This window comes from Acinetobacter sp. ANC_7511 (genome assembly GCF_056779975.1).
Genome location: NZ_JBWYIY010000004.1, coordinates 115,343 through 173,013 on the forward strand (window position 1 = coordinate 115,343; position 57,671 = coordinate 173,013).

Sequence of the window (57,671 nt, forward strand, 5' to 3'; positions counted from 1 at the left end):
TTATAGGGGAATTCAAAAAAATAGCCACACGAGGTGGCTATCTTATGTTAACTGCGATTATTTTTTAGCTTGTGCTGCTTTCATTGCTTCCTCTGTTAACGACTGTAGCTTAGACGTTAACTGTGGGCCGAAGCATGCTTGAAGATCAGCGTTCTGTTTCTTCACGATAGCTAAAGTAGAAGGGCTTTTCTTTTGGTTAATCGCACTTTGGATTTCCCATTTTTGAGCATTAGTGAGCTTGCCGTCTGCTTCAATTGCACATGTACAATATTTGCTGACTTCAGTAGCAGAAAGCTTGTTCCCTTTAGCAGTTTCTTCCTTACAAACATTAATCAGTGCAGATTTTACGTTAGTACTTTTGTAGGCTTGCTGCATTTTATTATTCGGCTCATTTGCTTGAGCCGCAGAACCGAAAAGTGCTGCAGCAGAAACAATCGCTGAAAGAATAATGTTTGATTTTAAATTTTTCATATATGGCACCCTGTTATTACGGTATATAACGAGTTGGGTCTTCAACGCCAGCATCTGCAAAACCTTGTTTACGCAAACGACAGCTGTCGCATTTTCCACAAGCTCGTCCTTGGTCATCTGCTTGATAGCATGACACCGTTTGACTGTAGTCTACGCCATGTTCGATGCCTAAGCGAATAATATTTGCTTTGGATAATTGTAGTAAAGGTGTTTCAAATTTAAGAGGTTTTCCTTCAACACCTACTTTTGTCGCTAATCTTGCCATATTGGCAAATGCTTCAATAAATTCTGGTCGACAATCTGGATAACCAGAATAATCTACCGCATTAATTCCAATTACGATGGCTTCTGCGTCAAACACTTCTGCTGCTGCAAGTGCATAAGACAGGAAAATCGTATTACGTGCTGGAACATAAGTGACAGGGATCCCTTCTTGTTCTTGATCAGGAACATCAATGGAATGATCAGTTAATGCAGAACCACCTAAATTACCCAAATCTATATTAATCACGCGATGTTCAACGCCTGCTTGTTGTGTCAGTTTACGTGCAGCATCCAATTCAGTTGTTGAGCGTTGACCATACATAAAACTTAAAGCGATACATTCATAGCGTGCTTGCGCCCAAGCCAAGCAAGTCGTTGAGTCTAAACCACCTGATAACAATACAATGGCACGAGGGCGCATAGGAGAACTCCAAAAAATTAAAGTAAATAAAAAATGAATTATAACTGATTATATAAAGAATAATGGGGTATAAATTTTTTGAATATATAGATCTGCATAAGTCACAAAACTAAATGAGATCATTATAAAGAACGCGAAATGTTCGTTTTAGAAGATGAGATAAAACTCTCTTTTAAGTCGAATAAAGTTTAAACAGTTGTTGTTTTTGTTTAAATATTAAATATAATTTAACAAACACTTGATTAAAACTTACAAAAATAATTTTTACGGAATGAAAATGAATCAAATTAATACTTTAATTTTAACCACTGCTGCGTTGATCAGTACAAATTCTTTTGCATTTGAGGAGCTTTCAGATCAAGAATTGTCAACATATGCAGCACAAGATGGTATTACGATTAGCCTTTTACCAGGTGGACCCATTCAAGCTGATTTGATTTGGCACGATAACAGTGGATTCGGGCCAGATTACAACGAAGGAAACACAAAAGCAGGTGCCTTAATTTACGGTACAGCGAATGGACGTAGTAAGAATCCATTATCACTTTCTTCTGGTTCGGCAGATATTAGTATTACCTTAAAAATCGATGCTCAAGGAGGGAGTAGTACTACAGGCCCTTTTCTGAATTTAGGTGTATTTGTTCCTGAAGATATTATTATTAATACCGGTGATATTTGGGTTGGTAAATCGGGTCAAGTTAGTCCAACAGGACGAGGCTATAGTGACCCCGTTAAAATAATGGATAATATGAAATTTTATGTATCCAATCTCTCTACCAATATTCAGCTCGGTTCAGCACCTCAAGGCAGTCTTTTAAAACTGAATGGAATATTTAAAGACGGCTTACGTTTAGAGGGCTTCAAAGTCCACGATCATGATGGTGGTGGCGCATTCGGAATAGAATTTATTAATTTAAAAAATACTCAACCAGGGCGTTTCGGCATCAATAATCTTGATTTCGATGTTGCAGGTTCGATACGTACAGATGGACTGGAACTCAAAATAAATCGTCTTGGAGATCAAAATGGCTTTAATGCAATGTTATGGGGAGTAGGCGTTGGAGACGCATCATCAATAAATAATAAAATTGGCGATATTTCAATGAAAGGGATTAATTTAAATGGCACGACCGTTAAAGTGTCAGCGCACTAAAAGATCATTTTCTCTTAAAAAAAACAGTACAAAAAGTGCTGTACTGTTTTTAATTTGAGCTATTTGTTACATTTTAACGACCTGTTTCGTCATTCCAGAGCAACTTATGTAATTGAAGCTGGAAACGAACTGGTAAGTGATCCTCTAAGATCCATTGTGCTAAATCACGCGCAAGTTGCGGTAACTTTGCAGCACCTTTTTCTACAGCAAACGCAGGTGAGAACCAAACTGTACTTACACGCTTGTGCAATTCATATTGATTCACTTGTTGTTTAGACCATTCATAATCTTCACGATTGCATATGACAAATTTAATCTGATCATGTTGAGTTAAATGGTCTAAATTACTCATTAAATTACGTGAGTCTTCACCTGAAGTTGGTGTTTTTAAATCTAAGACTTTAGAAACTCTACGATCCACTTTTGAAACATCTAGCGCTCCACTCGTTTCAAGTGAAACTTCACAGCCTAAATCTGCTAGACGCTCCATGAGCGGTAATGCATTGGGTTGGGCTAATGGTTCACCACCAGTAACACAAATATAAGGTGTTTTAAAATCAAGCGTGGTCTGGATAATATCCTCTAAAGACTGACGTTCACCGCCTTCAAAAGAATAGGTGGTATCACAATAAGTACAACGCAGTGGACAACCTGTTAAGCGTATAAACACTGTAGGTAAGCCTGAAGTGTTGGCTTCACCTTGTAATGAATAGAAGATCTCCGTAATACGTAACCCCGCAGACGGATCAGAAACAGGAATAGCGGAAGATCGCAAATTACTCATATCGACAAAACCAAACTAAAATAGAGATTATATAAAAGAAAAATCTCTACGATTATTACTAACCGTAGAGATGGGGAGTGTAACTCCAAATACTATAAAGTATAAAAAAATTAGTCAGCGCGTAATAAGTCGTTCAAACTTGTTTTAGCACGAGTCTGAGCATCGACTTTTTTCACGATAATTGCAGCATACAAGCTGTATTTACCGCATTTAGAAGGAAGGCTACCAGAAACTACCACTGAACCAGCTGGAACACGACCGTAGTGAATTTCACCTGTTTCACGGTCATAAATCTTAGTTGATTGACCAATGTAAACACCCATTGAAATCACTGAACCTTCTTCAACGATTACACCTTCAACGATTTCAGAACGTGCACCGATAAAACAATTGTCTTCGATGATCGTAGGGTTCGCTTGAAGAGGTTCGAGTACACCGCCAATCCCAACCCCACCAGAAAGGTGAACATTTTTACCAATTTGCGCACATGAACCTACAGTCGCCCATGTATCAACCATTGTACCTTCGTCAACATAAGCTCCAATATTGACATAAGATGGCATAAGCACAACATTCTTAGCTTGATAAGAACCTTTGCGTGCAACTGCAGGCGGTACAACACGTACACCAGCTGCTTTAAATTGCTCTTCAGTCCAACCTGTAAATTTAGTGTCTACTTTGTCATAGAATTGGAGATCGCATGATTCGATTGGTTTATTATCATTGAGTTTGAATGACAATAGAACAGCTTTTTTTAACCATTGATGAACAACCCATTCACCATTAATCTTTTCAGCAACACGTAATGAACCATTATCTAAGCCAGCAATTGCTTCCTCGACTGCTTGGCGGATTTCAGCAGGGCAATCTGTAGCTGTGAAGTTTGCACGATCTTCAAACGCTTGTTCGATGATTGACGAAAGCTGAGACATAATCTTCTCTTCCAAAAAAAATTTCCAAGATTTTACACTAAATTGATTATAAAAATTACAATTAATCCTGAAAAAATGTCCGACAATAATGACTATTCTTTATAAGTATGTTAATAAAAGTTAATAAAAGACTTAAGTGCAAATTATTTATAAAACAACAACTAAATCAAAATTGTATCAAAAAATAACAAAAAAGCATCAATTTGAATATTAACCAGCTTTGAAATCTCCATTAAGATGCTTCCGAGTCGAACACATTAATGATTAAAGAACAACTCATTTCTTTGAGGAGAAAAAAATGAAAGTGTTAAAATTACTCGCTGTTACAACAGCATTATCTGTTTCAGGCTTCGCTATGGCGGACACTCAAGTAGTACGTACAGGTAATGTATTTGAAGCTAATCAATTAATCCCTACTGGTGTTCGTGCTGAAGTTGGTACAACTGGTTACGGTGGTGCATTACTTTGGACTGCTAACCCATACGTTGGTCTTGCTTTAGGTTACAACGGTGGTGATATCTCTTGGTCTGATGATTTATCAATCAACGGTACTAAGTATGATGCTGAAATGGATAATAATGTAGCTTATTTAAACGCTGAAATTCGTCCTTGGGGTGCGAGCGAAAATCCATGGGCTCAAGGCTTATATATGGCAGCGGGTGTGGGTTATGTTGATACAAAATACGATCTAGATAAACGTAATAAAAATGCACAGGGCTCAATCGAGGTTAACAATGTTGCTTACGTTGGTAACGGTGGTGTGAATGGTAAATTATCTTATGATAATGAAATTGCTCCATATGTAGGTTTTGGTTTTGCTCCTAAAATCAACAAAAACTTCGGTGTGTTTGGTGAAGTTGGTGCCTTCTATACTGGTAATCCATCTGTTAACTTAACCTCGTATGGTAATTTGACTGGTGCGGCTGGAGCTCCAACAATTGAGCAATCTATTGCAGCCGAAGAAGATAAAATCCGTAATGATGACAAATACGAATGGCTTCCAGTTGGTAAAGTGGGTGTGAGCTTCCACTGGTAAGATCCAATTAAAAAAACGAGCTTCGGCTCGTTTTTTTATGCAAGTTAATGCAAATAATAAAGGCGCTATAGGCGCCTTTATTATTTGTAGCTTGTTAATCTTCAGGATAAGCCACACGCTTTAACGCTTTGATATCAGCACTAGGTGCACATAGCGAAATAAACTCGTAACCATATCCACGTAACAAATGACCTTTACGTACAGCAATCCAAGTGGTATTCACCCCGAATAAATCAGTATCAATTTGTTTTAAGCGATGATCTCGTTCTGTATCGTAGGCTACATCGTTGACAATCCCAACACCCATACCTAATTCCACATAAGTTTTGATTACATCAGCATCAAGTGCAGACATCACTAAATCAACATCAAGTCCTGAGTCTTCAAAAGCTTTATCAATCTTTGAACGTCCCGTAAAACCACCGTGATAGGTAATAATCGGATACTCTGCCAAATGTTCTAAGCTAATCTCTCGTGATGCTATTTGAGTAAGTGGATGACCTTGAGGCGTAATAATACTGTGTTTCCAGTTATAAAAAGGAACACTTGCTAAATTTTCTTCAGTAGTCAGATTCTCAGTAGCAATACCAATATCAGCATCGCCTAAAAGTAACATTTCAGTGATTTCAGTTGGGCTTGCTTGTTGCAAAATCAAATGAACTTTCGGAAATAATTTTTTGAATGAATTTACAATTGGTGGTAATACATATCGCGCTTGAGTATGAGTGGTTGCGATGGTTAATGTACCTTCATCTACACGATTAAAATCATCGGCTAATCTTTTAATATTGTCTGCATCGACCAGCATGCGCTCTACGATACCGAGCAAAGCTTGACCAGGTTCAGTTAACCCTAATAAGCGTTTACCTTTTCGGATAAATAGTTGAACACCTAATTCATCTTCTAAATCTTTAATATGCTTACTTACGCCTGATTGAGACGTGTAAAGGGCAGCGGAAGCTTCCGTTAAATTAAAATTTTGTCTGACGGTTTCTCGAATAATTCTTAATTGTTGAAAGTTCATAGTCTTTGTTACCTTTAAAATGATGGGGCTATATAAAAGCCCCATCTACACATTTTTATGCGTTTTCTTGTGCAAATAAGTGCAATGTATTAGTCGTTAACCAAACCGATTGATTTGGGCGGAATTGATGCAGTTTAGCTTCATCTGGAGTGAGTAGAATTTCAATGAGATTGCCATCTTGACCTTGAAGTTCGGCAACCACTTTTCCTGCAATCCAAACTTCACGTAAGAACGTTGCTTGAATTGCATTGTCTGTAGGTTGAGCATGAATTTGGAACTCATCTGGTCGAATGAAGGCAATCACTTTACCTTCAGGTGCATCTTTAGCTAAAGGCAGTTGAATGCGATCATTTCCGATCTGTACGATTCCCGCTTGATTATGACCTTCGAACTTATTGGCTTGACCTAAGAAGTCAAATACAAAAGGCGTTGCTGGTTTTTCATAAACTTCACGAGGTGAGCCAATTTGTTCAACATTACCTTTATTCATTACAATGATTTGATCTGCAACTTCAAGCGCTTCTTCTTGATCGTGAGTTACAAAAATCGAGGTGATGTGGAGTTCATCATGTAAAGTTCTCAGCCAGCGACGTAACTCTTTACGAACTTTTGCATCAAGTGCGCCAAATGGCTCATCCAGAAGTAGTACACGAGGTTCAACTGCAAGCGCACGTGCAAGTGCAATACGTTGACGCTGTCCACCAGACAATTGTGCTGGATAACGATCTGCTAAGAATCCTAATTGAACTAAATCCAGTAGTCGTGTAACTCGTTTTTTGATTTCAGATTCTGAAGGGCGTGTTGAACGTGGACGAACACGTAAACCAAAAGCAATATTGTCAAATACTGTCATATGACGGAATAAAGCATAGTGTTGGAATACGAAGCCGACTTGACGTTCGCGAACATGAACATTCGTTGAGTCTTGACCTTCAAGGATCACTTGACCGCTGTCAGCAGATTCAAGACCAGCAATAATGCGAAGTAAAGTCGTTTTACCGCAGCCTGAAGGTCCTAACAATGCAACGAGTTGACCATCAGGAAAATCTAGGGAGATATTATTTAGTGCATGGAAAGCACCAAAGTGTTTTTCAATATTTTTAACTTGAATACTCATCGGATACTTCCTTTAAACTGTAGAATCTTCATTACGTTTGCTTAATTTCTCTTGGCGAATTTCGACCCATGTTTTAAGAATCAATGTCACAATCGCCAATAAAGCCAAGAGGGATGAAACAGCAAATGCTGCACTAAAGGTATATTCGTTGTAGAGAATCTCTACATGCAGTGGCAATGTATTGGTCTCTCCACGAATATGACCCGATACTACAGAGACTGCCCCGAATTCACCCATTGCACGTGCGTTACAAAGAATAACCCCGTATATCAAGCCCCATTTAATATTTGGAATCGTGATTTTCCAAAAAGTTTGCCAGCCTGAAGCACCCAAAACGATTGCCGCTTCCTCTTCTTCTGTACCTTGAGCTTCCATCAGTGGAATGAGCTCACGCGCCACAAAAGGAACTGTAATAAAGATGGTTGCTAGTACAATTGCTGGAACGGCATATAGAATCTTAATGTCGTTATCCATCAGCCATCCGCCGAACCAACCTTGAGTACCAAACATCAATACCAACATCAAACCTGCGATTACAGGTGATACTGAGAAAGGCATATCAATAATCGTGGTTAATATGGATTTACCACGGAAATTAAATTTCGCAACAGACCAAGCCGCCGCTACACCAAATACTACGTTGAGCGGTACAGCAATTGCAGCTGTTAGTAAGGTGAGCTTTACAGCTGACAACGTGTCTGGATGAACTAAAGCTTGCGCATAAACGCCGATACCCTGTTTGAATGCTTCAACAAAAACTAAAATCAAAGGCAGGATTAAGCAACTGAGGAAGAAAATCATGGCAACGACAATGAGTGTATAACGAACCCAAGTCGGTTCTCGCGTCGCATCACGAGATTGCAATTTTTCAGCTAGAGCATTGCTATTTGTATTCAAACTCATTGTGCAGTTCTCCCTGTACGACGACTCGCCCATGCTTGTAACAAGTTAATCAAGAACAAGATAGCGAATGAAATAAGGAGCATGACAACGGCGATCGTCGTTGCACCTGCATAGTCATATTCTTCCAATCGAGAAATAATCATTAATGGCGCAATTTCAGTTTCGAAGGGTTGGTTACCTGCGATAAAGATGACCGAACCATATTCACCCACGCCACGGGCAAATGCGAGAGCAAATCCTGTGATTAATGCAGGGAAAAGAATCGGTAAAATCACTTTGGTTACAATTTGCAGTCGATTCGCACCCAATGCTGACGCTGCTTCTTCAAGTTCAGTCTCTAAGTCACTCAGTACAGGTTGTACTGTACGAACCACAAAAGGTAAGCCAATAAATATCAGGGCTAATGTAATCCCAATAGGACTATAAGCAACTTTAATTCCTAAGGGTTCAAGATATTGACCAATCCAGCCTGTCGGAGCATATAAAGATGTTAATGCAATCCCAGCAACAGCTGTTGGTAACGCAAAGGGTAAATCAACCAATGCATCAACAATTCGTTTACCAGGGAAACTATAGCGCACGAGACACCAAGCAAGTAATAAGCCAAATACCACATTAATGAAGGCAGCAATAAGTGCAGCACTGAAACTTAGTTGTAATGATTTTAAGATACGCTCAGAGCTTAAAATCTCCCATAAACCTTCCCAGCCAATACCTAAAGACTTAATAAAAACAGCCGACAAGGGTATGAGCACAATTAAAGATAAATACGCTAGGGTAAAGCCTAGAGATAGACCAAATCCTGGCAGCACTCGGGATCGCTGCGACATGACTACTCCTCAAATGAGAGAAAAAGCTTACCGAAATCAATAAGCAATTGAATTAAAAAATTTATCAAGAATAAGTGGCGAACTTTAAATTGCAAATTTGTAATACAACTTGCCATTATCAATACTATTGATATAGTTCGACAGCTTATCATGAATCAAAAAATCGAAGATCTCTGGAAATGGTCCAAATCCTGAATCAACATTAATATGACCAACTTGACCTAAGTTAATCGGTTTTACACCCCATGATTTTGCTAGTTTTTTTGCATCCTCAAAACCTAACCACGGATCATTTTCACTGATGAGCATTTTTGTGGGAACGCTAATCTTAATTTGATGAAAGTAAAAACTATAATCAGTCAAACTCAAACGAGCAAAACCATTCTCACCAAAACGACTTGGATTGGCTGGTGCAACTAAAACCAGTTGTTTAACTTTCTGTGCTATTTCTGGGTGCTGATGCAGAGCAGCGACAGACGTTAAACAGCCAAAACTATGTGCAACAATCTGTACGGGTGCATCTATCTGCGAAATTTTTTCTACAAAACGATGGATCCAATCTGAGAGTAAAGGAAAGTTCCAATCATCTAGTTGAACACGTGAGCATGGCATGACTTGACGTTGCAACCATGATTGCCAATGATTTTCATCACTTCCGCCGACGCCGGGTACAATGAGTGTATGTATCATGTCATGCTCCATTGGTTATTTTTTTGTGTTATTTGCTTTGGTAATTTGGTCAAAAATACCATTATTCTCAAAATGAGCTTTTTGTACTTTCGCCCAGCCACCAAACTCTTGATCAATTGTGACCAATTTCAGTGGCTTAAATGTTGATGAATATTGTTTTAATACAGCTTGATTACGCGGACGATAGAAATTCTTCGCGGCAATATGTTGTCCCTTAGGTGAGTAAAGGAAATTCAAATAACCTTGCGCCAAATATTTATTGCCTGATTTTTCTGCATTTTTTTCAACGATTGCTACAGGTGGTTCAGCAAGTATAGAAAGTGTTGGCGTCACGATTTCAAATTTACCGGGTTGTTCACGCAGTGCTAAATGAGCTTCATTTTCCCAAGCAAGCAAAACATCGCCAATACCGCGTTCAGCAAAAGTTGTAGTTGAGCCACGAGCGCCAGAATCTAAGACCTTGGTTTGTTTATAAATTTGCTGAACAAATTGTTGTGCTTTGGCGTCATTTCCACCTGGTTGGTGTTTGGCCCATGCCCAAGCCGCTAAATAATTCCAACGTGCGCCACCTGACGTCTTAGGGTTTGGTGTAATAATGTCCACACCCGGTTTTACTAAATCACCCCAGTCTTTAATATTTTTTGGATTGCCTTTTTTGACTAAAAACACGATGGTTGAGGTATAGGGTGTAGAGTTCTGTGGGAATTTTTTCTGCCAGTCTTTTGGTAATAAATTGGTTTTTTCAGCAATCGCATCAATGTCAGCTGCCAGTGCGAGAGTCACGACATCTGCATTTAAACCATCAATGACTGCACGCGCTTGTTTACCTGAACCGCCATGTGACTGACGAAATTTGACGTTTTGCCCAGTCCGAGATTTCCAATACGCACCAAATTCTTTATTTACTTCTACGTAGAATTCACGAGTAGGATCGTAAGAGACGTTTAATAAATCTTTAGCGGAAGCGCTAAGCGAAGCAGCTGAAACAAAAGCTGCGAGAACCCCAAGTTTTAATTTAGCTGAAAAGCGCATGGCAACCTCAAAAGAAAATATTCTGTTACATGGCGCTAGAATAAATCTAATCTTTATGCATAAAAAATAATAAAAAATGAATTTTATATGAAAAAAAAAGATTTAGATGTGTTGTTAAAAAAATGCCGATCATGAATATGATCGGCAAGCGATAAGTTAATGCTTAAATCTTAATTTATTTATTACTGTTTGCTTTGACAATTTGATCGAATATCCCGCCATTATCAAAATGTTGTTTTTGGACTTTTGTCCAACCTCCAAACTCTTTATCAATCGTGACTAATTTTAAAGGTTTAAACACGGATTGATATTTTGAAAGTACCGTTGCATTTCGTGGTCGATAAAAGTTTTTGGCAGCAATGGTTTGACCAGCTGGAGAATACAGATAATTCAAATAGGCTTTTGCTACATTGAGGTTGCCATCTTTTTGCGCATTTTTCTCAACAATTGCTACAGGGGGCTCAGCAAGAATGGAAAGTGTTGGTGTAATGATTTCAAATTTTCCAGGTTGTTCACGAAGAGCTAAATGTGCTTCATTCTCCCAAGCCAGGAGTACATCTCCAATGCCACGCTCTGCAAAAGTTGTTGTTGCACCACGTGCACCAGAGTCTAGCACTTTAGTATTTTTATAAATTTTTCGTACAAATTCTTGTGCTTTAGCATCGTTACCGCCGGGTTGGTGTTTTGCCCAAGCCCATGCTGCTAAGTAATTCCAACGCGCACCACCTGATGTCTTAGGGTTTGGCGTAATAATTCCAACATCATTTTTAATCAAGTCTCCCCAGTCTTTGATCCCTTTGGGATTGCCTTTTTTGACTAAAAACACGATGGTTGAGGTATAGGGTGTAGAGTTCTGTGGGAATTTTTTCTGCCAGTCTTTTGGTAATAAATTGGTTTTTTCAGCAATCGCATCAATATCTGCTGCGAGTGCGAGAGTCACGACGTCTGCATCTAGGCCATCAATGACCGCACGCGCTTGTTTACCAGATCCACCATGAGATTGTTTAAAATTCAATTCTTGACCAGTCTGCTTTTTCCAATATGCTCCAAACTCTTTATTAAAGTTGTCATAAAGTTCGCGAGTTGGATCATATGAAACATTTAAAAAATCTTTTGCGAGTGTGGAAACAGAAGTGACTGAAAGTAAAGCTGAAAAGACCCCAATTTTAAAAGAACGCATCATTATTCCTATGTGTTTGTCGTTTTTTGATGATTTGAGCATAGGGAAATTTTTTAAAATAAAAAAATAAGAAGAAATGAAAAAGTTATGATCAAAACAGCTATTCATTTTGTGAGTGACTTTTTACACTATGAGAAAGGAATGAGGTTGCTTGAAATGATCTGTTTAAAAAATGCCAAGCCAATGGATGCAATAACTATTTTGGATCGTGGCTTCCATTATGGGGATGGCTGTTTTACCACGGCAAGAATTCGAAATAATAAAATTGAATTATTTGAACGTCATTTAAAAAGATTGAATACCGCCATTGAGCGATTGTCACTTCAAGCTAATCTTGACTATATTGCTGAGTCTATCCAGTATTTACAGCAAGAATATGAGCAATTAAACGGGACGATTAAAATTGTACTGAGTCGAGGCGAGGGGCAACGAGGATACAGTTTACCTCATCATTCAGCAGATCTTTGGTTGTATTATTATCCGCAAAACGTGACTGATCATCACTATGAAGTCATTGTGAGTGGGTTACTTGAGCGAGTAATGGGTTTAACCATGCCACAATTGGTGGGAATTAAATCACTGAATCGGTTAGAACAAGTGTTACTAAAGCAGGAAGCCGATGAGAAGGGTTTTCAAGAAGCTTTAGTTACAGATGTTCAAGGCTATATTGTTGAAGGAATCAGCAGTAACTGCTTTATACGATTGAATGATACGTGGATTTGTCCTGAACTTCGTTATAATGGCGTTCATGGGGTGATGCGTGCTGAAATTTTGGAGCGTATGAATCATTATGGTATAACGTTCCAAAAAAGAGTAATTGATTTGAATGAACTTCTTCACATTCAAAGTGTATTTTATTGTAATGCGCTCCACCCAATGAAAATCGCCTCTTGCCTTGATGATCGTCGATTAGATACACAAGCGTGTATTGATCTTTTTCACCACCTTCAACTTAATCAGATTTAAAGCTTATGTCCTCTCCTCAGAAATCAACAAAGAAAAAGAACAGCAAGACATCCTTTAAACCTAAAGCGCTTTTATTCATTATTGCAGGCCTAATGTTGCTTGCATCCATGATTCTATCTGCAAGTCTATGGAAGGATTATCCTGTAGAGGGTAAAAAGCAAATGCTCGCGATTAATCATGGTGATACTTACTCACAATTTATTGATCGTTTAGCTCAAAATAAACAAGTTTCATTTCCCATTATTTTAAAGATTTATCAACGATTCATGATTCATGACAGCATGAAAGCTGGAGTCTATGAGGTCAAAGCGGGAATGAGTGTCCGTCAAGTTCTAGACATGATTTCAAATTCTGAAAATGCACAATTGAATCGAATTTTGGTCATTGAGGGTACAACATTTAAGCAGTTAAAAAATGCACTTAAGAATGATGAATTGGTGACGAAAGAGCTGGTTCATTTGAGCGATGCAGAAATATTAAAGGAATTGAATATTCCATTTTCACATCCAGAAGGATTGTTTGCGCCAAATACTTATTTTTTTGCAAAGGGTGAAACAGATCGTAAAATTTTAACTGATTTGTATCAACACCAGATGAAGGCGCTAGATAAAGCCTGGGAAAATCGAGCTTCTGATTTGCCGTATAAAAATAAATATGAAGCGCTCATCATGGCATCAATCATTGAGAAAGAAACCAATGTTGATCATGAGTTAGATAAAGTCTCGGGCGTATTCGTTCGTCGATTAAAAATTGGTATGCGTTTACAAACTGATCCAACCGTGATTTACGGTATGGGCGATCAATATACGGGTAACATTACCCGTAAAGATTTAAGAACGCCAACACCATATAACACTTATACGAATTACGGATTGCCACCAACACCGATCGCATTACCAAGTGATAAAGCGATCGAAGCGGCAATGCATCCAGATCATTCTGACTATATTTATTTTGTGGCGACTGGAAATGGAGGTCACAAATTCAGTACCAATCTAGATGACCATAATCGCGCTGTTCAAGAATATCTTGCTGTGATTCGATCTAAAAAGTAAGGGGTAAAATAGACGTGTTTATTAGCTTTGAAGGCACAGAAGGTGTTGGTAAAACGACATTGATTCATAAAATTCGTGACTACTTCCTTGAGCAATCAAAGCAAGTTGTTCTAACTCGTGAACCAGGTGGTACTCCGCTCGCTGAGCAAATTCGTTCCGTACTTCTGACAGTGAATCATGAAGAAAGAATGAGTAATGATACTGAACTATTATTAATGTACGCAGCTCGAGCGCAACATCTGCAACAAGTTATAATGCCTGCACTTGAAAATAGTTCGATCGTGTTATGCGACCGTTTTTGTGATAGCAGTTTCGCGTATCAGTGTGCAGGTCGTGGGTTAAGCCGTGAAAAATTAGCGCTTTTAAACCAAAACTTTGTTCTAAAAATGCCTGACCTGACATTTTGGTTGGATGCTCCGACTGAACTCGGAATGCAACGAGCACGAGCGCGTGGAGCATTGGATCGGTTTGAACAAGAAAAAGCAGCTTTTTTTGAAAAAGTACGTGCAGGATTTGCTGAATTGCATCAGTTAGAGCCGAATCGTGTTAAGCGTATTGATGCAACACAAAGTCCTGAGCAAGTATTTAATGATGCAATTGAACGAATTAGTTCATGGAAAGCTGAGCATAAGTGCTAATTAAAAAAGCAAATATGATTTATATTGAGTCATTGTTTATGGAAAAACGATTAGACTCAATATGATCAGTAATAAAGAAGAAATATTCAAATTCCTACAAACCGAATTTCCACAAAGTCTCCAAAAATGTGAAATAGTGTCAGTAGAGCCACGTGGTGCTACAGTCATTTATCATGTTGATGAAAATGATTTAAGACCTGGAGGGACAGTTTCAGGTCCGACTATGATGACAGCAGCCGATTATGGATTGTATATCGCAATACTGGGAGAAATTGGTATTGTAGGTCTTACAGTGACGACCAATATGAATATAAACTTTCTTAAAAAACCGAAAGGTGGTTGTGACATCAAGGGTGTTTGTAAATTAATGAAAGTTGGCAAAACTCTAGTTGTCGGAGAGGTTTACTTGTACTCTATTGGGGATGATGAGCCGATAGCTCACGTTACTGGGACTTACTCAATTCCTCCCAAAAGGGCATAAAAAAGCGAGTATGAACTCGCTTTTTTTATTTTGAACTTAAACCTCAACTAAAGGTGTTTCCACTTCAAAATTTGGTGGGGTGAGTACGGTTTTTCGTAATTCTTGCGAAGGCTCAGGATAGTCCAAAGTGTAATGTAATCCGCGTGATTCTTTTCTTTGCATCGCACAACGTATAATCATCTCAGAAACGAGTACAAGGTTACGAAGCTCAATTAGATTTTTACTGACATGATAATCTTGATAATATTCGGTGATTTCATGTTTCAGCATTTCAACGCGGTGTAATGCACGTTCTAAACGTTTGGTCGTTCGTACAATACCTACATAGTTCCACATGGTCTGACGTAACTCATCCCAGTTTTGTAAAATGACAACGTCTTCATCAGGATTCATGACTTGAGAAGCATCCCATTCAGGGACTTCATAGTGATCTATAATATTTTGATGTTGATCTTGAATATGCTTTGCTGCACTCATGCCATATACAAAACATTCTAAAAGTGAGTTACTTGCCATACGGTTAGCGCCGTGTAAACCTGTATAAGACGTCTCACCAATCGCATATAGACCTTGAATGTCCGTTTGACTATGTTCATCGACTACGACACCACCACAGGTGTAGTGCGCTGCTGGCACAACTGGGATCATATCTTTGGTAATATCAATACCCAGCTCGAGTAGGCGAGCATACAAAGTGGGGAAGTGCTCTTTAATGAACTCAGGGGTTTTGTGGGTAATATCTAGCCATACATGTCGTATACCCAATCTTTTAATTTCGTAGTCGATAGCTCGAGCTACAATATCACGTGGTGCTAACTCTGCACGTTCATCGAAACGAAGCATGAAGCGTTCGCCGTCAGGTAAACGAAGATAAGCGCCTTCACCACGCATTGCTTCAGTAATTAAGAAGGAACGTGCTTGAGGGTGATATAAACAGGTTGGGTGGAATTGATTAAATTCCATATTGGCGACGCGGCATCCAGCACGATATGCCATTGCAATACCATCGCCTGTAGCGATATCAGGGTTAGAGGTATATAAATATGCTTTCATGGCACCGCCACATGCCAGTGCAGTAAATGGTGCTAAGAAAGTATGCACTTGCTCGGTTTGCTCATCTAAAGCATATAAGCCTAAAGCACGATTTTCCTGATTCAAATGCCCCAGCTTATGCGCTGTAATGAGGTCAATCGCAATGTAATTTTCAAAGATGTGAATATTGTTTTTTTCTTGTGCCCGTTCAACTAAAGTGGTTGAAATTGCTTTCCCTGTTGCATCTGCGGAATGAATAATGCGGCGCTGAGAATGCCCACCTTCACGTGTGAGATGCAAGTTATCTTCATCATCTAGTGTGAATTTAACACCTTGTTTCAGTAAAAAATCAACAGAGGGTTTTCCTCCTTCAACCGTGTGTTGAACAGCTTGTTTTTCACAGAGATAAGCACCTGCAATGAGCGTGTCATCAATATGTTGTTGAATAGAATCAGCCTCATCAAGAACAGCTGCAACGCCGCCTTGTGCATAATACGTGCTGGCATCTTTCAAATGAGATTTTGCTAACACTGCGATATTAAAATGATCAGGTAATGAGAGTGCTAGACTTAAACCCGCACCGCCACTGCCCACAATAATCACATCAAATTGATGCGTACTTGTATTTTTCGGCATTTCCATTCGCAAACTGAATTTTAAAAGTGCGTTAATATGGCTCTTTTTCAAAGCAAAATTCAAGAGTTTGATTGATCAATTTTTTTTTTATGCACTTGAACTATTAGTTTTTAATCATATTTTAAGTAAAGTATTGTTTTCTATTAATATAGAAACATTTATTTACGCACAGCGAATTTTGATTGTGCTAAAAATTATTTTATCCAAGAATCATAAATGAGAGTTCACTTAACATGAAAAATCGCGTTATAGCATCAGGACTTTTTGCTGCAGTCTTTACTGCGGCAGTACAAACTCAAGCGGCGGCTACTGTTGACTTTTCAAATCTTGTAGAGCGAGTAAGTCCGGGTGTCGTCAGCGTGAATGTTGTTAAGAAAATGACACAAGAAGAAATTCTTCAACAACAAGTACCTGAACTACTGAAACGATTCTTCGGCAATCAAATTATTATTCCGCAGCGCCAAGCTCCTCAAGAGAAAACGGGTTTTGGGAGTGCATTTTTTATTAGCCGTGATGGTTACCTGATTACCAACCATCATGTTGTAGAAAATGCTTCACAAATCACCATCATGTTAAATGATCGTCGCGAGATTGATGCCAAAGTTATTGGTAGTGATGAACGTACTGATGTGGCATTACTGAAAGTTGAAGGTACGAACTACCCAGCACTTTCGACTGGGAATATCGACCAATTAAGAGTTGGAGAACCTGTTCTTGCCATTGGCTCACCGTTTGGTTTTGAGTACTCGGCATCTGCGGGGATTGTCAGTGCCAAATCAAGAAATATGTTGGGTGAAACATCAGTTCCGTTTATTCAAACTGATGTCGCATTAAACCCTGGTAACTCTGGGGGACCATTGTTTAATCAACAAGGTCAAGTGATTGGTGTGAATTCTCGTATTTTCAGTGGTACTGGCGGATATATGGGATTGTCATTCTCCATTCCAATCGATGTAGCGATGGATGTGGCGGATCAATTAAAGAAAAATGGTAAAGTCAGTCGCTCATATCTTGGTGTTCAATTACAAGAGATTGATCGTAACCTCGCAGAAGCTTATAAATTACCAAAACCTGAAGGTGCTTTAATCACAGAAATTGCGCCAAATTCCCCAGCAGAGCGCGCTGGCTTAAAGCAAAATGATATTATTTTGAAATACAACGGAACTGCAATTTCAAGAACGAGTGAGCTATTAAATTACTTAAATAGAACACAGCCAAATCAAAAAATTCAGTTAGAAATCTTGCGCGATGAACGTGTACGTACGATTTCAGCAACACTTGCATCAGCACCAGATGAAACACCTGCACAAGCCCAAAATGTAAGTGAAGCTAAAAAACGCGGACCTACATTAGGTGTTGCGATACGCGAACTTGCACCTGTTGAAAAAACACGCCTTGGTGTTAAAGGTGGTGTCTACATTCAAGAGGTTGTACGCGGAGGTTTGGCGGCACAATCTCGTATTATGGCTGGTGATGTGATCACCTCGATTAATGGTAAGAATGTAAGTACAACACAAGATTTTGTGGAAGCGGTGGCTAATCTTAAAACAAATACAGTTGCACGAGTGGGTATCATCCGTGAAGGGCGAAATGCCATGATCGGATTAAGAATCAAATAAACATAAATTGAATAAAAGGCCTTGCGACAGCAAGGTCTTTTTTATTTAACCCTAAAATTATATTAAACTCTTTCCGAATGTTGATGATGAATACGCAATACAAGGGAATACAGTGAGTACAATCTTTGACCTTAAAATAAAAGCAACAGCACAAGACATTGATATTTTAGGTCATGTGAATAATGTGGTGTATGTAAAATGGATGCAAGATGTTGCAACAGCACATATCGAACAACTGGGTTTTGGGGTTGAGCAATATCTAGAACTCAAACATGCCATGGTTGCAGTTGAGCATCACATGAATTACAGAAAGGCGTGTTTTGAAAATGATGAAATTATTTTAAGAACTTGGCTTAATGATTTGAATGCGATGTATTCATTCCGTCAGTACGCTTTTTTTAGACCTTCAGACCAATCATTATTATTTGTGGGAAATACCAAATGGGCCTGTGTAGAGATTGCGACAGGCAGACCTAAACGATTATCGCCAACATTTACTCAAGCTTATCAGCCTATTTCTGAGGTATTAAATCCTTTGGATTTCACTCAAGATTATTCTTTACCCGTTAACTAAAGAATTGCTTGAGTCGGACGAATTAAATATTTCACCACATGGTATTCATTATTATGAATACTTTGAAAAATCCATCTGCTATAATCGTCCGCAATTTGTTAAACAGCTTTTGCTATGTAGTTTTTATTTCATGCATAGCGCAATTTATTGTTCAAGGTAACCCATGGCGCAAGCTAAAAAATCCGTAAATATCAAAAATATACGTAACTTTTCGATCATTGCTCACATTGATCACGGGAAGTCAACTTTAGCTGACCGTTTTATTCAGACCTGTGGTGGTTTGCAAGATCGCGAAATGCAAGCGCAAGTTCTAGACTCAATGGAGCTTGAGCGTGAGCGCGGGATTACCATTAAAGCTGCATCTGTGACGCTTTATTATACACACCCTAATGGCGAAGAATATCAACTGAACTTTATTGATACACCTGGGCACGTTGACTTCTCATATGAGGTTTCGCGATCGCTTGCTGCTTGTGAAGGTGCACTTTTAGTTGTTGACGCAGCTCAGGGTGTTGAAGCTCAGTCAGTTGCAAACTGTTATACAGCTATTGAGCAAGGTCTTGAGGTTCTTCCAGTACTTAATAAAATTGATTTACCTCAAGCTGAACCGGAGCGTGTAATTCAAGAAATTGAAGACATTATCGGAATTGAAGCAACTGAAGCACCTACGTGTTCAGCTAAAACTGGATTAGGAATCGAAGGTGTTTTAGAAACACTTGTGAATACCATTCCTGCTCCGACGGGTGACCGTGAAGCGCCGCTTCAAGCTTTAATTATTGACTCATGGTTTGACAACTATTTAGGTGTTGTATCCTTAGTTCGTATTAAGCAAGGTCGGGTGCGTAAAGGCGATAAAATGTTGATGAAATCAACAGGTCAAACGCACATCATTACCTCTGTCGGTATTTTTAATCCTAAACATACAGAAACTGATATTTTAGAAGCAGGTGAAGTTGGCTTTGTGATTGCTGGTATCAAGGATATTTTTGGTGCGCCAGTTGGAGATACGATTACACTTGCTACAACGCCAGAAGTAGAAACTTTACCTGGATTCAAAAAAGTTAAACCACAGGTATATGCTGGTTTATTCCCAATTGATTCGAGTGAATTTGAACCTTTCCGTGAAGCATTACAAAAACTGCAAATTAACGATTCAGCATTATTCTTTGAACCTGAAAGTTCAGATGCATTAGGATTTGGTTTCCGTTGCGGTTTCTTGGGTATGCTGCACATGGAGATTGTTCAAGAGCGTTTAGAGCGTGAATATGATCTAGACCTGATTTCATCGGCACCGACTGTAATCTACGAAGCAGTCATGAAGAGTGGTGAGACAGTTTATATCGACAGTCCATCAAAAATGCCAGATGGATCTACTGTAGAAGACCTTCGTGAGCCGATCGCAGAATGTAATATCCTTGTGCCACAAGAATATCTTGGCAATGTAATGACGTTGTGTGTTGAGCGACGTGGTGTTCAAAAAGATATGAAGTTTATGGCAAACCAAGTAGCCATTACATTTGAGATACCAATGGCTGAAGTCGTGATGGATTTCTTTGATAAATTGAAATCATGTTCACGTGGTTTTGCATCATTAGATTATAACTTCATCCGTTTTGAGTCTTCTTCTCTTGTAAAAGTAGATGTCTTGATCAATGGTGAAAAAGTTGATGCATTGGCAATGATTTGTCACCGTCAAGATGCGCGTCATCGTGGTATTGCACTTGTAGAAAAAATGAAAGATTTGATTCCTCGTCAAATGTTTGATGTGGCGATTCAAGCTGCGATTGGTGCTCAAATTATCGCGCGTTCAACAGTAAAAGCAATGCGTAAGAACGTATTGGCAAAATGTTATGGTGGTGACGTTTCACGTAAGAAGAAACTTCTCGCTAAACAGAAAGAAGGTAAGAAACGTATGAAGCAGGTGGGTAGTGTAGAAATCCCACAAGAAGCTTTCTTAGCTGTGTTAAAAGTAGAGCGATAACAACAAGGAATATCCCATGGATTTTGATTTTAACCTCATTCTCGTACCTGCAACCCTAATCTTTTTTGGATTGTGGTTGCTGGATAAATTGGTGCTCAAACAAAGAGCAACCAAAGGAAAAGGGAATGAAAATTTCATTATTACATGGGCATATGATTTTTGGCCTGTACTTGCAGTTGTGTTAGTGCTGCGTTCATTCTTCTTTGAACCTTATAATATTCCATCTGAATCCATGGTTCCGGCATTGGAAACAGGTGATTATATCTTGGTGAACAAATATCAATATGGTGTTCGTTTACCGATTAGCAACACCAAAGTGTTGAATGTCAATGAGCCTGAACGTGGTGATGTGGCGGTATTTAGATATCCACCAAACCCATCAATTAGCTATATTAAGCGTATTATTGGTTTACCTGGTGATCATATCGTTTTTGAGAATAATCAATTAACCATCAATGGTGAAAAAGTTGTAACGGAATCGACTGAATTTAATCGTGAAAAAGATGTTTCAGACACGCCAAATTCAATTTATCATTATGAAACTTTAGGTGATCATAAGTATTTGGTTCGTAATTTGGAAGGTCAAAACCCGATTATTGCGCATTTTAATTATGCACAAACCAAACAAGATCTTCCTTATGTTGCCACTGCGAATGATCGCTTTGTAAGAACAAATGGTCAAAGCTGGGAAGTAACTGTTCCGAAAGGATATTACTTTGCCATGGGTGACAACCGTGATCAGAGTGCTGATAGTCGAATCTGGGGATTCGTACCTGAGGCAAATTTAACAGGACAAGCAATTTATGTATGGATGCATAAAGAAGCTGGTTTGAAATTGCCATCATTCAGTCGTAATGGTCAAATTCAGTAATCTTCAAATATATGGATAATAAAAAATGCGTAACACTCAACGTGGTGCATCGTATACAGCGATTTTATTAGGGGTAATTGTTGCGGCATTTGGACTTAAAGTGCTCGTAGCATTGTGGCAGCCTTATTGGGATGACCGACTAATCAATCAATTGATTGAAGAGCAAGTTGCAATCAGCTCAAAGGCGACAACACCACAACAGTTTGCTTCAACAATGGGGCAGAAATTTAGCATGAACAATATCCGTGACATTGAGTTTAAAGATATTGCGACTGTCAAATCTAAACAAGGTTTACAAGTGACAAAGAAATATGAAGTAAGAAAGCCATTCTTATTTAATATTGATTTAGTCCTCACATTCGAGAAAAGTTTTGATCAAAGGTCAGTTCAAAGTAAGTGATTCTCGCTTACTGAGTCGCATCGGTTATCAGTTTAAGAAAATTGAATTACTTCAACTTGCATTGACACACCGATCGGTTAGCCATAAACATAACTATGAACGCCTAGAGTTTCTAGGCGATTCATTGTTAGGTATGATTATTGCCAATTACCTTTATCATGCTTATCCACATGAAAACGAAGGTCGTCTGACGCGTATGCGAGCTACTTTGGTTCGACAAGAAGCGTTAGGCAAAATTGCAACAGATTTGAAACTTAGTCAGAGTTTAATACTCAGTACTGGTGAATTAAAATCTGGTGGTCATCATAGAGAGTCGATACTCGCTGACACAGTCGAAGCGATTATTGGTGCAATCTATACTGATAGCCAAGATTTAAAGTTGTTAGAATCAATTGTGTTGAAATGGTATGAACCTTATTTAGATCATATTGAACCAACAGATCAATTGAAAGATCCTAAGTCCCGTTTACAAGAGTATCTTCAAGCTCGTAAAAAACCTCTCCCAGTGTATGAGGTTGTTGATATTCAGGGTGATGCACCAAACCAACATTTTAAAGTGGAGTGTATGGTTGAAGGCTTGCCAAAATGTATGGGTGAGGGTTCAAGTCGTCGTTTTGCTGAGCAAGCAGTAGCGGCGGAAATTTTAAAATTTTTGGAGCAAAAGTCTTCATGACTACTCATTCCGATCACATCGATGCTGATCACGAGTCGCAAGACAGCGGCAATGATTTAATCAATCAATTTTTTAGTTCTCAAGGTACTACAATTCCCTCAGACTACAAAAGTGGCTTTGTAGCAATTGTAGGTCGTCCGAATGTAGGTAAATCTACATTAATGAACCATATTTTGGGTCAGAAGCTTTCGATTACGTCTCGTAAGCCTCAAACAACTCGACACAAGATTGTGGGTATTGATACGCGTGAGAAATCTCAGGCAGTATTTGTTGACACCCCTGGAATGCATAAGAAAGAAGTCCGTGCTATCAATAAAATGATGAATCGTGCAGCTCATTCAGCCTTGCGTGATGTAAATCTTGTACTATTTGTTGTAGACGCTGACAAATGGACTCAAAATGATGAATTAGTCCTTGAGAAGCTCAAAAATGCCGAAATGCCTGTCATCTTGGTCATTAATAAATTGGACACATTTGAGAATAAAAATCAGGCATTACCACTAATTCAAGAACGTACTAAATTAATGAATTTTGCTGAGATCGTTCCGGTATCGGCATTGCGTGGCGCTAACCTTGATCATCTTCGAGATACGATCGAAAAATACTTACCGTTTCAACCACCATTGTATGCACTAGATCAACTCACAGATCGTTCTGAACGCTTCTTAGCTTCTGAAATTATTCGTGAAAAAATCATGCGTCAACTAGGTGAAGAGCTTCCATATGATTTAACGGTTCAAATTGAATCGTTTAAAACAGAAGAAGCGACTTTAAATGAGAAAACTGGTCGTATGAAGCCTGCTTGTACCTATATTGATGCTACGATTTTTGTTGATCGCCCTGGGCAAAAAGCGATTGTCATCGGTGAAAAAGGATCAAAGTTGAAAAAAATTGGTATGGATGCACGTGCTGATATGGAAAAAATGTTCGAAGAAAAGATCATGCTCACCCTTTGGGTTAAAGTCAAAGGCGGTTGGTCTGATGATGAGCGTGCATTAAAAAGCCTAGGGTATAGTGATATCTAAGGATTAAACGGTTATAGGAGCTGATGATGATGAAGATGGTTGCGATAATTGTATGTGCTTTGGTTTTACAAGGTTGCATTCATAAAGTTGTCACAGTTCCTGTAAAAGTTGCGTATAAAACCACCAAAGGAGTCGTCAAAGGTACTGCAGCAGTAGTTGGGGCTGTTATTCCCGATGGTGATGACGATGATGAAAAAGAACCAAAGAAAGATAAATAATAAGATTAGTCGATGCGAAATGAACTTTTGCATGGATACTTAATCCATCATCGAAAGTATCGAGAGCGGAGTCATATTGTCCATTTATTCACTGAAGAGTATGGACGAGTTGACGGCATACTAAGACAACCTCCACCACCGCAATATCAGCCTATCGCACTCCAAGCGACAGGTAAGTCTGAATTAAAAAATTTCACAAAATTAGAAATTGTTAATCATCCTATTTTTTTTCATGGAGATGCATTCTTTTCAGGATTTTATTTAAATGAAATCTTATTGAGATTATGTCCATTAGAAGAGGCAATGCCAGATACTTTTGCACAGTACCACAAGACATTAGAAAGTTTACAAAAATTAGCTCAACATTCAAATCCTAACGAATTCTTGAAGCAAATTCTTCGTCAATTTGAATACGTACTTCTAGAAGAGCTTGGTTATGCGATTGATTACTCGATAGATGCACACCAAAATGAAATTTTAACTTCACAAAAATATCAATTTCAATTAAACGAAGGCTTCATACCAGTTCAGTATTCAAGTGCCGCTACACTGACAGGTGAGCAAATTCGCAGCATGATAAATTATGAAAATGGTACAGATTTCAACGCTGAACAGTTACAATTGTTGAATAAATTATATCGTCAAATGATTACTTCATTATTGGGTGATCGCCCACTAAAAAGTCGTCAATTGTGGATTCAAAACGCTCAATCAAAATCAAATTAGGAAAATGTTATGGCTGCATTGCTTGGTGTGAACATTGATCATGTTGCAACTCTAAGACAGGCTCGAGGCACACGCTACCCGGATCCAGTACAGGCAGCACTAATTTGTGAAGAGGCAGGGGCTGAAGGCATTACATTACATTTACGTGAGGATCGTCGTCATATTCATGATGATGATGTCCGTCGCATGCGCCCTGTACTTAAAACACGCATGAACCTTGAAATGGCAGTGACAGATGAGATGGTGGCATTTGCTAAAGAAATAAAGCCGCATCACGTGTGTTTTGTGCCTGAAAAGCGTCAAGAAGTCACGACCGAAGGTGGCTTAGATGTTGTTGGTAATTTTGAGGCTGTTAAGTCTGCTACACAGGAATTAGCAGCGATTGGATGTGATGTATCGTTATTTATCGATGCTGATATTGAACAAATTGATGCTGCAATTGCCTGTGGTGCGCCAACTATTGAGATTCATACAGGTGCTTATGCAGATGCTGAAACAGAAGAAGCACAGCAGGTAGAGTTACAACGTATTATCCGTGGAGCAGAATACGCTGCTGCTAAAGGCTTAGTTGTAAATGCTGGACATGGACTCAATCTTGACAATGTTGCTCCTATTGCAGCAATTCCTCAAATACACGAATTGAATATTGGACATGCTCTGATTGCCGATGCTGTTTTTAAAGGACTTACGCAAGCAGTTCAAGATATGAAAGTAGCAATTAAAGCTGCACGATAAGATTGATGAGTACTATGTCAAATATTGATTATGATGAATTAATGAAGCCTGTCATAGGCTTCCTTGGTTGTGAAACTCCACAAGCTTGGTTAGATGAGGCTGTAAATAATCTTGATATTTTGATGCAAGATCATGCAAACTGTGAAAAGAAAGCAGCCAGTACAGCCATGAATCTCATGTTTCGATACAGCTTTTTTGTAGATTTACAAGTCAAGCTCGCTCAATTAGTGCGTGAGGAAATGCTGCATTATGAGCAGGTTTTAGAGTTTATGAATAAGCGCGGGCAGCAATGGGTTGGTTTAAGTGCTGGGCGTTATGCGGGTGGCTTACGCAAAGAAATTCGAACGTATGAACCAGAAGCGTTGATTGATGTTTTAATTATTGGTGCGTTTGTGGAAGCACGCTCATGTGAACGTTTTTATGCATTAGCGCCTAGAGTCGATGAGGAATTAGGGCGCTATTATCGCTACTTACTAAAATCTGAATCACGCCATTACGAGGATTATTTGGCTCTAGCTCTAGATGTGGCTAAGACTGCGAAATTGAAAGATCCTGAGGAGGATATTCAAAGTCGTATAGAGCACATTCGTGAAGTTGAAAAGCAACTCATCTTAACACCTGATGAAACCTTCCGTTTTCACAGTGGAGTTCCAGTAAAAGCAGCTTAAAATATGGTTGAGAAAATCCTCCCAAATGGGGGATTTTTTTGGCATAAAAAAAAGCCCAAGTCTTAAATGCTTGGGCTTTTTAGTATTTGGCTCTCCAACCTGGGCTCGAACCAGGGACCTGCGGATTAACAGTCCGTCGCTCTACCGACTGAGCTATTGGAGAATCTGAATGCGATTATAAGGGGATTTAAGATTGGGTCAAGTGTAAATTGCCATACAATTGTCACTTTTGAGCCGCATGTTGTTTATTTGCTCAAATAAAATGTTTTTTTTTAATTTACTTGCCAATTTAGAATGAGCTTGTTAGATTTATTTAACAACAGAGCGCTTGAAACAGAGTTTTAAGCAGTGTGGATTTATACCAACTTGCCAGCACTAAATGGCTAAAATAGGAGAAAGCGAATGAATACGCTTACCATTTCTCAGATCTTTTCTAATCTTGAATTTTATAAACAAAATTACCTGTCTATCTTAAATTCGCCTAGTTCTTATTTCATTGAAGTAGAGGGCGCGGTAATTGATGTATTTCCTTTTAAAAAACATCATCTGGTTTTGGGTGAGCTATTACAGCTGTGGTTTTCTGAAAAATGGTCTGTTGATTACGATCAATCATGCACGCTTGAACAATATTTGGCAGCAAATGACTTAACACCTAACGTAAATAAACTCTATATCTACTCCATAAAAGGGAATGCCATTCTTGGCACGAATAAATCGTTTGCTTGGGTAAATGAGTCGAATGCGGTGAGCGAGATTTTATTAAAGTCACCACTCAAATATTATGTTGAATGCTTAAGTTGTTCTCGTCCTTCAAAGCACTTGTTTAATAAACAGCTTGCAGTTTAGGCAAATTTTCACAAGTTAAATCTGAAATTGTTGAATAAATTGTTTCTTTAAAACATAGTCAAACTTAGCTTGTGTTATTTTATCTTTAATTTAGTAGGGTGAATTGGTGTTTCTAGAAGTTTTTTTTATTAATTAAATCCTATATTGTGGTTGCTTAGATCGGTTTTATCTTCTATATGATGGTGCAAAGCATATCTATAAATGGGATTTTTCAGTGATAAATATGATGTTTCAGATTGAGCTATCGATACTATGAATAGTGTTTAAATTTCAATATTTTCGATATTCTATTTGGATCACTGATGGATCATGTTTGGATAGCTTTAAAAAATCCTCCGACGTTTATCCAATCCTAAAAGCACACTTTGTTCGATTCAGTGAACGATCGTATTAACCAAAAGGTTTTATGTTGAGTATTGGGTTATGTAGGTGCATGAAGGGATTTAGATTTAAGCAAAAAAAACCCGCGAAAATCGCGGGTTTTTGATCTGATTAATTTATCAGATTATTTTTCAGCTGTGATAGAAGCAATTGCTGCATCTACGCCTTCGATTGAGTCAGCTGCTTTTTTGATACGTGCAAGCGCATCAACCAATACTTCATCTGCTGTTGCATATGAAATACGCATATAACCGCCTAAACCGAATGCATCACCAGGAACAACCGCAACACCAGTTTCTTCCAATAACCATGCAGAGAATTCTGTGCAAGATTTTAAACCTTTTGCACGGATCAATGGACGAATGTTTGCATAAGCATAGAATGCACCGTCAGCAGGTAAGCATGTAATGCCTTTGATATCATTCAAGCCATTAACAACTAAATCATGACGGCGTTTGAAAGCTTCAATCATTGGTTTAAGTACATCTTGAGGACCATTCAATGCAGCTTCTGCCGCAACTTGCGAAATTGAAGTTGGGTTAGAAGTAGATTGTGATTGAATTTTCTTCATTGCGCCGATTAATTTAACAGGACCTGCTGCATAGCCGATACGCCAACCTGTCATTGCATATGCTTTAGATACACCGTTGAGAACGATTACGCGATCGTAAAGATCTGGTGCAACTGTAGCAATGTTATAAAACTCGTCGTCCCAACGAATTGGTTCGTACATATCATCAGAAGCAACATATACTTCAGGATATTTACGAAGAACTTCAGCTAATGCTTCTAATTCTTCTTTGGTATAAATCATACCTGTTGGGTTAGAAGGGCTGTTTAAAACAACTAGGCGAGTTTTATCAGTAATTGCAGCTTCTAATTGTGCTGGTGTGATTTTGAAACGTTGTTCTTCACCACATTTAACAATAACTGGCACACCTTCTGCGATGATCACCATATCTGGATAGCTTACCCAGAATGGAGCAGGGATGATTACTTCATCGCCTTTATTTAACAATGCAAGCGCAAGGTTAAAGAATGATTGCTTACCGCCACAAGAAACGAGAATCTGGTTAGCAGCATAATCAAGGTTATTATCACGTTTTAATTTAGCGATAATTGCTTTTTTAAGACCTGGCGTACCGTCAACTGCGGTGTATTTAGTGAAACCGTTGTTAATCGCTGCAATTGCTGCATCTTTGATGTGTTGTGGTGTATCGAAATCCGGTTCACCTGCACCTAAACCAATAACGTTTTTACCAGCAGCTTTAAGTTCTGCAGCTTTATTGGTCACAGCAAGCGTTGGGGACGGTTTGATGGCATTGACACGATCAGAGAGACGTACGTCCACGGCAGTATTCCTTCTTATAGGGATTAAAAAATAAAAAGCACACTATCTTAGCTTAAATTGAATGTTTTAGTCGTCCAATATCTAGGCAAATTAGCAAAAAATCACGAAATTCACCGAATTTTAATGCAATGATACATATCCACATTGAACAGCGTGGGTCGCATAAAAAAACAAATTTCCGTACAATAGCGTTAGATTGAAATGAGTAGTCTCAAATGAGTTCGGAAAATTCTCCCAAAAAGAAGCCTGTAGTGAATCTTCCATTTCCTATCAAGCAAGTGAATGACGCAAAGCAAGCTGATGAAGAAATCGAAGATCTACGTCCAAAGCCTCAGCGCTATGCTGATCGCACATGGATGCCGCCACGTGGTACACGTCGCTCAATGGGTAAAAGATAAAAAATAGGTGCTTTAAGCACCTATTTTTTTGCGGGTAAGAATTACACGTAACTTAAGTTTTGATCTAGAGTCAGTAAGTTGAATGTAGAACCGTCTTTAAATACGATTGATTCAACTTGATGTGCTTCACCTTTTGCCCAATCTTTAATAGTGATTTGATCAGAAGAATCTTTAAGTTTGATGATACGATCATTCCCAGAGTCTTGAACGAGTAAATCATCAATTGAGATACCAGCACCAAATTGAATGGTATCTTGACCACCTTTTTCATAGATTGTATCTACTCCAAAGCCTTGATCAAAATAGTATGTCTCGTTACCAAGATCCCCATACAATTTGTCGTTACCAATACCACCATTTAAGATGTTAATTAGACCCCCGTTTGCGATTAAGGTGTCATCTCCAGCGAGGCCTTTTAATTCGTTATTTACGAATTTGCTACCTGTGATAATGTTGTCAGATTGGTTACCCGTACCACTTTGTTGAATTTCTGATCCAGCAATCAAAAGTTCTTTGATTGGATTGATCAGCGTAAGGTTTTCAATATTTTCGGTTAATTGATACTGATCTGCAGAACTAATGACAGTGTCTGTACCTTCATAGTTGTGTTCAAGTACGAAGTCATATTTTGATTGTACATAATAGGTATCGTCACCACGACCACCTACGAGGACATTGATGCCTTCACCACCTTTTAGAATGTCATTGCCCCAACCACCAAAGAGCAAGTCATCACCTTTACCACCTACAAGCGTATCGTTACCGACACCGCCTTTAATGATGTCATTACCATCTTTACCGTTTAAGGTACGTCCGAAAACTGAGTAAGTGGTAATAATGTTGGTGTTAGGATTAAATAAGTTTGTCGCTACTGCTACAGAACCGGCCAAATCACCTGCATATGCGTAAGCAAGTTGAGTCAATGTATTTACAAGTTGATCACGTGAAGAGAAGCCATCATCAAATATTTCACCTTTGATGAATTGTCCAACGAAGTTTAAGCCCTCAGTCACGATCTGATTCACAACATCAAAGATACTCGCACCAGCTTTTAAGTTGGCTTTAACTACATCACCCAATAGCTCTAAATACCAAGTAAACGGACGGCTATCACCACCGTTCAATTGTGAAGTATCCACACCTAAATAGTGATCAAGAATACTTAATGGTGTGATACCTGTCCAATCACCTAGCTCGCCACCCAAGTTTTCAAGAGCTTGAGTTGCATCCATAAGTACCAATCCAAACTTACCATCAGAGCTTGGTAAATATCCTGCTGGAACAACAGTCTCGCCATCAGCATTTTTAACGCCATTCAAGAAATTGTCAGCTAAAGTTTTGATCAATACATTTGATGCTTGCCAGAATTGTTCATCCGTAATATAGATGCCTTTATCTGCGAGTGATTTACCTGTTCCTAAGCGAACATATTGATAAAGGAAGCTCTGAGGATCAGCTATTGCAACAGCTTCAGCAACTTGTAACCAGTTTTTAGTACCCTGATCAACTGCGTCATTTGATGCTAAATCTTCTTTGATCACGGTATAAATAGGGCGCCAGAAATTTTTACCTTGTAAAGAACCAGTTGAGATAAACTTGTTATATAGTTCTTGAACTTGTTTAAATGCAGATTCACTTACGCGGTAACTGAATTGATTGTCAATTTTGTAGAATTTAGGACGACCGTCATCTGATGGATTAGATTGATCTGGTTGTTTTGGTTGCCCCCATTCTCGATCAAAATGTGAGTCTGAAGGTGGAAGAGTAGCACCAATATCCTTACCAATATTTACGATAATGTCTGAAATTTGATCAATAATTGCATCACCGGCTTTATGAATTTCTTCGAAACCAGGAATGAATTTATCACCAACTTTAACCAATGGCGCAACGCTATCTAATAAATCATTCACGATGCCATCTTTGCCGATAATCAAATTACCAACCAGCTCACTTGGAATTTTTAAAATTGAATCAAGGCTAAGTTCGCCATCTTTCCATTCATTTTTGTGGTGTGTATCTTTTGCTTCTACATTTGAGCCGAGGGCCTCACCAGCACCACTGAGTAAATTCGATGCTGCATCGATAATGCGGTCACCTAACTCATGAACAACTTCAAATGGTTTACCAAGTAGAGCATTACCTGCTAGACCAATAGGCGAAGCCACATCTAAAACTGTATTGACTAAATTTGCTGTCGTGACTAAACCATTACCTAGTAACTGAGCTGGAATAGAAAGTACTGAGCTAAATTTGAAATCAGGAACATAATCGAAAATAGGTTCAAGTGCATTTTCAACTTGATTTGCAACTGTATTCACAATTGATTTTAGGTTTTCAGTAGCTGATGGAAGCTCTTGAGACCATTCATTATCATAATGAGTATCTTTAGGTTCAATTGTCCCGCCAATCGCTGAGCCAATGTCATGAGCCACATCAGAGACAGCATCAATAATCGTATCACCTGCTTTATGAACAACATCAAAACCAGGGATAAGCGCATTTCCTGCAATAGCAATAGGTGCAGCAGCATCAAGAATATCATTGGCAATATTGGTTGCACCGATAATGGTGTTTCCAATTAAATCCCCAGGAAGGCTTAAAATGTTATCTAAGCTGAGTTCTTTGTCTTCCCACTCATTTTTATGATGAGTGTCATTCGGTTCGATGGTTGCACCAAGTGCTTTACCCACTGAATTCACTGCATCTGAAGCTGCATCAATAATTTTATCACCAAGTTCGTGCACTGCTTCGAAAGGTTTGCCAAGTAAAGCATTACCTGCTAAACCAATAGGAGATACTACATCAAGAACAGTATTCACAGCATTGGTGGCAGCGATTAGACCATTACCAACGAGTTGAGCTGGAATTGAGAGAACTGAACTTAATTTAAAGTTAGGTAAGTAATCGAATGATTTATAATTGAACAAAGCCATTGTTATAGTCTCTTATAAAAATAAAGTGTTTTTAATCATTGTTCGTGATTAAAGTGTGATGAGAATCACATTTTATTAATTTAAAATCAATTTCTTTTGTTAGACAAGATCATGAATTTTTTGTCATAATTTAATGAAAAATATAGTAAAGCTTATATGAGAACTAAATAAGATTGATTTTTTAAAAAAAACACCAGTGCAATGACTAGTGTTTCAAGAGCAAATAAAATGTATGATCTAAAAATATAAATACTGTAAATTATTGATTTTTATTGGATAAATATTTGTAGTATTGTCTCTTGTGATCATACATGGATTGGTCTGCACGCTTTAACATATCTTCAATTGTTTCATTCTCAAGGCTTGTAGCAAATCCCATTGATGCACTGATGATATGGTTAGAATAATATTGATTATCGATATTCAATAATTCTTGAATGGTCAAAATCGTCGACTGAACGGTAGCTTCATTTGCACCTTGCATCAGGATAACAAATTCATCACCTCCAATTCGAGAGGCTGTATAACTGGTATTGTGAATCGTTCTACTTAAGATATTACCCATTCTGCGTAAAATCTCATCACCTACATCATGACCAAATTGATCATTAATCGGTTTAAGGCCATTCATATCTAGAAAAATTGCAGAAACTGGGCGAATAAGTGCGCGTTCCAATCGATGGATTTCTTCAGTGTAGAACGAGCGATTTTTGAGTTTTGTTAAAACGTCGTGTTTACCTAAATATTCTAAATAGCTCTCAGCTTTTTTTCGCGCTGTAATGTCCGTTAGGGCAAGTTGTACAAGTCCCCAATCTTCTTCATAACCTGGAAACACAGTGAATTGAAGTAAAACATAGCGAATTGAACCATCCAAAGCATAATTGATCGCTTCACGACTATGATGAATTTTCCCATTCCATAGTTCGATCAATTGTTCCTTAAAAGTTTGATGCATTTCTTTCGAGAAAACTTTTTTTAGATTTTGAAATAAATCTGATTTCGTCGATGCCTTGAACAAATCCAATGTTGCTTGGTTGACGTCTAGTAATACAATGTCTTCAATGCATTGTTGTACGAAATCCTGATGGACATCTAAAAAAATTCTGAAATCATCAATACCAATTGATTTAAGATGATCGAGTCTTAATTTAATGCGACTAAAGTCTTCAACCCATAATGATGTGGGTGAATAACTAAATCTTGCTTCAGCTAATCGACGATTTTTTTCTTCTAAACGCCGAGCTTGCATATAACCACTAATATCTTCTGTAGTAAGCAAAATACGGTCTAAACTTTGTTCTGAACCAGGTAAAACGACAGCTCGCAGTTTTATGTCTAAGGGTTGACCACTCAAGGTGAAATTAGTGGTTGTACTTGTAAACTCTAATTCACCCTTCCAAAGTGCAACTAATTCCGCTACATGTGCATCAAACATTTGATGTTGGAAAATGGTGCTTAAATTTTGGGTGAGATGTTTAAGGCTTTGTGCTTCAAAAAGATCGAGTGTTTTTTGATTTACTTTAACAATCTTAATTTGATGTGCGCATAAAGTCACAAGATCTGGATTTTGCTGCAGATGTAAAGCTAAATCAGTAACCCCATCACTACGCCATTGGTTAAAGATGGTTTGAATGGCACTAAAATCTTCCAACCACATTGGGATAGGAGATAAATCAAAAATTGATGAATCAAGTATCTCCATAATTATCCTTGAACTTTTCTTTTAAAACAATAAATTGTGGATAATATAGCACTAAATTATTTTGATATAAAATTCAAATTTTTTATTATTTACGTGATTTAAGACACTTTTTTAAGCTAAGCTAACGTTGAGCTAAATCCTAAGCTCAATTCGTTAGATTTTTATTTTGATAAAAATGATGCTTGTTAATATACATGCATTTATCTGCACGGCGTAACATATCTTCTAAGGTTTCGCCTTTAAGTCTTGTGGCATGTCCGAGTGAAACGCTGATAGAAAGATGAGGGTGATCTAGATTATGTTGATGTATTTGAGTTTCAAGATCATGAACAAGGATTTTAACTTGCTCAACATCGGCATGAGGCATCAATAATACAAATTCATCGCCACCTATTCTAGAAATTGAAAAATCTTTTTTGTGAGTGACAAATTGAAGAATTTCGGCAAAGTTTTTTAGATACTGATCACCCACATCATGTCCGAACTGATCATTGATGATTTTTAAACCGTTCATGTCAATGTAAATACAAGACACTGGATAGAGATCAAGTTGCTCAATCCGTTCAATTTCTTCATTAAAATAAGTTCTGTTATGTAAATCCGTTAAAATGTCATGTTGACCCAAATAATGTAAGTGATTTTCTAATTTTTTTCGCTCAGTGATATCTGTAAGGGCGACTTGTATCACCGCCCAATCATCTAAATTATGTGGAAAAATATTTAATTGTTCTAAAACGAAGATTTGTTCTCCATTCGCGTTGTAGAAACTACTTTCTCGCTGTTGATATTCTTCATGATTCCACAATTGTAGTAACTGACTTTTAAAATTTTCCAAACGTTTAATATCAAATAAATCATGAGAATGATGTAAAAATTGAGATTTATCTTTCACAGCAAAAAGTTTGAGCGCCGCTTCATTAACATCAATGAATTGTATTTGCTCGAAGCATTCCACAACAAATTCTGGATGTTGATGAATGTGTTGATCTAAATTTTCAATGTTTTGCATACGGAGCAGCTCAAATCTTTTTTTTATTTGGCTAAAATCCATGATCCATAGTGCTGTTGGATTATAAGTAAATAAGGATTCGGCAAAATGACGTGCTTTTTGATATTGGGAAATATCTTCGGTGGTCATGAGTAGGCATTTCCAATTATCCTCATAACCTTTTAATTTCATACCGCGTAATTGAACATCTAAACGCTTTCCATTGGTCGTATAATTGATCACTGGAATATGATGTTCAGTATTCTTCCAAAGTGATACGAAAAATTGGATTTGGAAAGTGCTGACTTCAGGATGAAGGAACTTCTGAAAACTTTCTAAAATTTCTTCTAAGTTTTTTGCTTCATACAGTTTAAGCGTACTTTGGTTAACACGTAAGGTATGAATCGTACTCAAGCAAAGGTGGAGACGACTGTGATCCTCCATCAAATATGCTTCAATATCTTCAATACCTTCAGCAGTCCATTGTTCAAAAATTTGTTTAACACCGCTGAAGTCTTGTAGCCACATCGCAATTGGAGATAAATCAAAGATGGTCAGATCTAAATGATCCATAGATGCGAGCCTTGGTGTTTAAAATTCATTCATTTATACAATATAAGTGAATGAATCTTATAAAATCAACATCTTATTAAACTGATTTTTTTGCTCGATGCTCAGGTTTTGGCGCAGAAATTGACTTAAGCCCTTGCCAAACATCAACAAAATCTTGTTCATTCATTTGGTAGAGTTCAAGTAAGGCCAATACCACACCACCCATCATAAATGCACGATCGGACTTAGGTTCATATTGGAAGGTTTGATCTTTTAGGTGGTAGAGAATATCTTCGATTTCAAAGATGCGTTCACGTCCATTACTGTCTACGGGGAACATCGGCGTTTCGATCAAAATATTCGCTAGTTTCTTTTCAGATTCATTTAAATTAAGTTGCTCAAATGCCGTTTCTAAAGAACCCGCGAACAGTAGTTCAGAAGAAAAAATGGCATGTAATAAAGGTTGGCTTAATTTAGGAAAGGTTCGTTCAACGAAAGGTTTAAATGAAATCGGGAAAATCACATTTTTTGATATACCTTTGAACATGGGTGCTATTTCAGCAACTTTGTAACCTGCTACACCACAACCAACGGCTGTAATAAAATACTTAATCTTGGGGTGGTTTTTTGTATAGATCTTAAAATCATTGATGTAGTGTTCAATCTGGGATAGAGGCATTTGTTGCAAATGCTCATTCATGGTAGGTATTGCATAGCTCTGTCCAGCCCAGCCGCGACCAGCACCTTTAATCGCACCGAAATGTTGAAGTGCAATTTTTGCAGCACCACCTGCATGCGTGCCTGCTAAATTACTACCAAATACAAATACTGTATCTTCATTTAAACTGTTGATAATCGTTTCATCGTGATATTGGTAAGTCATAGTTTTTTACATCAACATGCAATTTAAGTTCATGGTGCAATTGATTGCTGTAAGGGTCAAGTAAAATTGATTGAATTTATGGTTTTCACCCTCATCATCAGATGAGTAAATCATAAAGATTTGAGCAAGCAAGCCATGCATTACCAGTGTTATTGCATATTTTCATCATCTGTATAGCGAGAATTATCGAGTGAGTGACAGTCGTCCATTTGAATTAGTAACTAATTACGAGCCTGCAGGAGATCAACCTCAAGCGATTGAGAAACTTGTTAAAGGAGTACAACAAGGTTTTAAGGATCAATTGCTACTAGGGGTAACAGGCTCTGGTAAGACCTATACGATGGCGAATGTGATTATGCAATTACAACGTCCTACTATTGTAATGGCACATAACAAAACCCTCGCGGCTCAACTCTATGGAGAATTTAAAGCATTTTTTCCACATAATGCTGTTGAGTATTTTGTAAGTTATTACGATTACTATCAGCCAGAAGCATACGTACCGTCATCTGATACTTTTATTGAAAAGGATTCTGCTATTAATGATCACATCGATCAGATGCGGTTGTCTGCAACGCGTGCTTTGCTTGAGCGTAAGGATGCTATTATCGTTGCTTCGGTATCCGCCATTTATGGTTTAGGTGATCCTAATGCATATATGAATATGCTCCTACATATTGTGACAGGTGATCGAGTCAGCCGTGATGAGTTGATTCGTCGATTGGTAGAAATGCAATATACGCGTAATGAACTCGAATTTTTACGAGGTACTTATCGAATTCGTGGAGAAATTCTTGATATTTTCCCCGCAGAGTCAGAACAAAATGCAGTGCGGATTGAGCTATTTGATGATGAAGTGGATTCGATCCGCTGGTTTGATCCTTTGACTGGAAAAATGATTCGTAAAGTTCCACGAATCACGATTTATCCAAAAAGTCACTATGTGACGCCTAAAGATAACTTACAGCGTGCCATCGAAACGATTCGTGAAGAACTCAAAGAGCGCTTGGCATATTTCAGAGCTGAAGATAAATTGCTTGAAGCTCAACGTATTGAACAGCGTACTCGATATGACCTTGAGATGATGCAACAGCTTGGTTATACCAATGGTATTGAGAATTACTCGAGACATTTATCAGGTCGACCAGCTGGAGAGGCCCCGCCAACGCTTTTCGACTACCTGCCTGAGGATGCATTACTTATTATTGATGAATCGCATGTTACGGTTCCTCAAATTGGTGCGATGTATAAAGGCGATCGATCACGTAAAGAAAATCTAGTGAATTATGGTTTCCGCTTACCAAGTGCACTGGATAATCGACCAATGAAGTTTGAAGAGTGGGAACGTATTATTCCTACTACAATTTATGTCAGTGCGACGCCTGCCAATTATGAATTAGAAAAATCAGAACAAATTGCCGAGCAGGTGGTGCGTCCAACAGGATTGATTGATCCCGTCATTGAAATTCGTCCAGTATTAACTCAGGTGGACGATGTCCTTTCGGAGATTAATCAACGTAAAGACAAAAATGAACGTGTCTTGGTCACAACGTTAACCAAACGCATGGCTGAAGATTTGACGTCATATTTAAAAGAGTACGGGATCAAAGTGGCTTATTTACACTCTGATATCGATACTGTTGAACGTGTGAAGATCATTCATGAATTACGAACAGGTGTCTACGATGCATTGATTGGAATTAACTTACTCCGTGAAGGTTTAGACATGCCTGAGGTATCTTTAGTTGCAATTTTAGATGCCGACAAAGAAGGCTTTTTACGCTCAGAACGTTCACTTATCCAAACCATTGGTCGTGCTGCTCGAAATGTTGAAGGAAAGGCTATTTTATATGCAGATCGGATTACGGATTCAATGCAAAAAGCAATTGATGAAACGGAGCGTCGCCGTACCAAACAAATTAATTTTAACTTAGAACATGGCATCACTCCTCGTTCAGCAGTCCGCCAAGTCATCAAAGAAATTGATACTGGTGAAGAGTATGATGATGAGTCAATTGATGAGAGTGTATCGGGACAAGCACGTGCATTAAGTGCGGATGAGCGCCATATAGTTTCCGATCCAAAACTATTGGCAAAACATTTGGCTAAATTAGAGAAGGAAATGCTCAAAGCTTCGAAAGAGCTTCAGTTTGAGCAAGCAGCGCGTTTCCGTGATGAGATCGTGCGTTTAAAAGCACAGTTAATTCAGTGATTTAATTTACAGAAAACACTGTAAAATCATCACATAACGTAACATTAAGCCGAAAAATAACCGTTATTGTTGAAGAGTAAATGAATACTCACAAACAAATTCAATAAATAGGGGTTATTTAGATGATCAAGAATCTCCCATCTGCTGGTTTCAATGTTAGCAAGATTGTATTGGGTGGTGCATTATTGGTTGGTTTAGGGGCAGCAACGATGGTTTATGCTCAGGACAAGCCACTCAATACTGTTGAAAAAGTTGAACTCGATAAATACTTAGGTGTTTGGTATGAAGTAGCACGTAAGCCACTTTATTTCCAAAACAAGTGTGATCGTGATGTGACTGCGACATATACATTAAATGAAAATGGTAATGTCAATGTTGATAACCGTTGTTTTACTGCTGACGGTAAAGTTACTCAGTCAGTGGGTGAGGCATTTGTACAAAATCAGCCATTTAATACAAAATTGAAAGTTAGTTTCTTGCCGAGTGCTATTCGATGGTTACCAGTTGGTCGTGGAGATTATTGGGTGCTGAAACTGGATGAGGATTATCAAACTGTACTTGTGGGTGAGCCTAAACGTAAGTATATGTGGGTGCTTTCTCGCACGCATAATCCTGATCAAGCAGTTGTGAATGAGTATCTTGATTATGCTAAATCCGTTGGTTATGACTTAAGCGATGTGATACGTACAAAGCAAACGGGTCAAGCACCTGGTTCAACAAAATAATGTTGAAAATGATGAGAACCACGCTAAGGCGTGGTTTTTTTATGCATCAACATCTATTGCTACGAATTCTAGCTATAATATCGTTTGGTAAAATTTAGGTTCAGATATGTTAAAAGGTATAGCATTGTCAGTTATGGCATCAGTGACATTTGGGGTGCTATATTTTTATACGTATTTTCTTAGACCACTAGACAGCGAGCAAACCTTTGCTTGGCGAATGTTAGCCACGTTACCTTTCTTAACGCTGTTTATGTGGTGGTCGGGTGATCTAAAATATGTTCGAGAAATTTATAATAAAATTTGCAAACAACCATCTATTTTAATTTGGCTCTTGATCAGTTCATTTTTGTGTACAACTCAACTCTGGTTATTTTTGTGGGGACCAATCAATGGTCGGGGGCTTGAGGTTTCTTTAGGATATTTTTTGTTGCCTCTGGTGATGGTTCTCTTTGGTTGCGTTCTTTACAAAGAAAAGCTCTCAAAGTGGCAAATTGCAGCAGTGTTTTTTGCAATTCTTGGTGTCAGCCATGAAATCTGGCGCATCGGTACTGTGGCATGGGAGACCATGTATGTTGCTGTGGCTTATCCGATCTACTTTTTTTTAAGAAGAAAATTTGCAACAGATCATTTAGGTGGATTCTGGTGGGATTTATTGCTGGTGATTCCAGTTGCTATTTTTCTAGCATTTTTTTATTCAAACACATTGCCCCTGATTATTGAGTTTAAATATCTCATTTTAGCTGTACTAGGTCTAGGTTGCTTAAGTGCCTTAGGGCTTGGAAGTTACATCTTGGCGAGCAGATATCTTCCATTTGTGATTTTTGGGTTATTGAGTTATTTAGAGCCAATTTTGTTGGCAGGAGCATCAATAGCAATGGGTGAACGCGTGGAAGCAGGAGAATGGTTGACTTATATTCCAATTTGGTTTGCTGTATTGCTCCTTATTTTGGAAGGTACAATTTATCTCTATCGTCAAAGAAGAACTGAAAAGTTACTTCAATATCAACATAAGAAACTACAATCGCGTCTAGCCAAAAAAGATGAGCACTAAGTTTCATATCATTACATAAGCATGAGTTGTACATAAGAGTTTTTGACTGAATGATAAGAATAATTACTTATTCTTTAAAAATATTTGTGACATAATTAACTAAAACATAAAAATGTGGTAAATTTGTTAAATCAATAATAATTCTAATTTAACAATCATGATTCAGTACCAAACAAGAGCAGCATTATTACAGATGGAGCCTAGTCTGGATTTAAACTGGCAAAGACTCTTAGAGCGTATATTTCAACATTCAGATAGTGACGTTCGCGAAGAAATTGATCGTCAAATTCTCAAACCTAAAGATATATTTTGGAATCGTGTGAATAACACATTCGAATATAAAGTCACGACGTCGCTGGGAATTTTAAAGCATAGTTTTTCTAGTGAAAGAATGCGCTCCATTGCAGCAAAGTTATGTCAATCTATCCAATGGTTGAAGGAGATGACGGATTGCGTACAAGTGGCAGACTATTTAGAAAATGCGCTGTATCAAATTGACCTAATTGCTGTTGAGGACAATTTAAAATTACAACGCGAAAAAATGTTAATGCGTCGGGTTTTTTTGCAAGATGTTGCTAAGTTAATTCGTGAATTAAATCTTGAAACACCAGTTGGAGCTCGTCAGTTAACTTCAGCTCAGATTAAGAGCTTTATGATAGAGGTATTTATTAAGCAACAATTATTGGGGTATTGGTTTAAACCCCTTCTACCTAGAAACTCATCGATCATGGAGCATCCTTTTTTTGCACAATGGTTGCTGAAAGAACAGTCCATTCGACACTTTGATATTGTTAAAACCTCTGAATTTCTATTCGTCATCGCACCAACCAGTCAGTTTGAACAAAATCCATTTTCGATCCGTCGTTTTTTATTTGAAGATCGAATGGAATACAACCAGCAAATTTATCTCAATGGGTTGGTTTTGGATATGCGCCGTTACAATGAAGAGGGGTATATCAAACAGTTTATGGAACACGTGCAGATGATGGTTACTATTCAGCATCAAGTCCATAAAGATGTCATTCAAATTGTGCAAGAATTTGAAGATGTTGCTGAACAGAAGATATTACCGCTTTTGACACAAAATTTAGGGATGGCTGGAAGTAATAGTGATTTTGTAGCCAAACAGCATTTACGGAAGATTGAGCAAGCATTGACTGTCGAATTGCTACAACCTCTCGTGGTGGCTTTAGAACAGCATTTATCACATATTGAAGAATATGAGCATCTGTTTAAAAGTGTGCATCGCATATTTTCAGATATTCTGGCGAATTATAAAGATTTTAAACAACAGCCTTCATTATTTTTTAATTCCTCAGTCCAATTGTTTGAATACAAGTTGTTAGCCTATTTAAAACTACTTGAAAAGCGTAAAGATGAAATATTTGTACCATTGAATATGTATGAGCGTGGAGTCATGCATGAGCGCTCCAAGAAACCGTTAAATGCATTACAAGAAGATTTAAGCCAACATATTCAAGATTACCGAGAAATGCTGTCTCATACGATGCGTTTGAAACGAGATTATGCTGAAGTTCAAGGCTCATTTTTAAAAAGAATGGTGGCTGGAGAAAAGCTAGAAAAAGAACTTCAACAAACTTCATTGGCCATGGTGAAAATCAAGAAGCAGGCTTATCTAGATATTTTAAGTGTGCCTAAAAACTATCGAAAATATAGTGTATTTATTGAATTTGAAAGTTTTTCAGCTACAAGTGAGTTTGAACGACATTATGCATTCCCTTCGGGGCAAAATGGTTTAACTAAGCTTCCAGTATTGGTCAAACTCCCAGAAAACTTAGAAGATTTTAATTTAGAAGATTTAAATATGATGTTGAGTCAGGATATTTCGGCTTCACCAGTATTTAGTTGAACAGGCTGTAACTCAGTGACGAAATTGGATTTGTAGGCTTAATGATCAGTATTTGATATCTAAATGAAATCATTTACCCAAAAAATTATATTGTAATTCAATTGCTAAAATATATTTTTTACAAAGAGAAAATTGCTTTAGTAAAAAATAAAACGAGTTTTCATTTCAACTCTGAGTTAATTCCTTTACAATTATGGGGTTTTGAAATTTATGCTTAGATTTACAATTAATTAGAGGACGTATCTGTGAGCAAAGACACTATCGTTGCCCTACATGCAGAGCACCAAGGTCGCTGGAAAAACCGTGAAGAACTCGCGGAACGTATGATTGCCCTTGTTGGTCAGTTATACCGTGAAAAAAACATCGTAGCTACAGTATACGGTCGCTCTTTAATTAACCGCTCGGTTATCCAAATTCTTAAAGCTCATCGTCGTACACGTGTTTTAGACGTTGAACTTTCTGCTGTAGATACTTTCCCAATCCTTGAAGCATTGGTTAAAGTACAAAATATCGGCACAGCTGAAATCGATTTAGGCAAACTTGCTGTAGAATTTAAAGCAAAAGGTGGCGATGTAGATGCATTCGTTGCTGACGCTGTTAAATCACTACAAGGCAATGCCGCATCTGTTGAGCATAAAGATGTTGTGCTTTATGGTTTTGGTCGTATTGGTCGTATCCTTGCACGTCTTATGATTGGTCAGTCTGGTCTTGGTCGTGGTCTAAACCTTAAAGCGATTGTTGTTCGTAAATCATCTGATGGTGATTTAGAGAAACGTGCTTCTTTACTTCGTCGTGACTCTATTCATGGTCCATTTGCAGGTACGATTTCTGTAGATGAAGAAAACGAAGCAATTATTGCGAATGGTCAATTCATCAAAGTGATCTATGCATCTAACCCATCAGAAGTGGATTACACTGCATATGGTATTGAAAATGCATTGGTGATTGATAACACTGGTAAATGGCGTGACGCTGAAGGTCTTGCTCAGCACCTTAAATGCCCAGGCGCTGCACGTGTAATTTTAACTGCACCTGGTAAAGGTGATATGAAGAACGTTGTGTTTGGTGTTAACCAAGCTGACATTCTTGATGAAGATACAATCATCTCTGCTGCAAGTTGTACTACAAACGCGATCACACCGACGTTGAAAGTACTTCATGACAAATATACAGTGATTAATGGTCACGTTGAAACAGTTCACTCATTCACGAACGACCAAAACTTGATCGACAACTACCATAAAGCTGACCGTCGTGGCCGTGCTGCAACGTTGAATATGGTGATCACTGAAACGGGTGCTGCTAAAGCAGTTGCTAAAGCACTTCCAGCACTTAAAGGCAAATTAACTGGTAACTCTGTACGTGTTCCAACACCTAACGTGTCTTTAGCAATCCTTAACCTGACTTTAGATAAAGAAGTTGATCGTGATGAAGTGAACGAATATATTCGTCAAATTTCTATCAACTCCAATCTTCAAGGTCAAATTGGTTATACAAATTCTACTGAAGTTGTATCATCTGACTTTATCGGTTCACGCACTGCAGGTGTTTTTGATGCGCAAGCAACAATTACGTCTGGTAACCGTTTAACAGCATATGTATGGTACGACAATGAAGTAGGTTATAGCTGCCAAGTTCTGCGTATCGCTGAACAAATGGGCGGCGTAAGCTATCCAAAAGTACCTGCTGAAACAAATGCATAATTTGTAAAGCATAAAAAGAGCCTCTTTCGAGGCTCTTTTTTATTTGCCTAAATTTACGTAATTAAGACTTTAGAGCAATATGGTTTCTTCAAAATAAGTGGTTTAATATTGAAAAATTGTGTATTTGTTCACATAAAATATGGATTGTGAGCAGGTGATTAAAAAAAATAAGTGTTAAAGGATTATATTTTTGCGCATCAAATATCTTGTCATTGGCTTCGTGCTGATTGCTTTGGCTGCTGCGAGTGGTATAGCAATTGCCTTATGGGTTTTTCAACATTTTAAAATTTACATTCCACTAGAAGATCAAGCCGTGAATATTGATCTTCAGGAGCCATTGCAAGCGAAAGTTCAAATCCACGATGCTTTGGATGTGAATGTGACAGGTCGCGTAAAAACGACCATTCCAATACGTGAAAATCTTTCTATTCCTGTACAACAAACACTGAATCCTATGGTTTATTTCGACAATCAAGTACCAATTAAAACGGTTATTCCAGTCCGTGAAAATTTGATTGTGGATCAAAATTTAGCAGTGGATACTAAAGTTAAGGTTCGCATTTTAGGCAAAGATATTACACTGCCATTGAAAGGGACGATTCCGATTAAACTTGATGTACCTGTTGAAATGGATGTTCCCTTAGATCAAATGGTTCACTTGAAATTTCAAGCACCTGTTCAAGCGGATTTAAAAGAGAATCTACGCATCCCATTAAATAAGGATTTAGATGTGGATATACCAGTAGAAGGTCATTTGAATGCACCAATTAAAACTGCGTTAGAGGCTTCAGTCAACGTACAAAATACTTTGCCAATTAAAATACAAAAAGGTGAGTTGGTTATCCCACTCAATACCTTAACATTACAAAAAAATCAAAAAGTGGAAGCAGCATCACCCATTAAAGTTCAGAAGGATGATCAATCTGCTGAATCGGTGAAAGCCCAGTGAGCTCGAGAAGCATGAGTGCTAAAAAAATCGTGGGATATGGTTCGCTCTTATTTATTATCGTGGCAAGCATTGTTGCCGTAGGTTTTTGGCTATATCTCAATATTCAAGCATCTGTTCAAGTCAGTGCGAAGAATGCAAGTGTACAGTTGTCAGAATCATTGCCGACCAAAATTGATGTTGGGAATTATCTTGAGGTACAAGCGATTGGCGCGCTAAATACACAAATTAAAGTACAGGAAAATATTGATTTAGATTTGCAGGGTAAATACAAAACCAATCTCAAGTTTAAAGTCGAAGTCCCTGTTTCTGTGAGTGTGGATTATCAAACGAAAGTAAAAATCGATCAAACGATTCCAATTAGTGCAACAACAGATTTGGTGTATAAAACACGATTTTTACCTAAATTTCCGTTAAATTTAGATTTGCCTATTCAGCTTGAAGTTCCATTTCATTTAAAGCGGACTTATCAGGTTCCAATTACGATTGATTTTGATGGTCCTGTCTATTTAGATTTGCATGAGCAGCTTGATGTGGATATTGATCATGTTTTCAAACCGGTATTGCATTTAAATGATCCAATTTTGATGAAGGATATATCTAGTTTTAGAGCAACAATGTATAACTTGGAGCGACAAACAAAGGCGAATTTAGATATGAACTTGGATTTACCCCTTCGCAATATTAAAAAGTAAAAACTCCCCTTTAAGGGGAGTCTATCCTCTAAGCATTCAGGGCTTGCTGAATGCTTTCACGAATCGATGTGGTTTTTCGACCAATTAAATGTTCAAGATCTTTGTGTTCACTGTACATCGCACCATGGGAAGTGTGAAGATCTGCATCTACAATGACGTCAATGAGACCTACTGGTAAACCAGCTTGAATTAATCCTTGACGATAATCTTCTGGAGATAAGTTTTGATATTTCACAGGCTGTTGTGAAAACTCAGAAAGTAGGGTCGCAAAATCTTTTAAGCTAAAGCTTTCGCTACCAGCAAGCTCGTAAACTTTATTGAAATGTTGAGTGGATTCATCATTTAATATTTGAGCTGCAGCAGTGGCATAATCCAAACGAGAAGCTGAACTAATTAAACCATCTTGAGCCGCTCCGTACACAATGCCTGTCTCGATTTGATGGGTGAGCGCAGATAAATAGTTTTCGCTATACCAATTATTTCTTAAAAAGGTGTAGGTAATAGAACTTTCACGTATTAATTTTTCCGTTTCTCGATGTTCATTGGCTAAGCCAAGCGGAGAATGATCTGCGTTCAGTAAGCTGGTATAGATTAAGTGAGGAACTCTAGCTTGAATCGCAGCATCAATAACAGCCTTATGTTGTGGAGTGCGACGACCAATTTCATTGGCAGAAATGAGCAGGAGTTTATCAACATCCTGAAGGGAATTTGCGAGATCATCTGGCAGATCATAATCAAATTTGCGTACTTGAATATCTTCAGAAAATAAAATTTTAGCTTTTTCTGGGTTGCGAACCAAAGCAATAATTTCATGCTTGCTATGAATTTTTTTAAGTTCTTGAACAACTAAACGACCTAATTCACCAGTTGCACCTGTAATCGCAATTTTCATTTTAATTTCCTCTTAATGTGGCTAAAAAATAAACTTGATGCAGGTATATTAATCTGTTAACTTACTTAATGAAAGTACGTACCTAAAAGTAAGTTATTAACTGTTAAGAGAAAAATGATGAGTACATATGCGCATAGTGATTTATTAGGTCAAGTTTTATCCAGTGAATGTCCTTCTCGTGAAATTTTAGAGCATCTCACCAGTAAATGGTCAGTTCTCGTCCTAAATTGCTTGAGTGATGGTGTGCATCGTTTTAGTGAGCTAAAACAAAGAATTGAGGGGGTGAGCGAAAAAATGTTGGCTCAGACACTAAAAACCTTAGAAAAAGATGGTTTTATTTTGCGCACTGTTTATCCAGTAGTTCCTCCAAAGGTGGAGTATCAACTCACTGTATTGGGTTCAAATGCAGCGATGAAATTAAATGAGTTGATCCATTGGGTTGAGCGAAATTTACCCGAGATTTTGGAAAGTAAGGCACTTATTACGCGATAGTTATACTTCATCATTTCGTTATCGCTCAGTTTAAAGTGTGTACTGAGCGAGATGTTTATATGGTTTTCATGATCTTAAAATCATAACGATCAATACATAAAATTAAAATTGAGAAAAACAGTCCCAAAGCAACGCAACCAATCCATGCATAATGTTCCCAAGCATAGACAGCACCTAAAGAACCTAATGCAGCGCCTGAAAAGTAAATGGTCATATATACAGCATTAATTCGTGAGCGTGCTTGACCATCAATACGATAGACTAGATTTTGATTCAAAACATGAAATGCAGTGAGACCAAAATAGCTCATCAATACGCCAAGTGCATAAATGAAGATGTTCTGTTGCGCGAAATATAATGGAATACAAGAGAACAGCATCAAGGTGATACATAATTGAGCGACAAATTCTTCTTTCCCTTTGCCAACTGTTTTACCAGACCAACTCGAGGAATAAATTCCGATAATACCTAACAGACCAAATAGACCAATTTGAAAATCAGTAAATTGATATGGGGCACTCCCTAAAACAAAAGTCATCGATGTAAACACCATTGAGAGAATGCCAAATCCTAGGGCACCCGCGCAGGCACGGCGTATGAGATGCGGATTATGCTTTGCGATGCTCCAAAGTGATTTGTAAATATCGGTGACTTGTAAATGCGAAGCAGGTTGAGTGTTGGGGAGTTTTTTCCACATTAAACATGCAAAACATAAAGTCAAAATACCACTACTAAAATAAACGCCTTCCCAAGACCAATAAGTTGAAACAAAGCCGGCAAATGTCCTAGATAAAATAATCCCCATGACCAGTCCGCTCATGAGTTTACCTACAACTGCTGAGCTTAATTCAGGTGGGCTAATGGAAGAAGCAAAAGGAATTAATACTTGTGCTGATATGGCTCCAAATGTTGCACAGAGTGTAAAGATATATAAAGTGCTGATATCTGAGCTGAAAGACAAAAGGATCTGCGAAATTGCCGCAAATATCATTAAACTCACAATGAGTTTTCGTTTATTAAAAAAATCTCCAAGGGGTACCAAAAGCATGAGTCCGAGCATATAACCCAGTTGAGCGATAACCACGGTAAATCCAGCTTGGCTGGTCGAAATTTCTAAACTTCTTTCGATTGAATAAATCAGTGGTTGATTGAAATAAGCTGAACCTGCACAGACACCACAGGCCAAAGCCATAACAAGCACGAATTGTGAGGATAAAGGGGTAGCAGAGCGATCCATGTCAAAATCTTAGAGTGCAATTTAATGCACTATAGGCATTATTTTATGGTTTCAGAAATAAATAAAACCAATGATGTCATTTGATAAAACAATGAGTAATGAATAAATCAAATTTAATGCAGTGATACACCAAAATATTAAAGACTCAATTTATGAAAAAAGTCGCTAACTTATTCTCAACCTGCATAAATATAGTCGAGAAATACTTTAAAATATGGCAGAATAGGCGGTTTTAAAGTTTTTAGAGGATTGGCATTATGCGCTTTGTTGATGAAGCAGTCATTACCGTAGAGGCTGGCGACGGTGGCAATGGCGTAGCCAGTTTTCGCCGTGAAAAATTCGTACCATTTGGTGGTCCAGATGGTGGTGATGGTGGTCGTGGTGGCAGCGTATATATTCAAGCTGATGACAACACCAGTACGCTTGTAGATTATCGTTATACCCGTAGATTTCGTGCTGAACGTGGTAAAAATGGTGCTGGCGCAAACTGTGCAGGTCGCGGTGGTGAATCCGTAACACTATATGTTCCAGTAGGAACAACAATTGTAGATACTGAGTCTGGCGACATCATTGGTGATTTAATTGAAAATGGTCAACGTGTTCTTGTTGCTCAAGGTGGTGACGGTGGTTTAGGTAACACTCACTTTAAGTCATCAACGAACCGTGCTCCACGTAAATGTACACATGGTAACAAAGGTGAGTTCCGCGAAATTCGCCTAGAGCTGAAAGTTTTGGCAGATGTTGGCTTATTAGGTATGCCAAATGCGGGCAAATCAACATTTATTCGTGCTGTCTCTGCAGCAAAACCAAAAGTAGCAGATTACCCATTTACAACTATGGTACCTAATCTTGGTGTTGTAGATGCAGATCGTCACCGTTCATTTGTAATGGCTGATATTCCAGGTTTGATCGAAGGTGCTGCAGAAGGTGCAGGTCTTGGTATTCGCTTCTTAAAACATTTGGCGCGTACTCGTATTCTTCTACATATCGTGGATGTACAGCCAATTGATGGATCAGATCCAGCTTATAATGCTAAGGCAATTTTAAATGAACTTTTAAAGTTCTCTCCAACATTGTCAAAACTCCCAGTGGTGTTGGTTTTAAATAAAGTAGATCAGTTGCCTGAAGACTCAAGAGATGAGTGGTGCAATCACATCCTTGAAGAGTTGAAATGGGAGGGTCCAGTATTTAAGACTTCAGGCTTGATGTCTGAGGGAACCAAAGAAGTCGTTTATTATTTAATGGATCAAATTGAACAACAGCGCGAACGCGAAGTTGAAGATCCAGAGTATGCAGCAGAAATGCAAGCATTCCGTGATCAGCTTGAAGCTGAAACACGTGAACAAACCATTGCCGCTAAAGAGGCTTATCGTGAAATGCGTCGTAAACAACGTCTTGCCAGTCAAGAGGATGACGATTTTGACGATGATGAAGATGATGGCGAAATGGAAGTGTACTACGTACGTTAATCTCTTTATATAAGAGACAGAGGACAAGATGATAGAAGTGGTAGATGGGCAACGTCAGCTCAAGGGTTGCAAAAGAATCGTTGTTAAAATCGGATCATCTTTACTCACAGCAAACGGAAAAGGTTTAGATATAGATGCAATCTCGCATTGGGCGGGGCAAATTGCAGATCTACACAATGCAGGGCATGAGATTATTCTCGTGTCTTCCGGTGCTGTGGCTGAAGGTATGGTTCGAATGAAACTTGAGAATCGACCCACGGATCTACCCAGTCTTCAAGCTTGTGCTGCCATTGGTCAAATGGGGCTCATACAAACTTGGTCAAGTGTATTGTTGAATCACAATATTCAATCTGCCCAAGTTTTATTGACTCATGATGACTTGGCTGACCGTCGCCGTTATTTGAATTCTTGTGATGCTTTACAACATCTAATCGATTGGAAAGTGATTCCAGTGATTAATGAAAATGACACTGTATCTACTGATGAGATTCGATTCGGAGACAATGATACTTTAGCTGCAATGGTTGCAGGCCAAGTTCATGCTGATTTATTGATTATTTTGACAGACCAAGAGGGGATGTTTGATTCAGATCCTCGCTCAAATCCTAATGCGAAGTTGTTTCATACAGTTCGCGCATTAGATGAAAGTTTGTTTGATATGGCAGGTGGTGGTGGTAAGTTTGGTCGAGGTGGAATGCTGACCAAAGTACGTGCTGCTCGTTTAGCTGCGAAATCAGGATGTCCTACACTGATTGCCAGTGGAGACAGTAATCATGTGTTAACTCGATTAATGTCGGGTGAGATGCTGGGTACGTTGTTTATCACTGATAATGATCGAATGACTGCTCACCAACAATGGTTAGCTGCACATTTGCAAACTGCAGGGCGATTGGTGATTGATGATGGTGCTGTGAAAGCAATCAAAGAAAATCATCGGAGTTTATTGCCTGTAGGTGTGAAAGCAGTTGAAGGGCATTTCGAGCGTGGTGATGTGGTGGAGTGTGTGGATCAGCAACGGCATCGCGTCGCAGTTGGTCGTGTTAACTTTAGTTCACGTAGCGCTGAAATTGTCAAAGGCTTACCCTCAGATAAGGTACACCAAGTTCTAGGTGAAGCACGTTCATTAGAAATGATTCATCGCAATCATATGGCGATCTATTAATTTCTTATTAAAAAAAGCTCGCTTAGGCGAGCTTTTTTTGTGGGTCAAGATCGGGTAATTGATGAGATGATCCGACCATATAAGGATAATCAGCCATATCTAACATCGCTTGATCCTCATAAGAATTTCCATAAGCATAAATTGATTGAAATTGGTCTACATCATATTGCTTGAGTATGCGCTGTCTTTTTTCTTCGCCACTACAATCAGGAGAAGAATAATGACCCGTATAAAACTGATTGAGCACTTCAGTTTCAGTACAAATCAAATCTACATTTAAAATCTGAGAAATGGGTTTTAAATAAATATCAATGGATGCAGAGACAATCGCAATGCGGTCACCACGGAGTTGATGCTTGATCAATTGTTCATAAATGGGTGAGTTTAAGTGTTGTTGTAATGAATGGGCGTATTCAAGTGCAATCGGATCTGCATCAGACCTAGAAAATCCAGTAAACATTGCCTTGAATAGCTTAGGGCGCATTGCGTGCGCGGGGTAAATATTTAAAAAATAGGCTTGAATCCAAGGCAGGGTTTTTAGTCCTTGCTTAACAATATGTCGTTTTGATAAGGCGTAAAAGATAAAGCTAGTAAAACTATCTTTATCACATAATGTTCCATCAAAATCAAATAATGCTAGGTTTTGATTCTTTTTGCTTTCTGCATACATGTTTGATATCGACCGTTAACTCGCGTAGCAAACCAGTTGGTATTGTAGTCGCGACTAAGCTTAGGACCTGAAATAACCACTTCAGGCATAATGGCATAAAATTTTTCTTTTCCAATTTTCTTTTCGTAAAGCTCAGTCACAGCTTTATAGGTTTGCGTATCTTCAAACTTTTTCTCTTTTTCTTTCTTTAAATCAGCTCGAATTTGACGAGGTGTAATAAATACATTATTTGCGGCAAATACATTGATAAGTTCTTGTTCAGATTGACTCTTTTCAGCTTTTGGATTGCCATTTTTATTGTACAGTAATAAGTCTCCATCAAGCGTTAACTCCGCTGCTGTTAATTCATTGAGCATGCTTTGGAAAGCGGCGTTACGACTTGAATACATGCCTGAATTGTAGTCTGCAAAGCGATATATGGGTTGATCATAATCTGCTGGATACATCATCAGGCGGTGAATACCATAATAGAGTCCGCCATATTGACTATAAAGGTCTGATCTTAGATCTGCGATACTTCCACCTTGGCGCTTATGATCTTTTGCATAGCTAATATGAACTTGCATAGAGCCTAAAGTGGTAATGGGATTTAGTTTTTCACCAATATCTTGACCAACGAGTTTAGCTGCACCAGTGAGTGCACTGACATGGTAGTGTTTTGCCATGTGAGCAAAAATCTCACGATACAATTCATCTAATTCTCGTTCGGTGGAGACTTTTCGCATTTGTTTTAGATAATTGTCTTCAGGTGTTGGTTGATTTTTTAAGACTTCTTGGAAATACCCAGCAACGGTGCCTCCGATACTATCTCCTAATTTATCTTTGAATTTTTCATCTAAACGATCTTCAATTTCTTTAACTGCTTTGGCACCTAGTCCGGGTACATGGGGATCTGCAACAAAATTAGATTCTTGATCGACTACAGCAATAATGGTACACACATTTTCTTTCGTTTGAGGTATACCAAGTTGCTCGGTTATTTTATAAATATCCTCGGCCCATGAACCACGATTATTAACGCGGCCAGGAATGAGTTTTGAGATTTGTTCTGCATCAATCGTTTTATCTTGTGTGTTCCACCATGATGAATCACCACAAGCACTCATGAATAAACTTAATGTAGCAACACTACAGGCTTTAAAAATTACATTAGAGCGAAAGCTATTTTTCATAAATGCAAAGTATCAGGGATAAAGATTCTAGCGAAGTATACTATTTCATTCACGATTTGTGAGAACTTATATGTATACAAGATGATGGCAGCATGCTTCAAATCAAAATCTAAGTTTTGAGCTTAAGTTCATCCATTAACATTCAAGCAAAATGAGATAAAACATATTTTTAGTTTCAAACGTTATATAATTTAATGCTTGTATCTAATTTCAATCTCTCAATGAGTGCAGATTTAAAAAGTTAAGCATTCTGAAACTGTTTCATCATCATTGGTATTATTCATGTCTCAACATCCTGTGATCCGTGATTTATTTGATCGCGAAAAAACAACTCCTGTTTTTGTAGCACCCATGGCAGGTGTAACGGATCGACCATTTAGAACCTTGTGTAAATATTTTGGTGCAGGACATGCAGTTAGTGAAATGATGACTTCTGACAAAACGCTGCGTATGAGCAAGAAAAGTCTCTACCGAGCCAATTTTGATGGTGAAATTGCTCCAATTTCAGCACAAATAGCAGGATCAGACCCACGGGATTTAGCTGAAGCTGCACGATATCAAGTGTCAAATGGTGCTCAAATCGTTGACATCAATATGGGGTGTCCAGCGAAAAAGGTGTGCAATAAATTAGCAGGTTCTGCACTGCTACAGGATGAAGACTTGGTAGCCAGAATTTTAGATGCGGTGGTCGAGGCAGTAGATGTCCCTGTAACACTTAAAACGCGCTTAGGATTTTTAAACGGACATGAAAATATTATGCGTGTGTCGAAGCGCGCAGAACAAGCGGGTATTGCAGCTCTAGCATTGCATGGTCGTACACGGGAAGATATGTATTTAAATACTGCACGTTATGATCTAATTAAAGAAGTGAAGCAAAATATCTCTATTCCAGTCATTGCAAATGGAGATATTGATAGCCCAGAGAAAGCCAAGTATGTATTAGATCATACTGGTGCTGATGCCGTGATGATTGGCCGAGCAGCACAAGGTCGTCCATGGATTTTTAGAGAAATTGCTCATTATTTAAAAACGGGACAGCCACTTGCAGCGCCATCGATAGCTGAAGTGAAAGAAGTTCTATTGGGACATCTGAATGAGCTATATGAATTTTACGGTGAGTATTCAGGCTGTCGCATTGCACGTAAACATATCGCGTGGTACACCAAAGGTCTCCACTCAAGTAATGAATTTCGTCAGAATATGTACAAAGTAGAAAGTACAGCGGAACAAGCCAAGGTCGTAGCCAATTATTTCGATTTACTTTTGTCAGAAGGGCAAATTATGAGTGATGTTCAAGTGGAATCTGTGGATTTATTAAAATCAGGTTGAGTTTCTATATGTCAGCACTCAACTGAGATAAGTTATTCATACATTCTACTGTTGAGATTCAAGAGGTTGTAAATTTACTTGAGAATCCGATTTTTTCTCTTCAGGAGATTGTGATTGATCTTGATTTAAAATTTGAGCATCTAACTGCTCAACATTATGTTGAGTGGACTGATCTTTATCTTGAGCATGTGAATAGGTGTCTATTCCAAATCCAATCGCCACAAGTGCTAATAATACAAAACCCATACTTTTCGCTACATAATTTAACAATTCATTGTAAATAAAAAAACTTCAGCTCGGTATGGGTTTTATCGATTATTTAAGCATCATATTGATCAATTTCTAATATGATTTGATTGATTAAATCAGGTGCTTCTAAAACTCTGATTTGATTTACATTACTTCCTGCCCAGAATGCACCAAAACTTTCATCTTTGTTGGTTAATGCTGCTGCATTTAGTTGTTTACCTAAATCATATGCATAAGGGTAGGGAGCAACTAACTCACGCTGAGGTAAATCTACGAGAGTTGACCAACTGTTGATTATCCCTCTCGCTGGTCGCCCAGAGATGCTTGATGTAATTTGAGTTAAAGGCTTACTTAATAATGCATTACGATAAGCTGCATTTGCAGCTGAACTCTTGCATTGTACAAATGCAGTACCGAGTTGTACGGCTGAAGCTCCGAGATTCATCATATATTTAGCTTGAAAGCCATTCATGATTCCACCAGCTGCTACGACAGGTATCTTGCAGGTAGGAACAAGTAATTTTATTAAATCTGCTGTTTTGATTGCACTGTCAAAATGCTCATTAAAAATACCACGGTGTCCTCCCGCTTCAATACCTTGTGCAATGATGATATCAATCCCAGCGTCTTCAATTGCTCTAGCTTCCGCTAAGTTCGTTGCTGATACCATCGTAATAATACCAGCCTCTTTGAGGGCAGCTATTTGATGTGCATGAGGTATCCCAAAGTGAAAACTCACCGCCTTAGGTCGAGTTTCTAAGACTAAATCTAAAAAATCATCATTATCTAAAAAACTGGGGTAAATACATTTTAATTCTTTGGGTGGTTCAGTATTAAAGTTATCAAAGTGGGGTTTTAGATAATTTATCCAGTTTTGATTACGTTCAGAATCAAGTTGAGCTGGTTTGTGGCAAAAGAAATTAACCTGAAAGGGTAAATCTGTTAATTTTTGAGTTGCAAAAATTTGTTGTCGAGCACTTTCGATACTGGCAGCACCTAAACCAAGAGACCCTAAACCACCTTGATTGGATACTTCAGCTGCCAGTTCTGGTGTGGATACCCCAGCCATTGGCGCCAAAAAAATGGGATGCTGAATGGATAATTGTTCGAGTAAAGACATAATCAAGCTCCATGATTTAATTTCACTTTGCACAATCATGATCGGAGAATCAAATTATATTCATTATTTAGTGCGAAAATGCAAAGCGTCAAACTGTGTCGCATGAATGATCAGCGACATTTAGTAGAATAAATAAACAATTATAATATTCGAAATCTCATTGTTTCCCCTTACATATATGTCTGATCGTATCCGTGAAAAATTACAGATTTTAGCTGATGCTGCCAAATATGATGTGTCTTGTTCCTCAAGTGGTAGTAACCGCAAGAACAAAGATAAAGGTCTTGGTAATACAGGTTCCGGAATTTGCCATAGTTATACCGAAGATGGTCGCTGTGTTTCATTATTAAAAATTTTATTCTCAAATGTCTGTATTTATGATTGTGCGTATTGTGTCTCTCGCCGTTCAAATGACGTAAAGCGAGCAGCATTTACCGTCCAAGAAGTGGTAGATCTGACCATTAATTTTTATCGTCGAAACTATATAGAAGGGTTATTTTTAAGTTCAGGAATTTTTAAATCCGCGGATTACACCATGGAGAGAATGCTTCAAGTCGTAAAAAAATTAAGACTGGAAGAAAATTTTAATGGGTACATTCATCTCAAAACTATTCCGGGCGCTTCGCAAGAAATTATTCATGAGGCTGGACTGTATGTCGATCGGATGAGCATTAACTTAGAAATGCCGACAGAAGAAGGCTTAGTGAAATTTGCACCTGAAAAGTCGCATGCAGAAGTGCAGAAAGATTTAGGTATTGTGAGAGACCGTTTGATTGAATTGAAAGATGAGAGAAAACTAATCAAGTCGGTTCCTAAATTTGTGCCTGCTGGTCAGACAACACAAATGGTGGTCGGTGCGCATCACGAAACAGATCGTGATGTAATCTTGATGGCTGACAAGCACTATAAAGATTTTAAATTAAAACGGGTGTATTACTCAGGATATATACCTATCAATCCAGTAGAGTCTGCTTTACCTGCTGTAGGTTCTGCACCGCCGTTATTGCGAGAAAATCGCTTATATCAATCAGATTGGTTAATGCGTTTTTATGGATTTGAAGCCAACGAAATTGTGGATGAAGCACATCCCAATTTAGATTTAGAGGTTGATCCTAAATTAGGTTGGGCTTTAAGACATCCAGAGCAGTTTCCAGTGGATATTAATACTGCTGAATATAAAATGATTTTACGTGTTCCTGGCATTGGTGTGAGATCTGCTAAGAAAATTGTACAGGCTCGCCGTTTTGGAAAAATTCATATCGATCAGTTAAAGCGCTTAGGCGTTGCTTATAATCGTGCTCAACATTTTATTCGATGTGCTGATACACCTAAGTTTAAAAGAGAACAGCACGCTCATCAGATCCGCCAGCAAATTTTACAAAGTGGGCAATCAAAATATGTGAAACAACTGTCACCTCAACTAGGATTTGGGTTTTAAATGGCTGTGTATGTTTTTGATGGTACCATGACTGGGTTGCTGTGCTGTGTTTTTAGAGCTTTTCAATTCAAAGAGTTCGACGTAAAAGTTCAAACTGAAGGAAACGCTTACCAGAATTTGTTTGATGAGTCAGTCCGAGTTTACAGTGAAGAAAAGCAAGCTGAACGAGTCTGGCAAGGTTTAAAATCTAAAATTTCTGCTGCAAGTTTACGTAATTGGTATTTTACTTTTTTGTCTGAGCAGGAAGTGGCATACCAACATCTATTTGATTATTCCATTTATATCTTTAAGCATCAATACGCCGTTGAAAAAAATTTCGGTCATCGTGATGTTTTAGCGCTTGCACAATGGGCTAAACAAGTTGGTCGTGAAAAGCACCGAATGGAGGCATTTGTTCGCTTTAAAAAGTGTAAGGATGGTTTATTTTTATCATTAGTAAGACCAGATTTTAATGTTCTGGCTTTAATCTCTAAGCATTTCAAAGCACGTTATCAAGACCAGCGTTGGTTAATTTATGATGAAAAGCGACGCTACGGAATTTACTATGATTTGAAGCAAGTCCATCAAGTTAATTTGAATGCAGCCGAAATTGATCAAAATATCCATATAGGTTCTAGTCAATCATTCATGATTGAACTCGATGATCAAGAAGAGCTATATGATCAACTTTGGAAGGATTATTTTAAGAGTGTAAATATAGTGGCACGTGATAATCCTAAGTTGCATGTTCAATACGTACCTAAAAGGTATTGGAGATATATGAATGAAAAGCAGGTTTAGTACGATTTTTTAAAAATAAGTTATTGAATTTATTTGATAAAATATAATAAAAACAATTTTGTAAGAGTGTTTTAAATTTATACTACTAAAATTATTAATATTTTTTGATTATATTTCTTTAAGGGTTGTTTACATAAGATATTGAATTATATATTTATATATATTGTTCTTAGATTGCATTGAAATTTAATTATACTTTATAGGTATATATTGGGTCATAAAATAAAATTATTTGTATTTTTAATATTCAAAATTAACTTATGAATTTTTAATTTTCATTTTTTTTC

Annotated in this window: 55 protein-coding genes and 1 tRNA gene; 32 read left to right on the top strand and 24 right to left on the bottom strand. The window is 38.0% G+C overall.

Annotated elements, in window-relative coordinates; all coding sequences use genetic code 11:
* Positions 1-57: 57 nt before the first annotated feature.
* Positions 58-471 (bottom strand): hypothetical protein, encoded by a 414-nt coding sequence (locus AC1M9L_RS04045; protein ID WP_481590297.1) that lies wholly within the window; start codon positions 469-471, stop codon positions 58-60.
* A 16-nt stretch (positions 472-487) separates the two neighbouring features.
* Positions 488-1,156: a 7-cyano-7-deazaguanine synthase QueC gene (gene queC, locus AC1M9L_RS04050; protein ID WP_180028449.1), complete on the bottom strand. Its 669-nt coding sequence runs from the start codon at positions 1,154-1,156 to the stop codon at positions 488-490.
* 277 nt (positions 1,157-1,433) lie between these two features.
* On the opposite strand from queC, the gene AC1M9L_RS04055 reads away from it, so the two are divergent.
* A complete protein-coding gene (locus AC1M9L_RS04055) occupies positions 1,434-2,309 on the top strand; it encodes a hypothetical protein (protein ID WP_481591410.1) in 876 nt (291 codons plus the stop codon).
* 73 nt (positions 2,310-2,382) lie between these two features.
* Here AC1M9L_RS04055 and queE read toward each other — a convergent pair whose 3' ends face one another.
* Together queE and dapD are read right to left on the bottom strand one after the other, a co-directional pair.
* Positions 2,383-3,093 (bottom strand): 7-carboxy-7-deazaguanine synthase QueE, encoded by a 711-nt coding sequence (gene queE, locus AC1M9L_RS04060; protein WP_092767073.1) that lies wholly within the window; start codon positions 3,091-3,093, stop codon positions 2,383-2,385.
* A gap of 110 nt (positions 3,094-3,203) precedes the next feature.
* Complete coding sequence (gene dapD, locus AC1M9L_RS04065; RefSeq protein ID WP_035267212.1) at positions 3,204-4,025, bottom strand: 2,3,4,5-tetrahydropyridine-2,6-dicarboxylate N-succinyltransferase; 822 nt, start codon at positions 4,023-4,025, stop codon at positions 3,204-3,206.
* Between the two features lie 298 nt (positions 4,026-4,323).
* Here dapD and carO point away from each other — a divergent pair, with 298 nt between their 5' ends.
* Positions 4,324-5,061, top strand: coding sequence for an ornithine uptake porin CarO (gene carO, locus AC1M9L_RS04070; protein WP_481591411.1), 738 nt, complete (start codon positions 4,324-4,326; stop codon positions 5,059-5,061).
* 94 nt (positions 5,062-5,155) lie between these two features.
* Here carO and AC1M9L_RS04075 read toward each other — a convergent pair whose 3' ends face one another.
* The 7 genes from AC1M9L_RS04075 to AC1M9L_RS04105 form a co-directional block, all read right to left on the bottom strand.
* Positions 5,156-6,085, bottom strand: coding sequence for a CysB family HTH-type transcriptional regulator (locus tag AC1M9L_RS04075; RefSeq protein ID WP_481591412.1), 930 nt, complete (start codon positions 6,083-6,085; stop codon positions 5,156-5,158).
* A gap of 55 nt (positions 6,086-6,140) precedes the next feature.
* Positions 6,141-7,202 carry a sulfate/molybdate ABC transporter ATP-binding protein gene (locus tag AC1M9L_RS04080; RefSeq protein WP_035267206.1) on the bottom strand — a complete coding sequence of 354 codons (1,062 nt, stop codon included), beginning with the start codon at positions 7,200-7,202 and terminating at the stop codon, positions 6,141-6,143.
* Between the two features lie 12 nt (positions 7,203-7,214).
* Positions 7,215-8,105 (bottom strand): sulfate ABC transporter permease subunit CysW, encoded by an 891-nt coding sequence (gene cysW, locus AC1M9L_RS04085; protein WP_035267204.1) that lies wholly within the window; start codon positions 8,103-8,105, stop codon positions 7,215-7,217.
* Positions 8,102-8,935 carry a sulfate ABC transporter permease subunit CysT gene (gene cysT / locus AC1M9L_RS04090; RefSeq protein WP_035267202.1) on the bottom strand — a complete coding sequence of 278 codons (834 nt, stop codon included), beginning with the start codon at positions 8,933-8,935 and terminating at the stop codon, positions 8,102-8,104. The genes cysW and cysT overlap by 4 nt, the downstream gene beginning before the upstream one ends.
* An 84-nt stretch (positions 8,936-9,019) precedes the next feature.
* A complete protein-coding gene (locus AC1M9L_RS04095) occupies positions 9,020-9,625 on the bottom strand; it encodes an alpha/beta hydrolase (protein WP_481591413.1) in 606 nt (201 codons plus the stop codon).
* A gap of 15 nt (positions 9,626-9,640) precedes the next feature.
* The gene (locus AC1M9L_RS04100) at positions 9,641-10,657 is read right to left on the bottom strand and encodes a sulfate ABC transporter substrate-binding protein (RefSeq protein WP_481591414.1); all 1,017 of its coding nucleotides are present in this window, start codon (positions 10,655-10,657) and stop codon (positions 9,641-9,643) included.
* 175 nt (positions 10,658-10,832) lie between these two features.
* Entirely contained in the window at positions 10,833-11,840 is a 1,008-nt protein-coding gene (locus AC1M9L_RS04105) for a sulfate ABC transporter substrate-binding protein (protein WP_481591415.1), read from the bottom strand.
* Between the two features lie 153 nt (positions 11,841-11,993).
* Here AC1M9L_RS04105 and pabC point away from each other — a divergent pair, with 153 nt between their 5' ends.
* The 4 genes from pabC to AC1M9L_RS04125 all read left to right on the top strand — a co-directional run bounded on the left by pabC (position 11,994) and on the right by AC1M9L_RS04125 (position 14,977).
* Positions 11,994-12,803 carry an aminodeoxychorismate lyase gene (pabC, locus tag AC1M9L_RS04110; protein WP_481591447.1) on the top strand — a complete coding sequence of 270 codons (810 nt, stop codon included), beginning with the start codon at positions 11,994-11,996 and terminating at the stop codon, positions 12,801-12,803.
* 5 nt (positions 12,804-12,808) lie between these two features.
* Positions 12,809-13,858, top strand: coding sequence for an endolytic transglycosylase MltG (mltG, locus tag AC1M9L_RS04115; RefSeq protein WP_481591416.1), 1,050 nt, complete (start codon positions 12,809-12,811; stop codon positions 13,856-13,858).
* Positions 13,859-13,872: 14 nt separating this feature from the next.
* Positions 13,873-14,496 carry a dTMP kinase gene (gene tmk / locus AC1M9L_RS04120; protein WP_035267194.1) on the top strand — a complete coding sequence of 208 codons (624 nt, stop codon included), beginning with the start codon at positions 13,873-13,875 and terminating at the stop codon, positions 14,494-14,496.
* A 61-nt stretch (positions 14,497-14,557) separates the two neighbouring features.
* Positions 14,558-14,977, top strand: a complete 420-nt coding sequence (locus AC1M9L_RS04125; RefSeq protein ID WP_035267192.1) for a PaaI family thioesterase — start codon at positions 14,558-14,560, stop codon at positions 14,975-14,977.
* Between the two features lie 36 nt (positions 14,978-15,013).
* Here the strand turns inward: AC1M9L_RS04125 and nadB are convergent, their stop codons facing one another.
* Complete coding sequence (nadB, locus tag AC1M9L_RS04130) at positions 15,014-16,645, bottom strand: L-aspartate oxidase (protein WP_373683328.1); 1,632 nt, start codon at positions 16,643-16,645, stop codon at positions 15,014-15,016.
* 233 nt (positions 16,646-16,878) lie between these two features.
* On the opposite strand from nadB, the gene AC1M9L_RS04135 reads away from it, so the two are divergent.
* The 11 genes from AC1M9L_RS04135 to AC1M9L_RS04185 all read left to right on the top strand — a co-directional run bounded on the left by AC1M9L_RS04135 (position 16,879) and on the right by AC1M9L_RS04185 (position 26,135).
* On the top strand, positions 16,879-18,264 hold the full coding sequence (locus AC1M9L_RS04135) for a Do family serine endopeptidase (RefSeq protein WP_481591417.1): 1,386 nt from the start codon (positions 16,879-16,881) through the stop codon (positions 18,262-18,264).
* Positions 18,265-18,376: 112 nt separating this feature from the next.
* Positions 18,377-18,838, top strand: a complete 462-nt coding sequence (locus AC1M9L_RS04140; protein WP_481591418.1) for an acyl-CoA thioesterase — start codon at positions 18,377-18,379, stop codon at positions 18,836-18,838.
* Between the two features lie 163 nt (positions 18,839-19,001).
* Positions 19,002-20,819, top strand: a complete 1,818-nt coding sequence (gene lepA, locus AC1M9L_RS04145; protein ID WP_035267184.1) for a translation elongation factor 4 — start codon at positions 19,002-19,004, stop codon at positions 20,817-20,819.
* A gap of 16 nt (positions 20,820-20,835) precedes the next feature.
* Positions 20,836-21,690, top strand: a complete 855-nt coding sequence (gene lepB, locus AC1M9L_RS04150) for a signal peptidase I (RefSeq protein WP_481591419.1) — start codon at positions 20,836-20,838, stop codon at positions 21,688-21,690.
* Positions 21,691-21,715: 25 nt separating this feature from the next.
* Positions 21,716-22,090 (top strand): DUF4845 domain-containing protein, encoded by a 375-nt coding sequence (locus AC1M9L_RS04155; protein ID WP_035267180.1) that lies wholly within the window; start codon positions 21,716-21,718, stop codon positions 22,088-22,090.
* On the top strand, positions 22,062-22,763 hold the full coding sequence (rnc, locus tag AC1M9L_RS04160; protein WP_035267179.1) for a ribonuclease III: 702 nt from the start codon (positions 22,062-22,064) through the stop codon (positions 22,761-22,763). The genes AC1M9L_RS04155 and rnc overlap by 29 nt, the downstream gene beginning before the upstream one ends.
* Positions 22,760-23,788 (top strand): GTPase Era, encoded by a 1,029-nt coding sequence (gene era / locus AC1M9L_RS04165; protein WP_035267178.1) that lies wholly within the window; start codon positions 22,760-22,762, stop codon positions 23,786-23,788. Before rnc ends, era begins: the two co-directional genes overlap by 4 nt.
* 26 nt (positions 23,789-23,814) lie before the next feature.
* Positions 23,815-24,006 (top strand): NF038104 family lipoprotein, encoded by a 192-nt coding sequence (locus AC1M9L_RS04170; protein WP_481591420.1) that lies wholly within the window; start codon positions 23,815-23,817, stop codon positions 24,004-24,006.
* Between the two features lie 12 nt (positions 24,007-24,018).
* Positions 24,019-24,732, top strand: a complete 714-nt coding sequence (gene recO, locus AC1M9L_RS04175) for a DNA repair protein RecO (protein WP_092767057.1) — start codon at positions 24,019-24,021, stop codon at positions 24,730-24,732.
* 9 nt (positions 24,733-24,741) lie between these two features.
* Positions 24,742-25,467 (top strand): pyridoxine 5'-phosphate synthase, encoded by a 726-nt coding sequence (gene pdxJ / locus AC1M9L_RS04180; RefSeq protein WP_481591421.1) that lies wholly within the window; start codon positions 24,742-24,744, stop codon positions 25,465-25,467.
* A gap of 14 nt (positions 25,468-25,481) precedes the next feature.
* A complete protein-coding gene (locus AC1M9L_RS04185; protein ID WP_481591422.1) occupies positions 25,482-26,135 on the top strand; it encodes a MiaE family protein in 654 nt (217 codons plus the stop codon).
* A gap of 87 nt (positions 26,136-26,222) precedes the next feature.
* Here AC1M9L_RS04185 and AC1M9L_RS04190 read toward each other — a convergent pair.
* Positions 26,223-26,298 (bottom strand) — tRNA-Asn (locus AC1M9L_RS04190).
* A gap of 239 nt (positions 26,299-26,537) precedes the next feature.
* Between AC1M9L_RS04190 and AC1M9L_RS04195 the strand changes: the two genes are divergently transcribed.
* Entirely contained in the window at positions 26,538-26,981 is a 444-nt protein-coding gene (locus AC1M9L_RS04195; RefSeq protein ID WP_092767055.1) for a hypothetical protein, read from the top strand.
* Between the two features lie 505 nt (positions 26,982-27,486).
* Here the strand turns inward: AC1M9L_RS04195 and AC1M9L_RS04200 are convergent.
* Positions 27,487-28,713, bottom strand: coding sequence for a pyridoxal phosphate-dependent aminotransferase (locus AC1M9L_RS04200; RefSeq protein ID WP_481591423.1), 1,227 nt, complete (start codon positions 28,711-28,713; stop codon positions 27,487-27,489).
* Between the two features lie 215 nt (positions 28,714-28,928).
* On the opposite strand from AC1M9L_RS04200, the gene AC1M9L_RS04205 reads away from it, so the two are divergent.
* On the top strand, positions 28,929-29,111 hold the full coding sequence (locus AC1M9L_RS04205; protein WP_179997905.1) for a hypothetical protein: 183 nt from the start codon (positions 28,929-28,931) through the stop codon (positions 29,109-29,111).
* 41 nt (positions 29,112-29,152) lie between these two features.
* Here the strand turns inward: AC1M9L_RS04205 and AC1M9L_RS04210 are convergent, their stop codons facing one another.
* The 4 genes from AC1M9L_RS04210 to AC1M9L_RS04225 all read right to left on the bottom strand — a co-directional run bounded on the left by AC1M9L_RS04210 (position 29,153) and on the right by AC1M9L_RS04225 (position 36,172).
* The gene (locus AC1M9L_RS04210) at positions 29,153-32,047 is read right to left on the bottom strand and encodes a calcium-binding protein (protein ID WP_481591424.1); all 2,895 of its coding nucleotides are present in this window, start codon (positions 32,045-32,047) and stop codon (positions 29,153-29,155) included.
* 259 nt (positions 32,048-32,306) lie between these two features.
* Entirely contained in the window at positions 32,307-33,749 is a 1,443-nt protein-coding gene (locus AC1M9L_RS04215; RefSeq protein ID WP_481591425.1) for a sensor domain-containing diguanylate cyclase, read from the bottom strand.
* 145 nt (positions 33,750-33,894) lie between these two features.
* A complete protein-coding gene (locus tag AC1M9L_RS04220; RefSeq protein WP_481591426.1) occupies positions 33,895-35,310 on the bottom strand; it encodes a diguanylate cyclase in 1,416 nt (471 codons plus the stop codon).
* A 76-nt stretch (positions 35,311-35,386) separates the two neighbouring features.
* Complete coding sequence (locus AC1M9L_RS04225) at positions 35,387-36,172, bottom strand: A1S_2505 family phage non-structural protein (RefSeq protein ID WP_481591427.1); 786 nt, start codon at positions 36,170-36,172, stop codon at positions 35,387-35,389.
* A 190-nt stretch (positions 36,173-36,362) separates the two neighbouring features.
* Between AC1M9L_RS04225 and uvrB the strand changes: the two genes are divergently transcribed.
* From uvrB to AC1M9L_RS04260, 7 genes are all read left to right on the top strand, one after another.
* Complete coding sequence (uvrB, locus tag AC1M9L_RS04230; RefSeq protein WP_481591428.1) at positions 36,363-38,384, top strand: excinuclease ABC subunit UvrB; 2,022 nt, start codon at positions 36,363-36,365, stop codon at positions 38,382-38,384.
* A gap of 122 nt (positions 38,385-38,506) precedes the next feature.
* Positions 38,507-39,109, top strand: a complete 603-nt coding sequence (locus AC1M9L_RS04235; RefSeq protein WP_481591429.1) for a lipocalin family protein — start codon at positions 38,507-38,509, stop codon at positions 39,107-39,109.
* A 106-nt stretch (positions 39,110-39,215) separates the two neighbouring features.
* On the top strand, positions 39,216-40,160 hold the full coding sequence (gene rarD / locus AC1M9L_RS04240) for an EamA family transporter RarD (protein WP_481591430.1): 945 nt from the start codon (positions 39,216-39,218) through the stop codon (positions 40,158-40,160).
* 157 nt (positions 40,161-40,317) lie between these two features.
* Complete coding sequence (locus tag AC1M9L_RS04245; protein ID WP_481591431.1) at positions 40,318-42,030, top strand: hypothetical protein; 1,713 nt, start codon at positions 40,318-40,320, stop codon at positions 42,028-42,030.
* 245 nt (positions 42,031-42,275) lie between these two features.
* Entirely contained in the window at positions 42,276-43,733 is a 1,458-nt protein-coding gene (locus AC1M9L_RS04250) for a glyceraldehyde-3-phosphate dehydrogenase (protein WP_180028420.1), read from the top strand.
* A 190-nt stretch (positions 43,734-43,923) separates the two neighbouring features.
* Positions 43,924-44,682, top strand: coding sequence for an MFS transporter (locus AC1M9L_RS04255; protein WP_481591432.1), 759 nt, complete (start codon positions 43,924-43,926; stop codon positions 44,680-44,682).
* An 11-nt stretch (positions 44,683-44,693) separates the two neighbouring features.
* Positions 44,694-45,374: a hypothetical protein gene (locus AC1M9L_RS04260; RefSeq protein WP_481589040.1), complete on the top strand. Its 681-nt coding sequence runs from the start codon at positions 44,694-44,696 to the stop codon at positions 45,372-45,374.
* A gap of 28 nt (positions 45,375-45,402) precedes the next feature.
* Here AC1M9L_RS04260 and AC1M9L_RS04265 read toward each other — a convergent pair whose 3' ends face one another.
* Positions 45,403-46,266 carry an SDR family oxidoreductase gene (locus AC1M9L_RS04265; RefSeq protein ID WP_481589041.1) on the bottom strand — a complete coding sequence of 288 codons (864 nt, stop codon included), beginning with the start codon at positions 46,264-46,266 and terminating at the stop codon, positions 45,403-45,405.
* Between the two features lie 117 nt (positions 46,267-46,383).
* Between AC1M9L_RS04265 and AC1M9L_RS04270 the strand changes: the two genes are divergently transcribed.
* Positions 46,384-46,758, top strand: coding sequence for a winged helix-turn-helix transcriptional regulator (locus AC1M9L_RS04270; protein WP_481591433.1), 375 nt, complete (start codon positions 46,384-46,386; stop codon positions 46,756-46,758).
* Between the two features lie 55 nt (positions 46,759-46,813).
* Here AC1M9L_RS04270 and AC1M9L_RS04275 read toward each other — a convergent pair whose 3' ends face one another.
* Positions 46,814-47,995 carry an MFS transporter gene (locus AC1M9L_RS04275; protein WP_481591434.1) on the bottom strand — a complete coding sequence of 394 codons (1,182 nt, stop codon included), beginning with the start codon at positions 47,993-47,995 and terminating at the stop codon, positions 46,814-46,816.
* 257 nt (positions 47,996-48,252) lie between these two features.
* Here AC1M9L_RS04275 and cgtA point away from each other — a divergent pair, with 257 nt between their 5' ends.
* Both cgtA and proB read left to right on the top strand, forming a co-directional pair.
* Positions 48,253-49,464 carry an Obg family GTPase CgtA gene (cgtA, locus tag AC1M9L_RS04280; RefSeq protein WP_092767039.1) on the top strand — a complete coding sequence of 404 codons (1,212 nt, stop codon included), beginning with the start codon at positions 48,253-48,255 and terminating at the stop codon, positions 49,462-49,464.
* 28 nt (positions 49,465-49,492) lie between these two features.
* Positions 49,493-50,626, top strand: a complete 1,134-nt coding sequence (gene proB, locus AC1M9L_RS04285; protein ID WP_481591435.1) for a glutamate 5-kinase — start codon at positions 49,493-49,495, stop codon at positions 50,624-50,626.
* A gap of 22 nt (positions 50,627-50,648) precedes the next feature.
* Here the strand turns inward: proB and AC1M9L_RS04290 are convergent, their stop codons facing one another.
* Entirely contained in the window at positions 50,649-51,296 is a 648-nt protein-coding gene (locus AC1M9L_RS04290; protein WP_481589042.1) for an HAD-IB family hydrolase, read from the bottom strand.
* Positions 51,263-52,468 carry a DUF1615 domain-containing protein gene (locus AC1M9L_RS04295; protein ID WP_035265483.1) on the bottom strand — a complete coding sequence of 402 codons (1,206 nt, stop codon included), beginning with the start codon at positions 52,466-52,468 and terminating at the stop codon, positions 51,263-51,265. Before AC1M9L_RS04295 ends, AC1M9L_RS04290 begins: the two co-directional genes overlap by 34 nt.
* A gap of 282 nt (positions 52,469-52,750) precedes the next feature.
* Here AC1M9L_RS04295 and dusB point away from each other — a divergent pair, with 282 nt between their 5' ends.
* A complete protein-coding gene (gene dusB, locus AC1M9L_RS04300; protein WP_180028412.1) occupies positions 52,751-53,797 on the top strand; it encodes a tRNA dihydrouridine synthase DusB in 1,047 nt (348 codons plus the stop codon).
* Positions 53,798-53,842: 45 nt separating this feature from the next.
* Here the strand turns inward: dusB and AC1M9L_RS04305 are convergent, their stop codons facing one another.
* A complete protein-coding gene (locus AC1M9L_RS04305; RefSeq protein ID WP_481591436.1) occupies positions 53,843-54,043 on the bottom strand; it encodes a hypothetical protein in 201 nt (66 codons plus the stop codon).
* Positions 54,044-54,116: 73 nt separating this feature from the next.
* Entirely contained in the window at positions 54,117-55,166 is a 1,050-nt protein-coding gene (locus AC1M9L_RS04310) for an NAD(P)H-dependent flavin oxidoreductase (protein WP_092767188.1), read from the bottom strand.
* Between the two features lie 178 nt (positions 55,167-55,344).
* Between AC1M9L_RS04310 and AC1M9L_RS04315 the strand changes: the two genes are divergently transcribed.
* Together AC1M9L_RS04315 and AC1M9L_RS04320 are read left to right on the top strand one after the other, a co-directional pair.
* A complete protein-coding gene (locus AC1M9L_RS04315) occupies positions 55,345-56,604 on the top strand; it encodes a putative DNA modification/repair radical SAM protein (protein ID WP_481591437.1) in 1,260 nt (419 codons plus the stop codon).
* The gene (locus AC1M9L_RS04320) at positions 56,605-57,384 is read left to right on the top strand and encodes a TIGR03915 family putative DNA repair protein (RefSeq protein WP_481591438.1); all 780 of its coding nucleotides are present in this window, start codon (positions 56,605-56,607) and stop codon (positions 57,382-57,384) included.
* Positions 57,385-57,671 lie beyond the last annotated feature (287 nt).

Excerpts from the sequence above, each read along its gene's own strand:
- AC1M9L_RS04045 (WP_481590297.1), bottom strand. The coding sequence starts at position 471 with ATGAAAAATTTAAAATCAAACATTATTCTTTCAGCGATTGTTTCTGCT.
- queC (WP_180028449.1), bottom strand. The coding sequence starts at position 1,156 with ATGCGCCCTCGTGCCATTGTATTGTTATCAGGTGGTTTAGACTCAACG.
- AC1M9L_RS04055 (WP_481591410.1), top strand. The coding sequence starts at position 1,434 with ATGAATCAAATTAATACTTTAATTTTAACCACTGCTGCGTTGATCAGT.
- queE (WP_092767073.1), bottom strand. The coding sequence starts at position 3,093 with ATGAGTAATTTGCGATCTTCCGCTATTCCTGTTTCTGATCCGTCTGCG.
- dapD (WP_035267212.1), bottom strand. The coding sequence starts at position 4,025 with ATGTCTCAGCTTTCGTCAATCATCGAACAAGCGTTTGAAGATCGTGCA.
- carO (WP_481591411.1), top strand. The coding sequence starts at position 4,324 with ATGAAAGTGTTAAAATTACTCGCTGTTACAACAGCATTATCTGTTTCA.
- AC1M9L_RS04075 (WP_481591412.1), bottom strand. The coding sequence starts at position 6,085 with ATGAACTTTCAACAATTAAGAATTATTCGAGAAACCGTCAGACAAAAT.
- AC1M9L_RS04080 (WP_035267206.1), bottom strand. The coding sequence starts at position 7,202 with ATGAGTATTCAAGTTAAAAATATTGAAAAACACTTTGGTGCTTTCCAT.
- cysW (WP_035267204.1), bottom strand. The coding sequence starts at position 8,105 with ATGAGTTTGAATACAAATAGCAATGCTCTAGCTGAAAAATTGCAATCT.
- cysT (WP_035267202.1), bottom strand. The coding sequence starts at position 8,935 with ATGTCGCAGCGATCCCGAGTGCTGCCAGGATTTGGTCTATCTCTAGGC.
- AC1M9L_RS04095 (WP_481591413.1), bottom strand. The coding sequence starts at position 9,625 with ATGATACATACACTCATTGTACCCGGCGTCGGCGGAAGTGATGAAAAT.
- AC1M9L_RS04100 (WP_481591414.1), bottom strand. The coding sequence starts at position 10,657 with ATGCGCTTTTCAGCTAAATTAAAACTTGGGGTTCTCGCAGCTTTTGTT.
- AC1M9L_RS04105 (WP_481591415.1), bottom strand. The coding sequence starts at position 11,840 with ATGATGCGTTCTTTTAAAATTGGGGTCTTTTCAGCTTTACTTTCAGTC.
- pabC (WP_481591447.1), top strand. The coding sequence starts at position 11,994 with ATGATCTGTTTAAAAAATGCCAAGCCAATGGATGCAATAACTATTTTG.
- mltG (WP_481591416.1), top strand. The coding sequence starts at position 12,809 with ATGTCCTCTCCTCAGAAATCAACAAAGAAAAAGAACAGCAAGACATCC.
- AC1M9L_RS04125 (WP_035267192.1), top strand. The coding sequence starts at position 14,558 with ATGATCAGTAATAAAGAAGAAATATTCAAATTCCTACAAACCGAATTT.
- nadB (WP_373683328.1), bottom strand. The coding sequence starts at position 16,645 with ATGCCGAAAAATACAAGTACGCATCAATTTGATGTGATTATTGTGGGC.
- AC1M9L_RS04135 (WP_481591417.1), top strand. The coding sequence starts at position 16,879 with ATGAAAAATCGCGTTATAGCATCAGGACTTTTTGCTGCAGTCTTTACT.
- lepA (WP_035267184.1), top strand. The coding sequence starts at position 19,002 with ATGGCGCAAGCTAAAAAATCCGTAAATATCAAAAATATACGTAACTTT.
- lepB (WP_481591419.1), top strand. The coding sequence starts at position 20,836 with ATGGATTTTGATTTTAACCTCATTCTCGTACCTGCAACCCTAATCTTT.
- AC1M9L_RS04155 (WP_035267180.1), top strand. The coding sequence starts at position 21,716 with ATGCGTAACACTCAACGTGGTGCATCGTATACAGCGATTTTATTAGGG.
- era (WP_035267178.1), top strand. The coding sequence starts at position 22,760 with ATGACTACTCATTCCGATCACATCGATGCTGATCACGAGTCGCAAGAC.
- AC1M9L_RS04170 (WP_481591420.1), top strand. The coding sequence starts at position 23,815 with ATGATGAAGATGGTTGCGATAATTGTATGTGCTTTGGTTTTACAAGGT.
- recO (WP_092767057.1), top strand. The coding sequence starts at position 24,019 with ATGCGAAATGAACTTTTGCATGGATACTTAATCCATCATCGAAAGTAT.
- pdxJ (WP_481591421.1), top strand. The coding sequence starts at position 24,742 with ATGGCTGCATTGCTTGGTGTGAACATTGATCATGTTGCAACTCTAAGA.
- AC1M9L_RS04185 (WP_481591422.1), top strand. The coding sequence starts at position 25,482 with ATGTCAAATATTGATTATGATGAATTAATGAAGCCTGTCATAGGCTTC.
- AC1M9L_RS04195 (WP_092767055.1), top strand. The coding sequence starts at position 26,538 with ATGAATACGCTTACCATTTCTCAGATCTTTTCTAATCTTGAATTTTAT.
- AC1M9L_RS04205 (WP_179997905.1), top strand. The coding sequence starts at position 28,929 with ATGAGTTCGGAAAATTCTCCCAAAAAGAAGCCTGTAGTGAATCTTCCA.
- AC1M9L_RS04210 (WP_481591424.1), bottom strand. The coding sequence starts at position 32,047 with ATGGCTTTGTTCAATTATAAATCATTCGATTACTTACCTAACTTTAAA.
- AC1M9L_RS04215 (WP_481591425.1), bottom strand. The coding sequence starts at position 33,749 with ATGGAGATACTTGATTCATCAATTTTTGATTTATCTCCTATCCCAATG.
- AC1M9L_RS04220 (WP_481591426.1), bottom strand. The coding sequence starts at position 35,310 with ATGGATCATTTAGATCTGACCATCTTTGATTTATCTCCAATTGCGATG.
- AC1M9L_RS04225 (WP_481591427.1), bottom strand. The coding sequence starts at position 36,172 with ATGACTTACCAATATCACGATGAAACGATTATCAACAGTTTAAATGAA.
- AC1M9L_RS04235 (WP_481591429.1), top strand. The coding sequence starts at position 38,507 with ATGATCAAGAATCTCCCATCTGCTGGTTTCAATGTTAGCAAGATTGTA.
- rarD (WP_481591430.1), top strand. The coding sequence starts at position 39,216 with ATGTTAAAAGGTATAGCATTGTCAGTTATGGCATCAGTGACATTTGGG.
- AC1M9L_RS04245 (WP_481591431.1), top strand. The coding sequence starts at position 40,318 with ATGATTCAGTACCAAACAAGAGCAGCATTATTACAGATGGAGCCTAGT.
- AC1M9L_RS04260 (WP_481589040.1), top strand. The coding sequence starts at position 44,694 with ATGAGTGCTAAAAAAATCGTGGGATATGGTTCGCTCTTATTTATTATC.
- AC1M9L_RS04265 (WP_481589041.1), bottom strand. The coding sequence starts at position 46,266 with ATGAAAATTGCGATTACAGGTGCAACTGGTGAATTAGGTCGTTTAGTT.
- AC1M9L_RS04270 (WP_481591433.1), top strand. The coding sequence starts at position 46,384 with ATGAGTACATATGCGCATAGTGATTTATTAGGTCAAGTTTTATCCAGT.
- AC1M9L_RS04275 (WP_481591434.1), bottom strand. The coding sequence starts at position 47,995 with ATGGATCGCTCTGCTACCCCTTTATCCTCACAATTCGTGCTTGTTATG.
- cgtA (WP_092767039.1), top strand. The coding sequence starts at position 48,253 with ATGCGCTTTGTTGATGAAGCAGTCATTACCGTAGAGGCTGGCGACGGT.
- proB (WP_481591435.1), top strand. The coding sequence starts at position 49,493 with ATGATAGAAGTGGTAGATGGGCAACGTCAGCTCAAGGGTTGCAAAAGA.
- AC1M9L_RS04290 (WP_481589042.1), bottom strand. The coding sequence starts at position 51,296 with ATGTATGCAGAAAGCAAAAAGAATCAAAACCTAGCATTATTTGATTTT.
- AC1M9L_RS04295 (WP_035265483.1), bottom strand. The coding sequence starts at position 52,468 with ATGAAAAATAGCTTTCGCTCTAATGTAATTTTTAAAGCCTGTAGTGTT.
- dusB (WP_180028412.1), top strand. The coding sequence starts at position 52,751 with ATGTCTCAACATCCTGTGATCCGTGATTTATTTGATCGCGAAAAAACA.
- AC1M9L_RS04305 (WP_481591436.1), bottom strand. The coding sequence starts at position 54,043 with ATGGGTTTTGTATTATTAGCACTTGTGGCGATTGGATTTGGAATAGAC.
- AC1M9L_RS04310 (WP_092767188.1), bottom strand. The coding sequence starts at position 55,166 with ATGTCTTTACTCGAACAATTATCCATTCAGCATCCCATTTTTTTGGCG.
- AC1M9L_RS04315 (WP_481591437.1), top strand. The coding sequence starts at position 55,345 with ATGTCTGATCGTATCCGTGAAAAATTACAGATTTTAGCTGATGCTGCC.
- AC1M9L_RS04320 (WP_481591438.1), top strand. The coding sequence starts at position 56,605 with ATGGCTGTGTATGTTTTTGATGGTACCATGACTGGGTTGCTGTGCTGT.